Here is a 54705-nt window from a genome sequence, read left to right on the forward strand (position 1 = left end):
AGGGTGACCGTGCGGTAGTCGAAGCTCTTGGCCGCGTACGTCTTCCGCCCCGGCCCCTTGAACGCCTTGGCGAGGTTCGGCGGCAGGATCGCGCCGTCGAGGTCGCCCGAGCGCAGCCGGGTCGCGCGTACGTCGTCGTCCTTGATGATCGCCATGGTGAAGCGCTCGATCTTCGGAGCGCCGCCCCAGTAGTCCGGGTTGGCCTCCAGGACGAGCTGCTCGCCCTTGGACCACTTGGCCAGCTCGTACGGCCCGGTGCCGACCGGCTTCGTGCCGAACGAGCCGGTGTTGACGTCCTGGCCGCCCGCCGCGTGCTCGGGCACGATGGGCAGCACCGTGCGCTCCGCGAAGGGCGCGTAGGGGTACTTGAGCCGGAAGACGACCGTGTCGTCGTCCTTCGCCTCGACACTCCTGATCGCGTCCAGCTCGCCCTTGGAGGGGTTGTTGGTCCTCTCGTCGAGGATCGTCTCGTAGGTGAAGACGACGTCCGCGGCGGTGAACGGCTTCCCGTCGCTGAACTCCACGCCCTCGCGCAGCTCGTACGTGTAGGTGCGCCCGCCGTCGGTGACCTCCGGCAGGGCCGCCGCGAGCGCGGGCTTCAGCTTCAGGTCGGCGTCGTGCGTGAGCAGTCCGTCGAAGATCTTGGAGTTGCCGTCCTTGCCGAAGCCCAGGAGCGGGCTCAGCGTGTCGGGTTCGTAGGCGATGCCGACGACGGCCGAGGTGGCCGCGCCCCCGCCCTCGCCGCCGCCGGGTGCCGAGCAGGCGGCGGAGACGGTCGCCAGGGTCACCGCCGTCGCCAGGGCACCCGTGCCTCGTATCGATCGGGCCCTCATGCCGCCCACCCCTAATGAAGATCACCTGTTATTGCGAACAGATCGCAATTATGCATGATGTGAGGAGCGGGTGAAGCGAGGGCCCGCTCCTGTCCGGGGGGCCGGAGCGGGCCTTCACGCAGGCCGGGCTCCGTGCGGGACGGGCCGGCTTCGTGCGGGGCGGGGCGACGGGCGGTCAGGGGGCCCGGAGGTCCACCAGTTCGGCCAGCGCCTCTCGGTGGGCTCCCGCCGTGCCGTACGCGAGCGAGTCGGCCTTGGCGCGCTTCAGGTACAGGTGCACCGGATGCTCCCAGGTCATCCCGATACCGGCGTGCAGCTGGAGCGCCTCCTCGGCGGCGTGGACGGCGACCGGCGCCGCGTACGCCTGGGCGAGGGCGACCGCCACGTCCGTGTCCGCGCCGCCGGTGGCGAGCGCGTCGGCCGCGTTGCGGGCGGCGGCGCGCGCGTTGACGGTCTCCAGCCACAGCTGGGCGAGCCGGTGCTTGAGCGCCTGGAAGCCGCCGACGGGCCGGTTGAACTGCTTGCGGTCCTTCAGATAACGGACCGTCTCCGTCAGGGACCACTCCGCGAGGCCGAGCTGCTCCGAGGCGAGCAGTCCGGCCCCGGCGCGCAGCGCGCGGCGTACGGCGGGTGCGGCGTCGCCGACCCGGCGGCCGGCCGCCCCGTCGAGGACGACCCGCGCGAGCGGCCGGGTCAGGTCTAGGGAGACCTGGGCGGTGACGGTAGCGGCCCGTGTGTCGACCGCGTACAGCCCGCCGTCCTCCGCGGGAACGAGCAGCACGTCGGCGGCGGTCGCGTCCGCGATGCCGGTCAGCTCCCCGTGCAGGGCACCGCCTTCGGCCCGTACGGTCCGGTGGGCGCCGCCGGGAGCGACGTTCAGGGCGACGGCGAGGGCGCCGACGCGCCGGCCGGACGCCAGCTCGGCCAGCAGGTCGTCGGCGTCGCACGCCAGCAGCGCCTCGGTGGCCACCACCGCGCTCGTCAGGTACGGCACGGGGGCGACCGAACGGCCCAGCTCCTCCAGGACGACGGCCGCCTCGCGGTGGGTGGCGCCCTGGCCGCCGCGCTCCTCGGGCACCAGCAGGCCCGCGAGGCCCATGCCGTCGGCGAGCGCCTTCCACGCCCCGCGGTCGTGCGGCGCGGCGGACTCCGTGCGGGCGATCACCCCGGCCGGGTCGCAGTGGTCGGCGAGCAGGTCGCGGACGGCGGCCCGGAGGTCCTCCTCCTGCTCCGAGTACAGCAGGTCGGGCTGTGCGCGCTGCGGTGCCGTCGGGGTCATCGGGCGAGGTCCTTCCAGGCGACGTCCTTGTCGGTGCGCGGCTCGGAGGGCAGGCCCAGCACGCGTTCGGCGACGATGTTCAGCAGGACCTCGCTGGTCCCGCCCTCGATGCTGTTGCCCTTGGAGCGCAGATAGCGGTAGCCGGCGTCCCGGCCGGTGAAGTCCACCAGCTCGGGGCGGCGCATCGTCCAGTCCTCGTACAGCAGCCCCTCCTCGCCGAGGAGTTCGACCTCCAGGCCGCTGATCTCCTGGTTGAGGCGGGCGAACGCGAGTTTCATGCCGGACCCCTCGGGGCCGGGCTGTCCCGCGACCAGCTGCTGGCGCAGCCGCTCGCCGGTGAGCCGGGCCACCTCGGCGTCGACCCACAGCTTCAGCAGCCGCTGGTGCAGTTCGTGGGTGCGCAGGTCGGGGCGCTCGCGCCAGGTCCTCGCGACGGGGCCGATCATGCCGCCCTCGCGCGGGACGCGCATGCCGCCGATGGACACCCGCTCGTTCATGAGCGTGGTCTGCGCGACCCGCCAGCCGTCGCCGACCCCGCCGAGGCGGTGGGTGTCGGGGATGCGGACGCCGCCGAGGAAGACCTCGTTGAACTCGGCCTCGCCGGTGATCTGGCGCAGCGGCCGCACCTCGACCCCGGGGTCGGTCATGTCGCAGACGAAGTACGTGATGCCGCGGTGCTTGGGCACGTCCGGGTCGGTGCGCGCGATGAGGATGGCCCAGCGGGCGAGATGGGCGCTGGACGTCCACACCTTCTGCCCGTCGACCACCCAGTGGTCGCCGTCCCGGACCGCCCGGGTGCCGAGGGCGGCCAGGTCGGAGCCCGCGCCCGGCTCGCTGAACAGCTGGCACCAGACCTCCTCGCCCACCCACAGGGGCCGCAGGAAGCGGCGCTTCTGCTCCTCGGTGCCGTAGCCGAGGATCGTCGGGGCGGCCATGCCGAGGCCGATGCCGATGCGCCGCGGGTCGTTGTCGGGAGCGCCCGCCGCCTCCAGTTCGGCGTCCACGACGGCCTGGAGGGAGCGCGGCGCGCCGAGGCCGCCGAGCCCTTCCGGGTAGTGCACCCAGGCGAGACCGGCGTCGAAGCGGGCCTTGAGGAAGTCCGTGCGGCCGGTGGAGCCGACCGGGTGCGCGGCCAGCAGCTCCTGGGTGCGGCGGCGCAGTCCGGCGGCGTCGACCGCCCCGTCCCCGCCCCTGCCCGTGGTGTCGCTCATGCGGCTGCTCCGTTCCCGGCGGTGCTCCCGGCGGTGCTCCCGGCAGCGCCCGCGACGGTGTTCCCGAGCGCGTCCCCGGAGGTGTTCCCGAGGGAGGGCAGCACGGCGACCCGGCCGGTGGTGGTGCCGTCGGCGACCCGCTGGACCGCGCCGGCCGCACCGGCCAGCGGTACGCGCTCGCTCACCAGCGGCCTGATCGCCCCGCGGGCGGCCAGCCCGGTCAGCTGCTCGTGGCAGTGCAGGACCAGCTTCGGGTCCCTGGTGTTGTAGAGACCCCAGTGCAGGCCGAGGATCGAGTAGTTCTTCACCAGGGCGTGGTTGAGCGCCGGGCTGGGGATCGTGCCGCTCGCGAAGCCGACGACCACGATCCGGCCCTCGAAGGCGACGGCCTTGGCGGACTGGGTGTAGGCGTCCCCGCCGACCGGGTCGTAGACCACGTCGGCGCCCCGGCCGCCGGTGGCCTCCTTGACGGCGGCGACGACGTCCTCGGCGCGCCGGTCCACGACGACGTCGCAGCCCAGCTCCCGGGCGACCGCGGCCTTGTCCGCGCCGCCGACGACGCCGACGACGGTCGCCCCGGCCGCCTTGCCCAGCTGCACCGCCGCGCTGCCGACCCCGCCGGCGGCGGCGTGCACGAGCAGTGTCTCGCCGGCCTCCAGACGGGCCCGCCGGTGCAGGCCGAACCAGCCCGTCTGGTAGCCGATGTGCAGGGCGGCGGCCTCGGCGTCGTCCAGCGCCTCGGGGGCGGGCAGCAGGGCCGCCGCGTCCGCGACGGCGTACTCGGCGAAGCCGCCGTGGGGCAGCGCGGGGGTGGCGATGACCCGTCGGCCGTCCTCGGTCTCGCCGCAGATCTCCACGCCGGGCGTGAAGGGCAGCGGCGGCCTGACCTGGTACTGCCCGCGGCACATCAGCGCGTCCGGGAAGTTGACGTTCGCCGCGCGCACCCTGAGCAGGAGCCGGCCGTCACCGGGCGTGGGCCGCTCCACCTCCGCGAGCCGCATCACCTCGCCGGGCTCGCCGTTCTCGTGCACTTGCCATGCCTGCATGCGGGGCCTCCACGGGGCTGTCGGCTGTTCTCTTCACACCTGGCGGTCAACCGCATACTAAGCGGTCGCTTGCCGTCCGGGGAACAGTCGGGGCCGGCCCGTGTCAGTCGTCCCGGCCGCCGCGCCTGGGACGTGCCCGTACGTGCATCCGCTCGCCCTGCGGCCCGAAGAGGCTCAGGAACTCCACCGGGCCCTCCCCCGTCGACCCGAACCAGTGGGGCACGCGGGTGTCGAACTCGGCGGCCTCCCCCGCGTCGAGCACCACGTCGTGGTCGCCGAGCACCAGGCGCAGCCGTCCGGAGAGCACGTACAGCCATTCGTAGCCCTCGTGGATCCGGGGCTCCGGCTCCTGCTTGCGCCGCGGTTCGAGCACCTTGTACGCCTGGAGGCCGCCGGGCTGGCGGGTGAGCGGCCAGTGCGTGCGGCCGTGCATGACGATCGGCTTCGCCGCGCGGACCCGCGGGTCGCCCACCTGCGGCGCCCCGACCAGTTCGTCCAGGGGCACCTGGTGGGCCCGCGCGATGGGGAGCAGCAGTTCCAGGCTCGGCTTGCGCAGGCCGGACTCCAGCCGGGACAGGGTGCTCACGGAGATGCCGGTGGCGGTGGACAGGCCCGCGAGGGTGGCGCCGCGCTCCTTGCGGATGCGGCGCAGCCGGGGGCCGACCTCGGCGAGGACGCCCTCCGTGTCGCGCTCCCGGCGCTCCTCACGGTTGCCGTGGTCCCGGTGACTGCGGTGCTCGCTCATAGGGATATTGCAGTTTCGGCAAAGATGTTTGTCAATACGTCGGTGGTGGCGCGACCTTGTCGGTGGAGGTGGTCACCATGACCGATTCGTACGAAGTGGTCGTCGTCGGCGGCGGCGCGGCCGGACTGTCCGCGGCGCTCGTCCTGGGGCGCGCGCGCCGCAGCGTGCTCGTGGTCGACGCGGGCGAGCCGCGCAACGCGCCCGCCGCGCACATGCAGGGCTATCTGTCCCGGGACGGGATGTCACCGGCCGAGTTCCTCGCCGTGGGACGCGAGGAGATCGCGCGGTACGGCGTGGAACTGGTCCGGGACCGGGCGGTGGACGTGGCGCGGAACCCGGCCGCGGACGCCGGGCCGGGCGCGGCCGGGACCGGAGGGGCCGGGGAGGCCGGGACCGGAGGGGCCAGGGGGGCCGGGGGGACCGGGAGGTTCGACGTGACGCTCGAAGGGGGGCGGACGGTGCGCGGACGCCGCCTGGTCGTCGCCACCGGTCTCGCGGACGAGCTGCCGGCGGTGCCGGGGGTCGCCGAGCGCTTCGGCCGGGACGTGCTGCACTGCCCCTACTGCCACGGCTGGGAGGTGCGGGACCAGGCCTTCGGCGTCCTGGCCACGACCCCGATGTCCGTGCACCAGGCGCTGATCGTCTCCCAGTGGTCCAAGGACGTCACCCTGTTCCTGCACACGGTCGCCGAGGAGGAGCTCACGGACGAGGAGCTGCGCAGGCTCGCCGCGGCCGGGGTCGACGTGGTCCCGGGCGAGGTCGCGGGCCTGGAGACCGCCGGCGACCGGCTCAGCGCGGTCCGGCTCGCGGACGGCACGGCGCACGAGCGCTCGGTGCTGTTCGTGGCGCCCCGGCCCGTCCCGCACACCGGCCTGCTGGAGCGGCTGGGCGCCGAGCTCCAGGAGACGCCGTTCGGCTCGTACGCCGCGGTGGACGCGACGGGCCTGACGAGTGTCCCCGGCGTCTGGGCGGCGGGCAACGCGGTCGGCTTCGGCGAGCAGGTCGTGAACGCGGCGAGCGGCGGCTACCGGGCCGGGGCCACGATCAACGCGGACCTGCTCTTCGCGGACCTCGACGCGGCGGCCGGGCTGTAGGGACTTTCCCCGGGTGCGGATCCGCCCGGAGGCGGTTTCGCCCAGGTGTAGAACGGGCCTCTCCGTAGCACCATGACTTCATGTTGCTGTCCCGGCTCGCCCGTGTGTCCCAGGAGGTCGCCGCCACCTCGGCGCGGTCCCGCAAGACCGCTCTGCTCGCGGAGCTGTTCCGGGACGCGGAGGCGGCCGACGTGCCGGTCGTCATCCCCTACCTGGCGGGCCGGCTGCCGCAGGGGCGGCTCGGGATCGGCTGGAAGACCCTCGGCGCGCCGGCCCCGCCCGCCGCGGAGCCCGCGCTGACCGTGCGGGAGGTGGACGCCCGCCTCGCGGAGCTCGGCGCGCTCTCCGGTGCCGGCTCGCAGGCGGAGCGGGCGCGGCTGGTCGGGGAGCTGATGGGCGCGGCCACCGAACCGGAGCAGCGGTTCCTGCGGGCACTGATCGGCGGTGAGGTGCGCCAGGGCGCCCTCGACGCCGTCGCGGCCGAGGGCCTCGCCCTGGCGACCGGGGCGCCCCCCGCCGGCGTCCGCAGGGCGGTGATGCTGGCGGGTTCGCTCCAGACCGTGGCCGAGCGGCTGCTCGCGGAGGGGCCGGCGGCCCTGGAGGCGTTCCGGCTCACCGTGGGCCGGCCCGTCTGGCCGATGCTGGCGCACAGCGCCCCGTCCGTCGCCGAGGCGATCGACCGGCTCGGCGGCTGTGTGATCGAGGAGAAGCTCGACGGCATCCGCGTCCAGGTCCACCGCGACGGCGACGAGGTACGCCTCTACACCCGCACCCTCGACGAGATCACCGACCGGCTGCCCGAGATCACGCGCGCCGCGCGGGAGCTGCGGGAGGACCGCTTCATCCTGGACGGCGAGGTCATCGCGCTCGGCACCGACGGGCGGCCCCGGCCCTTCCAGGAGACCGCGGGGCGGGTGGGCTCCCGGGTGGACGTCGCGACCGCCGCGCAGGCCGTGCCCCTGTCCCCCGTCTTCTTCGACGTCCTGTCCGTGAACGGCCGCGACCTGCTCGACCTGCCGTTCGCCGACCGGCACCTGGAGCTCGCCCGGCTGGTCCCCGGGCCGATGCGCGTACGGCGCCTGCTCGTGCCGGACGCCGCGGACGGGCCGGCGCGGGCCGCCGCCGAGCGGTTCGGCGCCGACACGCTCGCGCGCGGCCACGAGGGGGTGGTCCTCAAGTCCCTCGACGCCCCCTACAGCGCGGGCCGGCGCGGGGCCTCCTGGCTGAAGGTCAAGCCCGTCCACACGCTCGACCTGGTCGTGCTCGCCGCCGAGTGGGGCAGCGGGCGGCGCACCGGCAAGCTCTCCAACCTGCATCTGGGCGCGCGCCGGCCGGACGGCTCGTTCGCCATGCTGGGCAAGACCTTCAAGGGCCTCACCGACGTGATGCTGGCCTGGCAGACCGAGCGGCTGAAGGAGCTCGCCGTCGGTCCCGTCGAGGAGGGCGTCCCGGTGGTGACCGTCCGTCCCGAGCTGGTCGTGGAGATCGCGTACGACGGTCTGCAGCGCTCCACGCGCTACCCGGCGGGCGTCGCCCTGCGCTTCGCCCGGGTGCTGCGCCACCGCGAGGACAAGACACCGGAGCAGGCCGACACCGTCGAGACCGTGCTCGCCGCGCACCCGGGGGTCGCCCCGTGAGCGCCGCCGTGGGACGCAGCGCGGGCCTGCTCCTGTTCCGCCGCCGCGACCACGGCACCGAGGTGCTGCTGGGCCACATGGGCGGCCCGTTCTTCGCCCGGCGCGACGCCGGGGCGTGGTCCGTGCCGAAGGGCGAGTACGGGCCCGGCGAACCGGCCCTGGACGCCGCCCGCCGCGAGTTCCGGGAGGAGCTGGGCCTGCCGCCGCCCGAGGGCGAGGCCGTCCCGCTGGGCGAGGTCACCCAGGCGAACGGCAAGATCGTCACGGTCTGGGCCGTGGAGGCGGACCTCGACCCGGCGGACATGGTCCCCGGCACCTTCACGATGGAGTGGCCGCGCGGCTCGGGCCGTGTCCGGGAGTTCCCGGAACTGGACCGGGTGGAATGGCTGACCCCGGACCGCGCCCGAGCCGTCCTGGTCAAGGCCCAGACGGAGTTCCTGGACCGCCTCGAACAGCATACGAGCTGACGGGAGGGGCACGCGCCCCGAAGGGGCGCGGGGCCGTGTCGGATGCGGCTCCGCCGCGGGGCGCGACCTGGGGGCACCTCCCGGCCGAAGGCTGGGGGACCACGAAGCACCCGCACCCGACCTACCGCACCAGGAGGCAGGAACCATGCCCATCGCAACCGTGAACCCCGCAACGGGCGAGACCCTCAAGACCTACGACCCCCTCGGCGAGGAGGAGATCGAACGCCGCCTCGCCACCGCGGAGGCGGCGTTCCGCCACCACCGCACCACCTCCTTCGCCGAGCGCGCACAGCTGCTGCACCGGGCCGCCGACCTCCTGGAGGCCGACGCGCAGGACATCGGCCGGATCATGACCACCGAGATGGGCAAGCCGGTCAAGCAGGCCCGCGCCGAGGCGGCGAAGTGCGCGAAGGCGATGCGCTGGTACGCCGACCACGCCGAGGAACTCCTCGCGGACGAGGAGGGCGCCGAGGCCGACGCCGAGGACTCCGGCGCCTCCCGGGTCCTCGTGCGCTACCGCCCGCTCGGACCGGTCCTCGCCGTCATGCCGTGGAACTTCCCGCTCTGGCAGGTGGTCCGCTTCGCCGCGCCCGCGCTGATGGCGGGCAACGTCGGCCTGCTCAAGCACGCCTCGAACGTCCCGCAGACCGCCCTCTACCTGGAGGACCTGTTCCGCCGGGCCGGCTACCCGGAGGGCTGCTTCCAGACGCTGCTCATCGGCTCGGGCGCGGTCGAGGACATCCTGCGCGACCCGCGGGTCAGGGCGGCCACCCTGACCGGCAGTGAACCGGCCGGCCGCTCGGTCGCCTCGGTCGCCGGGGACGAGATCAAGAAGACCGTCCTGGAGCTGGGCGGCAGCGACCCGTACGTGGTGATGCCGTCGGCGGACCTCGACCGGGCCGTCAGCACCGCGGTGACGGCGCGGGTGCAGAACAACGGCCAGTCCTGCATCGCCGCCAAGCGGTTCATCGTGCACACGGACGTCTTCGAGTCCTTCGCCGAGCGCTTCACCGCGGCCATGGAGGCCCTCACGGTGGGCGATCCGCTGGACGAGGGCACGGACGTCGGCCCGGTCGCCACCGAGCAGGGCCGTGACGACCTCGTGGAACTGGTCGACGACGCGATCGAGAGCGGCGCGACCGTGCTGTGCGGCGGCGAGCTGCCCGAGGGGGACGGCTGGTACTACCCGCCCACCGTCCTCGCCGACATCACCCCCGAGATGCGCATCCACCACGAGGAGACGTTCGGGCCCGTCGCCACGCTGTACCGTGCCGCGGACCTCGACGAGGCCGTCGCCATCGCCAACGACTCGCCGTTCGGGCTGAGCTCCAACGTCTGGACCCGCGACGAGGCCGAGACCGGCCGTTTCGTACGGGACCTGGAGGCGGGCGGTGTCTTCCTCAACGGCATGACGGCGTCCCACCCGGCGTTCCCGTTCGGCGGGATCAAGCGGTCCGGTTACGGGCGTGAGCTGTCGGGGCACGGAATCCGGGAGTTCTGCAACATCACCACCGTATGGCACGGAGCGTGAGCCTTCCGCAGTTACGATCCCCCCTGTGAACCGCGAAGTGACCCTGCCCCTGATCGTCGACGACCGCGGGACCCTGCAGGTTGCTGCCGCCGACGTGAGCAAGCTGCTGCGCACGATGGGGGGCCGGTGGCTGCGTCTGGTCGAGGCCGGGGAGGCGGGGCTCGACGAGGACACCGTCGCCGCGCTCACCATCGAACTGGCGAAGCTGGCCGACCGGATCGATGTGGCGTGCATCGCACACAGCAGCGGGGGTGCCTCCGGCGGCTGAGGTGGCCTTTGCGGGCTTCGCCGCACACCGCGGGCGGGTGGGGGCCGGGCGCGCCCGAGCGGCGGAGCCGCATGTCGGCACAGCCCCGCGCCCCTGAGGGGGCGCCCCCTCAGGAAGCGGGTTGCCGGTCCAGCTCCCACAACGTGCGCCAGAAGCCGGACTCGTACGTCGCCAGCAGGCGGCCGTGGCGGTGGGCCCTGTCCTCGGCGTCCTCGTCCAGGGTTCCCGCGTCGAGCGCCGCCTGTACGGCCGCCAGGGCCCTGCGGTCCAGTTCGGGGGACGGCTCGGCGAAGAAGTCGAAGAACCCGCAGGACTCCGCGTCGAAGCCGTAGTGGCGGCGCAGGGCCCCGGCGATCGTGGCGCAGTAGCCGCCCCAGGCGGCGAAGTTGGCGCAGAGGGCGAGGACCACCTCGGCCGGTGAGCCGTTCAGGGCCAGCCAGGCCACGTACGCGGGATACGCCTGGCAGCCGGCGAGCGGCTCGTACGCCGCCTCCCGCGCCCGGGGGCCCCTCCCGGCCGGAGGCCGGGGGGCGACGCCGCACCCTGCCGCGTACGCCCCGAGCCGGTCCCGGGCCACCGCCTCGCCCTCCGCGAGCAGACCGAAGAAGGCGGCGCACTCGGGTCCGGCGGGCACCTCCCGCGCTGCCGAGCGTTCGGCCAGATGACGGAACGCCCGCAGGTCGGCGTCGATCACCTCGCGCTGTTCGAGGGCGAGGACCGCGAGCGTGCCGCGGCGGGCCGCGCCCCGCTCGATCAGCGGGAGGAGAGGGTTGGCACCGGGCTCCGGAGCGAGTCCTCCGGTGGTGTCCGCCAGCAGTTCCCCGGCTGTCCGCGTCATCGCGTGCCCCTTCGGTTCGGCTGTCCCGCTGCCCTGCGACCAGGATCCCACCCGCGGGCCGCGTCCCCGGTCTGGAGTAGTCCGGCGCGATATCCGGGCTCCGCCGGGTGATCGTGGTGGGACCACCCTTCCGCCGGGGAGAGGGAGTTCCCGGCGGGCGAGAGAAGGCGCAGGCACATGGCGACTTTGTGCAGACCCGCGGTCTCCGTTCCGGAACACGTGATCACCATGGAGGAGACGCTCGACCTGGCTCGCTCCCGCCATCCCGACCACCCCCAGCTGCCGCTCGCGCTGAGGCTGATCGAGAACACCGGGGTACGGACCCGGCACATCGTGCAGCCCATCGAGGAGACGCTGAAACACCCGGGCTTCGCCGAACGCAACAAGGTGTACGAGGCCGAGGCGAAGGCCCGGGTCCCGGCGGTCGTCCGGCGGGCGCTCGACGACGCGGAGGTCCTGGCCCCCGACATCGACATGATCATCTACGTCTCGTGCACGGGCTTCATGATGCCCTCGATGACGGCCTGGCTGATCAACTCGATGGGGTTCGGCAGCGACACCCGCCAGATACCGATGGCACAGCTGGGCTGCGCGGCCGGGGGCGCCGCCATCAACCGGGCGCACGACTTCTGCACGGCCTACCCGGACGCCAACGCGCTCATCGTGGCCTGCGAGTTCTGCTCGCTGTGCTACCAGCCGACCGACCTCGGCGTGGGCTCGCTGCTCTCCAACGGCCTGTTCGGGGACGGTATCGCCGCCGCCGTGGTCCGCGGGCGGGGCGGCGAGGGGATCCGCCTGGAGCGCAACGGCTCGTACCTGATCCCCGAGACCGAGGAATGGATCATGTACGACGTACGGGCCACAGGTTTCCACTTCCTGCTGGACAAGCGGGTGCCGGGCACCATGGAACCGCTCGCCCCCGCCCTCCACGCTCTCGCGAACCAGCACGGCTGGGACGCCTCCGACCTCGACTTCTACATCATCCACGCCGGGGGTCCGCGCATCCTCGACGACCTCAGCAAGTTCCTCCAAGTGGCGCCGGACGCCTTCCGGTTCAGCCGGGCGACGCTCACCGAGTACGGGAACATCGCCAGCGCCGTCGTCCTGGACGCGCTGCGCCGGCTGTTCGACGAGGGGGGCTCCCACCACCAGGCACGCGGGCTGCTGGCCGGCTTCGGACCGGGGATCACGGCCGAGATGACACTGGGCCGCTGGCACCGCACGAGCGGGAAGACGCGTGAACGCCCATGAGCGAAGAGACGACGGCGGCACCTCCGGTACGGCACTGGCCCGCCCTGGACCTCACCGGGGTCGACTTCGACCCCGTCCTGTCCGAGCTGATGCGCGAGGGCCCGATCAACCGGATCCAGCTGCCCAACGGCGAGGGCTGGGCCTGGCTGGTCACGCGCTACGAGGACGTACGGCTGGTGACGAACGACCCCCGGTTCAGCCGCGCGGCCGTGCTCGGCCGATCGGTCACCCGGCTGGCACCGCACTTCATCCCCGCGCCGGGGGCCATGAGCTTCGTCGACAAACCCGACCACGCCCGGCTGCGCAGGGCGGTGAACGCGGCGTTCACCTCGCGCGGCGTCGAGCGTCTGCGCGCGAACGCCCGGCGGACCCTGGACTCGATGGTCGACGACATGCTGCGGGACGGTCCGCCGGCCGATCTGATCGACCGGGTCCTGGCCCCCTTCCCGATCACCGTCATCTGCGAGCTGATGGGCGTCCCGGCCGAGGACCGGCACATCCTGCACGTCTGGACGCAGTCGATCCTCTCCTCCTCGCAGGGCGCCGCGGCCAGCGAGCGGGCCAAGCAGGACATGGAGGTGTACTTCGCCAAACTGATCGCCGCGCGGCACGGCTCCACGGGCGAGGACGTGACCTCGCTGCTCGGCGCGGCGGTGGGCCGGGGCGACATCACCGAGGAGGAGGCGGTGGCGCTCGCGGGCCCGATCCAGATCGGCGGCGAGGCGGTCACCAACAACACCGGGCAGATGCTCTACGTCCTCCTGACCAGGCCCGCGCTGTTCGACCGGCTGCGCTCCGAGCCGGAGCTGCGCCCCCGGGCCCTCGACGAACTGCTGCGGTACATCCCGCACCGCAACGCCGTCGGGCTGTCCCGGATCGCCACCGAGGACGTCGTCCTGCACGGTGTCCGGATCAGGAAGGGCGATCCGGTCTACGTGTCCTACCTGGCCGCCAACCGGGACCCGGGCGTCTTCCCGGACCCGGACCGCATCGACTTCGAACGCGACCCCAACCCGCACGTGGCGTTCGGGCACGGCCCGCACTACTGCGTGGGCGGCATGCTCGCCCGTCTGGAGTCGGAGCTGATGGTGAACACGCTCCTGGACCGGATCCCGACGCTGCGGCTGTCCGTCTCGGCGGACGAGGTGCCGTGGCGGCGCGGGGCGCTGATCCGCGGGCCCGAGGCCCTGCCCGTCACGTGGTGACCGCGCTCACGCCCGCCGAGGGCCTGCTGGTGCCGCCGGGGCACGGCCGTACGGTCCGGACCCCGGCCCAGCACGTGACCTTCAAGGTCACCGGCACGCACTCGCGGACGGCGTCCAGCTTCGAGGTGGTCGTGCCGCCCGGCTTCGACGTGGGCGCGCACGTCCACACGCGCAGCGAGGAGCTGTTCTACGTCCTGGAGGGCGAGCTGGACGTGCTCGCCTTCGAGCCGGTCGTCCGGACGCCCGACAACTGGCAGCGCTGGCGGTCCGGCTCGGGCGGCCGGGTGGTGCGGGCGACACCGGGCACGGTGATCGTCGTACCGCCCGGCTGCCCGCACGCGTTCGCCAATCCCACCGGGGAGCCGGCGAAGATGTTCTTCCAGGCGTCCCCGCCGCCGGACCACGAACGCTACTTCGAGGAGCTGCTGCGCATCCTGGACGAGGGAGGTCCGCCGGACCTCACGGCGATCGCCGAGCTGCGGTCACGGTACGACATCGAACAGCTGACGCCGTTGCGCCACAGGTGACCGCGCAGTTCCCCGCGCCCCCTCCGAGGGGGCGCGGGGAACTGCGCGACCGGCCACGACGGCGCTGCGGACGGACTACCGGATCGGCATGCCGGACAGCGTGCGGGCGATGACGAGCCGCTGGATCTCGCTCGTGCCCTCGAAGATGGTGTAGATGGCCGCGTCCCGATGCATGCGCTCCACCGGGTACTCCCGCGTGTACCCGTTGCCGCCGAGGATCTGGATCGCCTGCCCGGTGACCTTCTTGGCCGTCTCGCTGGCGAACAGCTTCGACATCGAGCCCTCCGCGGAGGTGAACCGCTTCCCGCTCACCGCCATCCAGGAGGCACGCCACACCAGCAGCCGGGCCGCGTCGATCGACGTCCGCATGTCGGCGAGCTGGAAGGCCACGCCCTGGTTGTCGATGATCGGCCGCCCGAACTGCTCGCGCGTACGGGCGTAGTCGAGGGCCACCTCGTACGCGGCCCGCGCCGTGCCGACCGCCATGGCGCCGACGGCCGGGCGGGACGCCTCGAACGTGGCCATCGCCGCGTTCTTCAGCCGCTCGCCGTTGCCCGCCTTCGCCCGCTCCCGGGCGCGGGCGAGGCGCTCGTCGAGCTTCTCCTTGCCACCGAGGAGGCAGGAGCCGGGGACCCGGACGTCCTCCAGGACTACCTCGGCGGTGTGCGAGGCGCGGATGCCGTGCTTCTTGAACTTCTGCCCCTGCGACAGGCCCGGCGTGCCCGGCGGGACGATGAAGGACGCGTGGCCCTTGGAGCCCAGCCCGGCGTCCACGACGGCCACCACGACGTGCACGTTGGCGATGCCGCCGTTGGTCGCCCAGGTCTTCGTGCCGTTGAGGACCCACTCGTCCTTGGCCTGGTCGTACACGGCACGCGTACGCATCGAGGCCACGTCGGAGCCGGCGTCGGGCTCGGAGGAGCAGAAGGCGGCGACCTTGACGTCGTCGACGTCGCCGTACATCTGGGGGATCCAGGTGCCGATCTGCTCCTCGGTGCCGTTGGCGAGGACGCCCACGGCGGCGAGGCCGGTGCCGACGATCGACAGGGCGATGCCCGCGTCGCCCCAGAACAGCTCCTCCATGGCCATGGGGATGCCGAGGCCGGTGGGGTCGAAGTACTGCTGGGCGTAGAAGTCCAGGGAGTAGATGCCGACCTTCGCGGCCTCCTGGATGACCGGCCAGGGAGTCTCTTCCCGCTCGTCCCATTCGGCGGCCGCGGGACGGATGACGTCGGCGGCGAAGCCGTGGATCCAGTCCCGGACCTCCTTCTGTTCGTCGTTGAGCTCCATGGTGAACTCGGCCATGACCCCTCCAGGGCTGCACTTACATGTTACTTGCGGTAACCGTAGCCTGTTACCGGCCAGTAGTAAAAGTCAACTCCCCGTTCCTGCTCGGCAGCCCGTTCGAGGCCCCCTGCGCCGCGGGTGTTACGTTGCGCAGGCGTCACCGAATCAGCACGGGTGGGGAGAGCTCATGGACACCACGCAGCGGACCGATCAGCAGAGGTCTGCCGACCGCCGACGGCGCGAGCTGCTGGAGGCCGCCGACCGGGTGGTGCTCCGCGACGGCCCGGGGGCCTCGATGAACGCCATCGCGGCGGAGGCGGGCATCACCAAGCCGATCCTCTACCGCCACTTCGGTGACAAGGGCGGACTCTACGCCGCCCTCGCCAAGCGGCACACCGACGCCCTGCTCGGAGCGCTGCGCGCCGCGCTGGACGCGCCCGCCGAGCGCCGGGAGCGCGTGGAGGCCACGCTCGACACCTACCTCGCGGCCATCGAGGCGCGCCCCCAGGTGTACCGCTTCCTGATGCATCCCTCGGAGGGCGGCCCGCAGGGCGACCGGGGCTTCGACGTGGGGGCGTACTCCTTCCCGCTGCTGCGCCGTATGGGCGAGGAGCTCGCCGACGTCATCGAGGAACGGGTCGACCTCGGCCCGGACGGCCAGCAGCTGGCCCGTGTCTGGGGCCACGGCATCGTCGGCATGATGCACGCGGCGGGCGACTGGTGGCTGGGCGAACGCCCCTGCTCCCGCCCCGAACTGGTCCGCGCCCTGGCCGACCTCCTCTGGGGCCGCCTGGCGGCGGCGGGCGACAAGGCGGGCGGCCCGAGCTTCTGACCCCCACACCCAGGGGCGCGGTCCTTCAGGGGCGCGGGGAACGGCGCAGTCTTTTGCTTTTGAGGGGCGCGGGGAACGGCGCGATCTTTCAAGGCCGCGGGGAACTGCGCAGTCTTTCAGGGGCGCGGGGAACTGCGCGATCAGCCACGGCGAACCCGCAGCCGCCCACGAACCCTCACCCCCCGCCCCCACTCCCCCCGCTCCCCCCACTCCCCCAAGCGGCGCGCCCCACCTGCCACATCACCTTCCGCCGCCGCCACCCCGTCACCCGGTCCACGTACAGCCCACCGCCGAGGTGATCGCACTCGTGCTGGAGGCACCGGGCGAACCACCCGCTCCCGTGCACCCGCACCGGCGCCCCGTCCAGGTCCACCCCCTCCACCACGGCGTGGTCGTACCGCTCGGTGCCCGCCTCGAGTCCCGGCAGCGACAGGCACCCCTCGGGCCCCCGCAGCACCAGCCCGTCCGCCTCGACGAGCCGCGGGTTCACCACGTGCCCCACGTGCCGCCGGTCCTCGTCGTCGGGGCAGTCGTACACGAAGACCCGCAGCGGCTCACCGACCTGGTTCGCGGCGAGCCCGACCCCCTGCGCCGCGTACATGGTCGAGAACATGTTCTCGACCAGCAGCGCGAGTCGGGGACCGAACTCCGTGACTTCTTCACAAGGTGTGCGCAACACGGGGTCGCCGAGCAGGGACAGGGGCAGAACGCGCCCTCGGGCGCCGGGGATCGAGCCGTGTCGCATGGCCGCAAGGGTACGGTCCTCACTGTCGCGCGGGCACCGGAGCGGTGCCGCGGTTCGGGCCTGCGAGTGGATCTCGATAGGCTGAGGGCCAGTCGTTGCCGGGGGCAGTGCGCGGCGCCGTACGCAAGGAGGATCGAGAACTGATGGCAGGCAACTCGGACCCGCTGTCACCGCGGGCCAAGCTCGCCGTGACAGCGGGCAAAGCGGTCGCGGCGGCATCACGTGCCGCGGGCCGCGGCAGCGGATCGGTGATCGGCGGCCGGGTGGCACTCAAACTCGACCCCGACCTGCTGGCCAGGCTGGCCCAGCACCTGGACGTCATCCTGGTGTCGGCCACCAACGGCAAGACGACCACGACCCGGCTGATCGCCGAGGCGCTGCGGGCCGCGGGCCCCGTCGTCTCGAACGCGCTGGGCGCGAACATGCCCGCCGGCATCACCTCGGCGCTGGCCGGTGGCTCCGACTCGCGGTTCGCCGTCATCGAGGTCGACGAGAAGTACCTGTCCGGAGTGGCGCGGGACACGGATCCCAAGTGCATCGCCCTGCTCAACCTCTCGCGCGACCAGCTCGACCGCGCCGCCGAGACCCGCATGATGGCCGAGCACTGGCGCGAGGGCCTCGCCGGGTCCAAGGCCGTCGTGGTCGCGAACGCCGACGACCCGCTGGTCGTCTGGGCCGCCTCCTCCTCACCGAACGTGGTGTGGGTGGCCGCCGGCCAGATGTGGAAGGACGACGCCTGGTCCTGCCCGTCCTGCGGCGGTGTGATGCAGCGCCCCGGCGACGACTGGTTCTGCGGCGAGTGCGGTTTCCGCCGCCCCACGCCGACCTGGGCGCTCTCCGGGGACCACGTCCTCGACCCGCACGGTTCGGCCTGGCCGATCCACCTCCAGCTGCCGGGCCGCGCCAACAAGGCCAACGCCGCCTCGTCGGCGGCCGTCGCCGCGGTCTTCGGCGTACCGCCGCAGGTCGCCCTGGAGCGCATGTACCAGGTGCAGGCCGTGGCCGGGCGCTACGACGTCGTGCAGTTCATGCAGCGCGACCTGCGGCTGCTGCTCGCCAAGAACCCGGCGGGCTGGCTGGAGACGTTCTCCCTGATCGATCCGCCGCCGACCCCGGTGATCCTGTCGGTGAACGCGCGCGGCGCCGACGGCACCGACACCTCCTGGCTGTGGGACGTCGACTACACCCGGCTCACCGGCCACCCGCTCTTCGTGCTCGGCGACCGCAAGCTCGACCTGGCCGTGCGCCTGGAGGTCGCGAACCAGTCGTTCCAGGTGTGCGAGAACCTCGACCAGGCCGTGCAGCTCGCGCCGCCCGGCCGGATCGAGGTCATCGCCAACTACACCGCTTTCCAGGACTTGAGGCGTCGTGTCGGCAACTGAACACCGGAGGACGAAGAGAATGAGCGACAACAGCCTGCGGCTGGTGTGGATCTATCCGGACCTGCTGAGCACGTACGGCGACCAGGGCAACGCGCTCGTCGTCGAGCGCCGGGCCCGTCAGCGCGGTCTCGACGTGGCCCGTCTCGACGTACGCAGCGACCAGCCGATCCCCACCTCCGGGGACATCTACCTCATCGGCGGCGGCGAGGACCGGCCGCAGCGGCTCGCGGCCGAGCGGCTGCGCCGCGACGGCGGCCTGGAGCGCGCGGTCGGCAACGGCGCGATCGTCTTCTCGGTGTGCGCCGGCTACCAGATCCTCGGCCACGAGTTCATCAACGACCTCGGCCAGCGCGAGCCCGGCCTCGGCCTGCTCGACGTGCACTCCACGCGCGGCGAGGGCGAGCGGTGCGTCGGTGACGTGCTGGGCGACATCGACGCGCGCCTGGGGCTGCCCCCGCTGACCGGCTTCGAGAACCACCAGGGCGTCACCCACCTCGGCCCCACCGCCCGCCCCCTGGCGAACGTCCGCCTGGGCAAGGGCAACGGCACGGGCGACGGCACGGAGGGCGCGTACAACGACACGGTCTTCGGTACGTACATGCACGGGCCGGTGCTCGCGCGGAACCCGCTGATCGCCGATCTGCTGCTCAAGCTGGCACTCGACGTCAACGCGCTGCCGCCGATCGACGACCGGTGGTACGAGGCGCTGCGCTCCGAGCGCATCTCGGCTGCTCAGCAGCCCGCCTGACGCCGGAGCGCGGCCCATCCGACGACGTGCCCGCTCACCTGTGCGGGCACGTCCAGCAGGCGGACGCGGGATACGGATCCGCCCCCTGCCGCCGGTAGGGTGGCGGCGTCCTGCCGGACAGCGCGGTCCGGTCCCCGGTCCACGTTGAGAAGGTATTCCGGACTATGCGTATTGGTGTGCTCACGTCCGGCGGCGACTGCCCCGGTCTGAATGCCGTCATCCGGTCCGTCGTACACCGCGCCGTCGTCGACCACGGCGACGAGGTCATCGGCTTCCGGGACGGCTGGAAGGGCCTCCTGGAGGGCGACTACCTCAAGCTCGACCTCGACGCGGTGAGCGGCATCCTGGCCCGCGGCGGCACGATGCTCGGTTCCTCCCGGGTCCAGCCCGCGCACCTGCGGGACGGCGTGGAGCGGGCCAGGGGCCATGTCGAGGAGCTCGGGCTCGACGCGATCATCCCGATCGGCGGCGAGGGCACGCTCAAGGCGGCCCGCCTCCTGTCGGACAGCGGCCTGCCGATCGTCGGCGTGCCGAAGACCATCGACAACGACATCGCCGTCACCGACGTCACCTTCGGTTTCGACACGGCCGTGGGGGTCGCCACCGAGGCCCTCGACCGGCTCAAGACCACCGCCGAGTCGCACCAGCGCGTCCTGATCGTCGAGGTCATGGGCCGCCACACCGGCTGGATCGCGCTGCACTCCGGCATGGCCGCGGGCGCCCACGCGATCGTCGTGCCGGAACGGCCCTTCGACATCGCCGAGCTGGCCGCCAAGGTCGGCGAGCGCTTCTCGGCGGGCAAGAAGTTCGCCATCGTCGTCGCCGCGGAGGGCGCGAAGCCCCGCGAGGGCACGATGAGTTACGACGAGGGCCGCAAGGACGTCTACGGGCACGAGCGGTTCGCGGGCATCGCCCGGCAGCTCTCCATCGAGCTGGAGGAGCGCCTCGGCAAGGAGGCCCGGCCGGTGATCCTCGGGCACGTGCAGCGCGGGGGCACGCCGACCGCGTACGACCGCGTCCTCGCGACCCGGTTCGGGTGGCACGCGGTGGAGGCCGTGCACCGGGGCGAGTTCGGCAACATGACCGCGCTGCGGGGGACGGACATCGTGATGGTGTCGCTCGCGGAGGCGGTGGAGACGCTGAAGACCGTTCCGCAGGAGCGGTACGCCGAGGCGGAGTGCGTGCTCTAGGGGCGTCGTCGGCCACCGGTTCGTCGTAGCTGGTCGCGCGGTTCCCCGCACCCCCGGCGGGGGCGCCCCTGACGGGAGCGCCCCCGGTCGTGGATCCGGCCGGGGGCGGTTCTAGTCTGGGTGGGGACAGACAGCGCTCAACCAGTACGAAACAGGAGCCGGCGGATGGATCACAGCGGGCACGGCACTTCCATGGAGCTGCCGCCGTTCACGCTGGGGCGGGGACTGGAGTGGTCCCCGGACCCGTTCTTCCTCGTCGCCTGCCTGGTGGGGCTCGCCCTGTACGGGTGGGGCGTGCTGCGGCTGGTGCGGCGCGGTGACGCGTGGCCGGCCGGACGGACCGTCGCGTTCGTCGCCGGTGTCCTGAGCGTGCTGCTCGTGCTCTGCACCGGACTGAACGACTACGGCATGGTCATGTTCAGCGTGCACATGGTGCAGCACATGGTGATCAGCATGCTGTCGCCCATCCTGCTCCTGCTCGGCGCGCCGATCACCCTCGCACTGCGCGCCCTGCCGACCGCCGGACGCGGGCGCAAGGGGCCGCGCGAAGTGCTCCTGATGCTCCTGCACAGCAGGTACATGAAGGTCGTCACGCACCCGGCCTTCACGATCCCGCTGTTCATCGCCAGCCTGTACGCGCTGTACTTCTCCCCCGTCTTCGACTTCCTGATGGGGTCGAAGGCCGGCCACATCGCGATGATGTGCCACTTCCTCGCCGTCGGCCTGGTGTTCTTCTGGCCGATCATGGGCGTCGACCCCGGTCCGCACCGGCCGGGGTACCTGATGCGGATGCTGGAGCTGTTCGCCGGCATGCCGTTCCACGCGTTCTTCGGCATCGCGCTGATGATGGCGTCCGGGCCGATGGTCTCGACGTACGAGAACCCGCCCGCCTCGCTGGGCATCGACGCCCTCGCCGACCAGACCGCGGCCGGCGGGATCGCCTGGGCGTTCAGCGAGATCCCGTCCGTGCTCGTGCTGCTGGCGCTGCTCTTCCAGTGGTACCGCTCCGAGGAGCGGCAGGCGCGGCGCTCGGACCGGGCCGCGGACCGTGACGGCGACAAGGAACTGGAGGCGTACAACGCCTATCTGGCCACACTGAACGCACGCGGTCGCTGAGTCCCTTTTCCCCTTTCCGGCACTCCGCAACCTTTGCCGTTTTCCCTTGACTGAAAGCCTTTTCCATTCAGTAGCATGACGCGTGACGCCCTGCTTCCGCTCTGCAGGGTTCGGGGGAACCGCCGGGGGGAGCGGTCATGACGATTCACGCATGTCCATCGGAGACCGGAAAGACCGTGGTCCGCAGGCTTGCCGTTCTGCTGGCAGCCGTATTGATCCTCGGCGGATGCACCACGGGACAGCGCCAGCTCGCGGTGAAGGCCGTGGCGGCGGGAACACCGTCACTCGCACCTTTCTTCGAAGAGGACGGGACGCTGGGCAGGGACCGCGCGGAAGTCAGGTCCGCGCGGCCGCACAGCGGCCTGCAGCAGGGAAACACCCCTGGTCTGTACGGGGGCACACGGAAACAGCGGGTCTGCGACATCGACCGGCTCAAGGATTTCCTCACACATCCCAGGAACAAACAGAAAGCCCGGGAATGGGCGCGGATCACGGGCATTGCACCCGATCGGATCGGGGAGTACATCGACGGCCTCACGCCGGTTCTGCTCCGTCACGACACCCTCGTGAAGAACCATGACTACAAGAAGGGCGAAGCGGTCCCCTACGACTCATTGCTGCAGGCCGGGATCGCGGTATTGGTGGACGCCCAGGGGCTTCCCGCCGTGAAGTGCTCCTGCGGAAATCCGCTGAAATCCTTCGACGGGAACCCCGAGAGGATCTCGGTCGGGTTCGAGGACGGCAACAAGAGGTGGAGCGGCTACGACGAGTCCCGCGTGGTGACCGTCGAGCCCGCGCCGCGGCCGCTGGAGCGGATCGCGCTCCTGGACGTGGACGACCCCGGTACGGCCATCACCCGGCCCGTCGGCACCACGGGCGGGCAGGACGGCACGTTCGACGCGACGGCGGAGCGGGCCGTGCCGGCCGTGGCGGGGCAGACCTTCGGCGAGGTGAGCATGGAGCTCTCCGCGCGGGGACTGGCCGTGGCGTACCCCGGCGAGCTGCCACCGGAGGACGCGCGGGTGACGGGCTCCGACCCGGCGCAGGGGACGCCGTTGCCGTTCGGGGCGACGGTGACGCTGAGCGTGGCCGGGTCCGACGGCACGGTCTCCGGTTCCGGTACACCCACCGATCCGTCGTCCCCCGCGGAGGAGCCGGGCACGGACCCGCCGTCGCCGTCCGGGCCCACCACGGACGAACCGCCGACGGACGTACCCACGAAGGACGACCCGGTGACGGGCGGGCCCACGACCGCCGGGCCCACGACCGCCGGACCGACCACGGGCGGCCCGGCCACGGAGCCCACGACGGACGACCCGCCGACGCCGGCCCTGTCGTCGGGTACGCCGTCCACGACCGGGTCCACGACCGCCGGGGCCACGTCCGCTGGGCCCTCCCCGGTGGAGCCCACGCTCAGCGGATCCGTGCCGGGCGAACCCGTCCCGCCCGGCGGGACCGACGGGGGGACGGACCGGATCCCGGTCTAGGCCCGCACGGAGCAGACCCCGGGAGTGATCCGGATGACATCAGGAACACCGCAGTCGGGAGTCGGCCGGGTGATCGGCGGCCGCTACCTCCTGCTGAACCGGCTCGGCAGTGGCGGCATGGGCAATGTCTGGCTCGCCCACGACCAGCGGCTGGCCTGCGAGGTCGCGCTCAAGGAGATCCTGTTCCGCGACCCGGAGGAGGCGGACCAGGACCGCTCGGCCCGCGTCGCCAGGGCCCGCGCGGAGGCCCGCCACGCCGCGGGCCTGCGCGGCCACCCGCACGTGGTGACGGTGCACGACGTACTGGAGCACGACGGCCTGCCCTGGATCGTGATGGAGTACGTGGCCGGGGCGCTGGACCTCAGCGCCCTGGTCGGCCTGCGCGGGCCCCTGGCCCCCGCCGAGTGCGCCCGCGTCGGCCTCGCCGTGCTGGACGCGCTGACGGCCGGCCACGAGCGCGGCGTCATGCACCGGGACGTCAAGCCCGCCAACGTCCTGCTCGCCCCGGACCGCACCGGATCTCCGTACGCCCGGGTCCTGCTCACCGACTACGGCATCTCCGTGCGGCCCGACGCCGGCGAGACCCGGTACACACTGACCTCCGCCCTGGTGGGCACCGCCGCCTATCTGGCACCCGAGCGGGCCCAGGGCGGGCCGCCCACCGCGGCCGCCGACCTGTTCTCGCTGGGCTGCACGCTCTACCACGCCGTCGAGGGGTACGGCCCCTTCGACCGCGAGTCCGGGCTCGCCGCCCTCACCGCCGTGGTCCTGGAGGAGCCGCGCCCCATGCTGCGCGCGGGCGCGCTGGAACCGCTCCTGTCGGCCATGCTCACCAAGGACCCGGTGCACCGGATCACCGCCGAGGAGGCCGAGGCCGCGCTGTCGGCGGTCCTGGCGCCCCGGTCGCACCCCCGGACCCGGCTCGACCCGGGCTCGGAGCCGCCGTGGACGGGCGGGAGCACCCGTACGGGACCTTCCCGCACTCCTCTGGCTTCCCCGGGTCCCCCGGGTCCTCTGGCTCCCCCGGCGGCCGGGGCCCCGCCGGGGCAGGGGGGCGGCCCGCCGCACCACGGCCACCACCACGGGCCGTCGGCCGGGCAGGAGTCGTCCTCGGACCCTCCCCGCCAGGAGAGCCCGGCCGCCTGGCCGCCGTCCCGGGAGGTGCCCGCCGCCCGGCCCCCGGGGCAGGCGTACGGCCCGCCCCCGGGTCGGCGCCGCCGCAGGCGCAACCGCGTCCTGCCCGCCGTGCTGGGGGCCGTGCTCGGACTCGCCGTCGCGGGCGGCGGGGCGTGGTACACCCTGGGGAACCCGCTGGACGGAACCACGGAGGACGGCGGGGGCGGCACCATGCCGTACGGGGACGCCGTCGGGCTGACCGAGCCGCTCGCGGACGGCGACTGCGTCTTCGCCGAGTGGCCGGAGGCCCCCTTCGCCGGTGTCCCGCGGCTCGGGCTCCGGAAGTGCCTCAGCGACGAGACGTACGGCCAGGTGATGGAGGTGTTCGAAGCGGGCTCCGCCGCGGAGGCCCGCTCGGACGGCGCCTCCCGGTGCGAGCAGCGCACCGCGGAGGCCCGCGGCAGGCTCGCGGACGTCCGCTCCTACGCGGTCGTGCCGACCGCCGCGGGCTTCGAGGCCGCCGGGCGCCGTGTCGCCTGCCTGCTGTTCGAAGGCCACGGGAAACCGCTGTTCGGCCCGGTCGGGGACAACCGTCCCCTCGGCATGGTGTTCAAGGACACCGTCACCATGCAGAAGCGGGACTGCCTCGACCGGGTCTCCGACACCGGCGCCGCGCTCGTCGCGTGCGAGGGCCCGCACCAGGAGCAGGTGCTCGACTTCCACCGGATGAGCCCGGGCACCACCCTCAAGGAGGCCCGGCGGGAGGCGCCCGGGGCCTGTCAGGAGAACGTGCCGCCCAGCGACCACGGCTACGACCCGAGCGTCTACATGGGCTGGTCCTGGGTCGGCGAGAGCGCCTGGAAGTCCGGCACGCATCTCGTGGTCTGTACCGCGATCCGCCAGGATGGGGGCACCATGGACGGGGACGAACCATGAGGAGGGTGTTGCGATGCCCGGTTCCACGAAGACCATGGGAGTGCTCACCGTCGGCGGCCTGGTGATGGTCACGGCCTACACGGTGGCGCTCGGGAGCAGTGGCTGGTTGTGGTTCGGCTGGGTGGTGCTCGGCCTGATCACGCTGGCGATGGTGGTGTCGCGGCCCACCTGAGCCACGGAACCGTCATTCGCGGGGCAGCCGTCCCGCCGAGTGCACGCCCGGCTGGTACTTCGGCAGCCGGGCGGTGATCTTCATGCCCGCGCCCGGCGCGGTCTCGATGACGAGGCCGTAGCCGTCGCCGTACACCTGGCGCAGGCGGTCGTCGACGTTCGACAGCCCGATGCCGTCCGAGGCGCCGGCCTCGCCGGCGAGGATGCGGCGCAGCCGGGCGGGGTCCATGCCGGGGCCGTCGTCCTCGATGACGACGAGCGCCTCGGCTCCCGCGTCCTGTGCGGTGATGCTGATACGGCTCCTGTCGACCTCGCCCGAGCCGCCCTCCAGACCGTGCTTCACGGCGTTCTCCACGAGCGGCTGCAGGCAGAGGAAGGGCAGGGTCACCGGCAGTACCTCGGGCGCGATCTGCAGGGTGACCGCGAGGCGCTCCCCGAAGCGGGCCCGGACCAGCGCCAGGTAGTGGTCGATGGCGTGGAGCTCGTCGGCGAGGGTGGTGAAGTCGCCGTGCCTGCGGAACGAGTACCGGGTGAAGTCGGCGAACTCCAGGAGCAGTTCGCGGGCCCGCTCGGGGTCGGTGCGCACGAACGAGGCGATCACCGCGAGCGAGTTGAAGATGAAGTGCGGGGAGATCTGGGCCCGCAGCGCCTTGATCTCGGCCTCGATCAGCCGGGTGCGGGACCGGTCGAGGTCGGCGAGCTCCAGCTGGACCGAGACCCAGCGGGCGACCTCGCCGGTGGCCCGGACCAGTACGGCCGACTCGCGGGGCGCGCAGGCGACCAGCGCGCCGTGCACCCGGTCGTCGACGGTGAGCGGCGCGACGACGGCCCAGCGCAGCGGGCAGTACGGCTCGTCGCAGACGAGGCGGAACGCCTCTCCGCGGCCGGTCTCCAGGGGACCGCCGATCCGCTCCATGATCTGGTCCCGGTGGTGCTCGCCGGCGCCCTCCCAGGCGAGCACGGTGTCCTGGTCGGTGAGGCAGAGCGCGTCGGTGCCGAGCAGGGTGCGCAGCCGCCGCGCGGATCTGCGGGCCGTCTCCCCGGTCAGGCCCGCGCGCAGCGGGGGCGCGGCGAGCGAGGCGGTGTGCAGGGTCTCGAAGGTGGCGTGCTCGACGGGGGTGCCCAGGCCGCCGGGGCTGGGCGAGCGGGCGGTACGCCGGCCGAACCAGAAGCCGGCCGCCAGCAGGGGCAGCGCGGCCACACAGAGCCCCGCCAGGAAACCGCTCATCCCTTGACCTCCGTACGTACCTGTCCCCCGGCCAGTTCCTCGGGCAGGTGGAAGCGGGCGAGGATCGCCGCCGTCCCGGCCGGGACCCGGCCGGGCGTCGCCAGCGACACCAGCGCCATGGTGAGGAAGCCCAGCGGCACCGACCACAGCGCGGGCCAGGCGAGGAGGGCGTGCAGGGCGCCCGTCCCCGGGAAGTCGGCCATGGTGGCGGCGACCGCGAGGAGCGCCGAGCCGCCGCCGACGAGCATCCCGGCGGCAGCACCGGGCGGGGTGAGCCGGTGCCACCAGATGCCGAGGACGAGCAGCGGGCAGAACGACGAGGCGGACACCGCGAAGGCGAGCCCCACGGCGTCGGCGACGGGCAGTCCGCCCACCAGCATGCTCGCCGCGAGCGGCACGATCATGGAGAGGACCGTGCCGAGCCGGAAGTGCCGCACGCCCCGGGAGGGCAGCACGTCCTGGGTGAGCACGCCCGCCACCGCCATGGTCAGGCCCGACGCCGTGGACAGGAAGGCGGCGAAGGCCCCGCCGGCCACCAGCGCGCCGAGCAGGTCCCCGCCCAGACCGCCGATCACCCGGTCGGGCAGCAGCAGCACGGCGGCGTCGGCGTCCCCGGTCAGGGTCAGCTCGGGGGCGTACAGGCGGCCCAGTGCGCCGTACAGCGGCGGCAGCAGGTAGAACGCGCCGATCAGACCGAGCACGGCGACGGTGGTGCGGCGGGCGGCCACGCCGTGCGGGCTGGTGTAGAAGCGGACGACGACGTGCGGCAGCCCCATGGTGCCGAGGAAGGTGGCGAGGATCAGCCCGTACGTGGCGTACAGCGGGCGTTCCTCGCGGCCTGCGGCGAGTGAGGTGGACATGCCGCCGTCGCCGCCGCGGTCGGCGACGGGGACGGGGTCGCCCCGGGTGAAGGCCAGCCGGGTGCCCCGCTCGACGCGGTGCACGCCCGCGGGCAGCCGGATCCGCCGGTCCTCGTACCGGACGCCGTCGACCGTGCCGTCCGCGGTGACGGTCAGCGGCTCGTCCAGCTTCAGGTCGAGGCGGGCGTCGACGCGTACGACCCGGTGCTCGCGGAACCCGGCCGGTTCGTCGAAGGCGGGGCGCGGCGCCCCGTCGTCCCGCCAGGCGAGGACGAGGAAGAGCGCGGGGACGAGCAGGGCGGTGAGTTTGAGCCAGTACTGGAACGCCTGGACGAAGGTGATGCTGCGCATGCCGCCCGCGGCGACCGTCGCCACCACGACGACGGCGACGATGACGCCGCCGAGGGGCTCGGGCGCCCCGGTCAGCACGTTCAGGGTGAGCCCCGCGCCCTGGAGCTGGGGCAGGAGGTACAGCCAGCCGACGCCGACGACGAAGGCCCCGGCCAGCCGGCGCACGCCCTGCGAGGCGAGCCGTGCCTCGGCGAAGTCGGGCAGGGTGTACGCGCCCGAGCGGCGCAGCGGGGCCGCGACGAAGATCAGCAGGACGAGATAGCCCGCGGTGTAGCCGACGGGGTACCAGAGCATGTCCGGGCCCTGGACGAGGACGAGGCCGGCGATGCCGAGGAAGGAGGCGGCGGAGAGGTACTCGCCGCTGATGGCGGCCGCGTTCAGCCGGGGGCCGACCGTGCGGGAGGCCACGTAGAAGTCCGAGGTGGTGCGGGAGATGCGCAGCCCGAAGGCGCCGACGAAGACGGTCGCGACGACGACGAGCGCGACCGCCGGGACGGCGTAGTTCTCGTTCACGGGCAGGTCTCGTTCACGGGCAGGTCTCGTTCACGGGCTCAGCGGTCCTCGACGAGGCGGACGAAGTCCTTCTCGTTGCGGTCGGCGCGGCGCACGTACCAGCGGGCGAGCAGCACCAGCGGCGGATAGACGCAGAAGCCGAGCACGAGCCATTCGGGGCCGGAGCTGTCGCCCAGCACGGTGAAGACCAGGGGGAGCGGGCCCACCAGGAGGATCAGGACCGCGAAGACGGCGAGCGCGGCCCGCAGCTGGCTGCGCATCAGGGAGCGGACGTAGGTGTGGCCGAGCGTGGTCTGCTCGTCGATCTCGGTGCGCGGCCGGTAGCGGCCCAGCGGGCGCGTACGGCGCGGCGGGCCGGTGACGACGACACGGCGGTCGGCGGGGTCGTGCGGCAACTCCGGTCTCCTCAGCTCGCGGTCCGGCGCATCAGCAGGTCCCGCAGTTCCCGTGCGTGACGACGGCTCACCTGGAGTTCGACCGAGTCGACCAGGACGCTCACGGTACCCGCGTCCAGGCGCAGTTCGCTGATGTGGCCGAGCGCCACGAGGTGGCGGCGGTGGATGCGGACGAACCCGCGTGCGCGCCAGCGCTCCTCCAGGGTGGAGAGCGGGATGCGGACGAGGTGGCTGCCCTGGGCGGTGTGCAGCCGCGCGTAGTCGCCGTGGGCCTCGACGTGGGTGATGTCCTCGACGGCGACGAAGCGGGTGACCCCGCCGAGCTCGACGGGTATGTGGTCCGGGTCGGGTTCGTGCACGGGGATCAGCGGGGCGGCGTCCAGCTGCTCGACGGCCCGGCGGACGGCCTCGGCCAGCCGCTCCCGGCGGACCGGCTTCAGGACGTAGTCGACGGCCTTGAGGTCGAATGCCTGGACGGCGAAGCCCTCGTGGGCGGTCACGAACACGACGAGCGGCGGCTTGGCGAAGCCGGCGAGCAGCCGCGCCATGTCGAGACCGTCGAGGCCGGGCATGTGGATGTCGAGGAAGACGACGTCGATGCCCTGGTCGCCGCCGGGGCCGCTCTCCAGGGCCCGGTTGATCCGGCGCAGCGCCGCCGTGGCGTCGCTCGCTCCCTCGACGCTGCTCACCCGCGGATCGGCGTCCAGCAGGTAGAGCAGCTCTTCGAGGGAGGGCGGTTCGTCGTCGACGGCGAGGGCGCGCAGCATGAATCCGGAGTGTAGGAGCAATTCGTACGTCTGCACACGTCATACCCCTGCACACGTCATACGCCCGCGCGCACACCTCGTACGCCCGCCCGCGTCCCCGCGTGCGGGCGGGCACGGCCGCCGCCGCTGGATACAGTGCCCGCATGAGACCCGCGTCCGCGCCCTTCGACGATCTCGACCGGAAGATCGTGACGGCCCTGATGGCGAACGCGCGCACGAGCTTCGCCGAGATCGGCGCGGCGATCGGGCTGTCCGCCACGGCGGTGAAGCGCCGGACGGACCGGCTGCGGGAGACGGGTGTGATCACCGGGTTCACCGCGACGGTGGAACCGGCCGCGCTGGGCTGGCGCACGGAGGCGTACGTGGAGGTGTACTGCGAGGGCGCGGCACCGCCGCGGCGGCTCGCCGAGGTCGTGCGCAACCATCCGGAGATCACCGCCGCGATGACGGTGACCGGTGGCGCGGACGCGCTGCTGCACGTGCGGGCGCGGGACGTGGAGCACTTCGAGGAGGTGCTCGAACGCATCCGGGTGGAGCCGTTCATCCGCAAGACGGTCAGTTTCATGGTGCTGTCGCACCTGCTGCCGGAGAGCCCGGAGGCGGGGGCGAGCCAGCCGGCCCCGGAGGCCCGGCCGCGCCGGAGCCCGTGAATCCGGGCCCTCCGCCGCCCCTCTCACCGGCCACGCAGCGAACGTGCGCCGACCTGCCCCGACACGCAGCGTTTCTGCGGCAGCGCGCACTTTCCGCGCCTTGTCGCACCACTCCCCCGCTTCCTACCGTTGAGGCATCCCACCCGACACCGCAGGAAGCGGAGGAACCCCTCTGTGCCCATGAGCCGTGTGCCGCGCCCCAGGCGATTCCTGGTCTGCGAACCCAGACACTTCGCCGTGCAGTACGCCATCAATCCCTGGATGCACCAGGACGTCCGGGTCGACGTCGACCTGGCCCGGGGCCAGTGGGCGGAGCTGATCCGCGCCTATCGCGCCCACGGGCACACCGTCGACAGCGTGGAGCCGGTCGCCGGTCTGCCGGACATGGTCTTCGCCGCGAACTCGGCGCTGGTCGTGGCCGGCCGGGTCTTCGGCTCCTGCTTCCGCGCGCCGCAGCGCCGCCCGGAGTCAAGTGCGTACGAGGCGTGGTTCAGGAACGCGGGCTTCGACGTCCACCGTCCCGCGGCGGTGTGCGAGGGCGAGGGCGACCTGGTCCTCGTCGGACGCCATCTGCTGGCGGGCACCGGGTTCCGCACGGAACGGGCCGCCCACCACGAGGCGCAGGAGTTCTTCGGCGTCCCGACGGTCAGCCTCCAGCTGGTGGACCCGCGCTTCTACCACCTCGACACCGCGCTGTTCGTCCTCGACGACGGCCCCGGCGCGAACATCGCGTACTACCCGGGAGCCTTCTCCCCGGGCAGCCGCGAGGTGCTGCGCCGGCTCTTCCCGGACGCGGTGCTCGCCACGCACGACGACGCGATGGTGTTCGGGCTGAACTCCGTCTCCGACGGCCGCCACGTCTTCATCTCGCCGCGCGCCGAGGCCCTCGCGGGCGAACTCGCCCGCCACGGCTACGTCCCCGTCCCCGTCGACCTGTCGGAGTTCCAGAAGGCCGGCGGCGGCATCAAGTGCTGCACCCAGGAGATCCGCTCATGACCGTCGCGCCCGGCCGTTCCCCGCGCTCGTCCGCCGAGCTGATCCGCGCCGAGGAGCCCGTCCTCGCGCACAACTACCACCCGCTGCCCGTGGTCGTGGCCCGCGCCGAGGGCGCCTGGGTCGAGGACGTCGAGGGCCGCCGCTACCTCGACCTGCTGGCCGGCTACTCGGCCCTCAACTTCGGGCACCGCCATCCGGCCCTGACCGAGGCCGCGCACCGGCAGCTCGACCGGCTGACGCTGACCTCCCGCGCCTTCCACCACGACCGTCTGGCCGCCTTCGCCGAATCGCTGGCCGCGCTGACCGGCCTGGACATGGTGCTGCCGATGAACACGGGTGCCGAGGCCGTGGAGAGCGGCATCAAGGTGGCCCGCAAGTGGGCGTACGACGTGAAGGGCGTCGCGCCGGACCGGGCGACGGTCGTGGTGGCCGCCGACAACTTCCACGGCCGTACGACGACCGTCGTGGGCTTCTCCACCGACGAGACCGCCCGTGCGGGGTTCGGGCCGTTCACCCCGGGCTTCCGCGTGGTCCCGTACAACGACCTCGCCGCGCTCGACGCGGCCGTCGACGAAACCACCGCGGCCGTGCTGATCGAGCCGATCCAGGGCGAGGCGGGCGTCGTCATCCCCGACGACGGCTATCTGCGGGGCGTGCGCGAGCTGACCCGGCGCGCCGGGTGCCTGTTCGTCGCCGACGAGATCCAGTCGGGCCTGGGACGCACGGGCCGCACGCTGGCGGTCGAGCACGAGGGGGTCGTCCCGGACCTGGTGCTGCTCGGCAAGGCGCTGGGCGGGGGCATCGTGCCGGTCTCCGCGGTGGTCGGGCGGCGCGAGGTGCTCCGGGTGCTGCGGCCGGGCGAGCACGGCTCGACGTTCGGCGGCAACCCGCTGGCCGCGGCGGTCGGCTCGGCGGTGGTGGAGCTGCTGGGGACCGGCGAGTTCCAGCGCAGGGCCGAGGAGGCGGGTGTGATCCTGCGGGAGGGTCTGAGCGCCCTCGTCGGCAAGGGCGTCCGGGGCTTCCGGGCGCGCGGCCTGTGGGCGGGTGTGGACATCGAGCCCGCGCTCGGCACCGGCCGTGACATCAGCGAGTCCCTGCTGCGGGAGGGAGTCCTGGTGAAGGACACCCACGGCTCGACCATCCGCCTGGCCCCGCCCCTGACCGTCACGGACGAGGACCTCCACCTGGCCCTGGCCACCTTGGAGAAGGTCCTGACCGCGGCCTCCTGAGGTCCGCGCGAGCGGGGGTGCCCCTCGTCACGAGGGGCACCCCCGGCCCCTTGGGGGCGCGGGGAACTGCGCGACCGGCCCGCACCCGACGACACGACCGGCCGCCCCGCACCCCGCCTCCTCGGAGGGTCGGAGGGTCAGAGCGCCGTGGCGAAGCGCTCCCACACGCGGTGCGCGCCCAGCAGCGCGGTGACCTGCTCCAGAGCGCCGGTCCCGCTGTCCGCGGTCACGACACCGGGTGCTCCCACGGGTACCCCCGCCCCCGTGAGCACCGCGTCGGCGCCGGCCCAGCCCCCGATGGCCTTGCCGTGCCGGAACGCCTCCGTCAGCAGCAGCGACACCCGCGGGTCGGCGACCCCGTCGAGCCCGCCCGCGTCGCCCGCCTTGGCGTCCCGCGCGGCGAGGGCGTCCTTGCCCGGTCCGGGCACCCCCGCCACCAGGAGGGCGTCGAACTCCACCGACCGCGCGGTCGCGAAGGTCCGCTGCACCGTGATCGGCTCACCCTCCGCGGCCAGCTTCCCGCCGGAGGGCCCGATCACCAGCGGGACCATACCGGCGCCCAGGACCGCCTCCCGCACGGCGCGGACACCGTCGAGGTCGCCCTGCCCGTCGGTGACGATGCCGATGATCCGGCCGTCCAGCGGCCAGGTCCCACCGACCTGGGAGAGGGCGGGACTGGGCTCGGCCGTCACGAACGGCACGGTCGCCTGCGGCGCCGGCAGACCGAGACCGGCGGCGACCTGCTCGCACAGTTCGGAGTCGATGTTGGCGAGCACCTGGAGCGCCCGCTCCTTGATGGTCTGCTCGTAGCACTTGTTCAGCTCGAAGGTGTAGGCGTTCACGATGTGCTCGCGCTCCACCGGCGACATGCTGAGCCAGAACAGCCGCGGCTGGCTGAAGTGGTCGGAGAAGGAGGCGGGCGCCTCGCGCCGCTTGTCCGCCCGCGGGACCTCCACCGGCGTCTCGATGTACGCGCCGGTGTCCGCGCCCGCCAGGAACGGGCAGCCCCCGTCGAGGGAGTTGGGCTTGTAGGGCGCGGTGCCGGTGTGCACGGCCGTCTGGTGCATGCCGTCCCGCAGCATGTCGTTGACGGGGGCGTGCGGGCGGTTGATCGGCAGCTGGGCGAAGTTCGGCCCGCCCAGCCGGCTGATCTGCGTGTCCAGGTAGGAGAAGAGCCGTCCGGCGAGCAGCGGGTCGTCGGTGACGTCGATGCCGGGGACGAGGTGGCCGACGTGGAAGGCGACCTGCTCGGTCTCGGCGAAGAAGTTGGTGGGGTTGGCGTTCAGCGTGAGCAGACCGATCGGCTGGACGGGGGCCAGCTCCTCCGGGACGATCTTCGTCGAGTCCAGCAGGTCGATGCCCTCGAAGGTCTGCTCGGGGGTGTCCGGGAAGACCTGGACACCGAGCTCCCACTGCGGGTACGCGCCGGCCTCGATGGCGTCGTACAGGTCGCGGCGGTGGAAGTCGGGGTCGACGCCGCCGGTGATCTGCGCCTCCTCCCACGTCTGGGAGTGCACGCCGAGCTTGGGCTTCCAGTGGAACTTCACCAGCGTGGTGGCGCCCTGGGCGTTCACCAGCCGGAAGGTGTGGACGCCGAAGCCCTCCATCATGCGGTAGGAGCGCGGGATGCCGCGGTCGGACATGTTCCACAGCGTGTGGTGGGTGGCCTCGGTGTGCAGGGTGACGAAGTCCCAGAACGTGTCGTGGGCGCTCTGCGCCTGCGGGATCTCGCGGTCGGGGTGCGGCTTGCCGGCGTGGATGACGTCCGGGAACTTGATGGCGTCCTGGATGAAGAAGACCGGGATGTTGTTGCCGACCAGGTCGAAGGTGCCCTCGCTGGTGTAGAACTTCGTCGCGAAGCCCCGGGTGTCGCGCACCGTGTCCGCGGAGCCGCGCGAGCCGAGCACCGTCGAGAAGCGCACGAACACCGGCGTCTCGACCCCGTCGCCGAGGAAGGCGGCCTTGGTGATCTTCGCGGCGGTGCCGTAGCCCTGGAAGATCCCGTGCGCGGCGGCGCCGCGGGCGTGCACGACCCGCTCCGGGATGCGCTCGTGGTCGAAGTGGGTGAGCTTCTCCCGCAGGTGGTGGTCCTGGAGGAGGACGGGTCCGCGGGGACCGGCCTTCAGGGAGTGGTCCGTCTCGGGCAGCCGGACCCCCTGCGCCGTGGTCAGGTACGCCTCCCCCTGGGCCCGTGCCTCCGGGTCCGCGCCGGTCGGCCGCCCCGTGGGGCTGACGTACGCGGGCGCGCCCTGGTCGGCCTTGGGCGGCAGCGGTGGCTGGGGCGCGGTCGGCTCGTCGACGGGGGGCGTCTTCACCCCGGGCTTGCCGGGGACGCCGTCCTGCGGGCCCTCCCCGCGCAGGGCGTCGGCGGCCTTGTCCACCACTGCCTTCAGCGGGTTCTTCTCAGTCATTCACGTCTCCAAGTGTCGGGGGGAGAGCTGAGTACCCGCGACCCGGTAGGTGAATCGTCGTCTTCCCGCCGGGCATGCGGAGGGCCGCGAATCCGGGTCCCACCGGATTCGCGGCCCGGTCCCACGGCCGCGGCGCGATCCGCCTCAGCGGCCCAGCTCCCGCTTCAGCTCCGCCTTGTCCATGGTGGAGCGGCCCTTGACGCCGCGCTTCCTGGCCTCCGCGTACAGCTGGTCGTACGTGGGGCCCTGCGCACCGCTGTGCGAACGCCGGCCGCCCCGCTCCGAGGACGACATGTCCTGGGTGGACGTCCTGCTCGCCGTCCTGGACTCACCCGCGCGGGCCCGCTCCTTGTTCACGGTGCGGGAGGCGATCTCCTGGGCCCGCTCCGGGCTCTCGCCGCGCTCCTCGGCGCTGTCCTTGATGTGCTCGTACTGCCGTTCCCGCTCGGGGCTGGAACCGCGAGGCATGATCACTCCTTGGTCTGCGTCGGTCGGACGGTGCCCGGCCGGTACCGGTGCCGGTGCGGACCGGCGGACTACTCGTCGGTCCCGTCGTCCCGGTCGCCCTCGGCCTGGGACGGCGTGGTCTGGATGATCTCCGGCCGGTCGTTCCCCTCGTCGGCGGGCGGGTTCCCCGCTTCGTCGTCCCGGGCGCCTTCCGCCTGGGACGGGGTGGATTCGCTCGTCATGTGCGCTTCTCCTCGGGTCGTCACGGCTCTCGGGTGGTCACGGCTTCAGGAGGGTCTTGACCATTCCGTCCTCCTTGGCCTGGAACATCGCGTACGCCTTCGGGGCGTCCTCCAGCGACATGGTGTGCGTCTTGAAGGTGTCCACGCCCAGCGGGTCCTCGTCCGTGAGCAGCGGCAGGATGTCGTCCACCCAGCGCCACACGTTGGCCTGGCCCTGGCGCACCTGGATCTGCTTGTCGAACATCGTCAGGAGCGGCATCGGGCTGACCGCCCCGCCGTAGACCCCGGAGATGGAGAGCGTGCCGCCGCGGCGCACGAGCTCGATGCCGGTGTACAGGGCTCCCAGCCGGTCCACCCCCGCCTTCTCCATCATCGGCTGCGCCACCGCGTCGGGCAGCAGGCCCGTGAGCCACTGGGCCGCCTTGGCGAACGGCGCGCCGTGCGCCTCCATGCCGACGGCGTCGATGACGGCGTCGGTCCCGCGGCCGTCGGTGAGGTCCCTGACGGCGTCCGCGAGGTCCTTGCCGTTCATCCGGGCGTCGAAGCACGTGACCCCGTGGGCGCTGGCGCGCGTGAGGCGCTCCTTGACCAGGTCGATGCCGATGACCAGGCCGGCGCCGCGGTGCCGGGCGATCCGGGTGGCCATGTCACCGATGGGGCCCAGGCCGAGTACCGTCACGCTGCCGCCCGGAGGGACGGCCGCGTAGTCCACGGCCTGCCACGCGGTGGGCAGGACGTCGGAGAGGTAGACGTAGCGGTCGTCGGCCGGCCCCTCGGGCACCTTGATGGGCAGCCTGTTGCCGAACGGCACCCGCAGGAGCTCCGCCTGCCCGCCCGGCACCTGGCCGTAGAGCTTGGTGTACCCGAACAGGGAGGCGCCGCTGTTGCGTTCGCGCACCTGGGTCGTCTCGCACTGCGAGTGGAGCCCCTGGTTGCACATCCAGCAGTCGCGGCAGGAGACGTTGAAGGGGATGACCACCCGGTCGCCGGGGGCGAGCGCGGTGACCTCCGGTCCCACCTCCTCCACGATGCCCATCGGCTCGTGGCCGAGGATGTCCCCGGGGTCGATGAAGGGGCCGAACAGCTCGTACAGGTGCAGGTCGGAACCGCAGAGCCCGGTCGTGGTGATCCTGACGACGATGTCGTCCGGCTTCTCGATCCGTGGATCGGGGACGGTCTCCACCCGGACATCACGCTTACCCTGCCAGGTCAGTGCACGCATGGTGGGACTCCTCCAGCGATCGTGGTTCACTTCCGCCGCCCGAGTCCCCGTTCCGCGCTTTCCGACACTTCACGGGAAGGAAAGCATCCGCTCGGCGGACGCCGGGTACCCGGGCCGGGCGCCGCCGCGCACCCGGCACCCCGGGTGCGCGGCGGGCACCGACACCTGCGCCGAACGGAAGGAAGCATCACTTGTGGCACGCCCTCACCCATGAGGCCACCGCTGTCGGGCGTTCGGTGCGCAGGTGCGTCACGGAGGCCGGACCCGAGCGCGACACCGCGGTCCAGTCCCTGAAGGCGGCGGGCGCCGCACTGCTGGCCTGGGCGATCGCCGGCTGGTGGTGGAACGCTCCGATGGCGCTCCTCGCCCCGTGGACCGCGCTGTTCCTGGTGCAGAGCACCGTCTACCGCTCGCTGCTGTCCGCGCTGCAGCAGGTGGTGGTGGTCCTCGTCGGCACCCTGCTCGCCGCCGGCGCCCTGGAACTGACCCACCACACGATGGCCGCGATGGCGCTGGCCCTGCCGCTGACCGTGCTGATCGGCAACTACGCGCGGCTCGGCACCCAGGGCCTCTACGCCCCGACGGCCGCGCTGTTCGTCCTCGCCTACGGCTCCTCCAGCGGCCTCGACATCCTGCACCGCCTCCTGGAGACCCTGCTGGGAGCGGCCATCGGGATCGCCGTGAACGCCGGTGTCCTGCCGCCGGTGCACTCCCGCCGTGTCCACCGTGTGCGCGGCCGGCTGCCCGAGGACTGCGCCGACCTGCTGCACACGGTCGCCGACGGCACGGGCACGTCGTACGACAAGGAGCAGGCCGCCGGCTGGTACGACAGCGCGGTGCGGCTGGCCGACGTGGTGACGGAGCTGCGGAGCGCGCGCCGCTGGTCGGACGAGAGTCGCCGCTTCAACCCGGGGCGCAGGCTGCGCCGTTCCGTGAGCACACCGCCACCGCCGCCCGACTGGGACCTCACCTGGGACCGGATCACCGAGCACATCAGGGCGATCACCCGTTCGCTGTCCGAGGCCGTCTCCCTCCCGGACCCCGTACCGGGTCTGTCGCCCCTGTTGCGGGCGGCCGGTGACGTCCTCGCCTCCGGGGACGCCGCGGCGGACGAGCGCCGCCGTGCGCTGGACGTGGCGGCCGCGGCCCACGGCCGGATGTCCTCGGCGCTCGCCCGCAGCGACCACGAGAGCGCGCCCGTGCTGGGCGGCCTGACGGCGGACACCGGGCGGCTGCTGGACGACCTGTCCGCGCTGGTCGGCGCGTGGGACGGGGACGCCTCCCCGCGAGAGGACCGGCGGTCGCGGTCCGGGTGAGCGCCTGCTGCCGTCGGCGGTGGCCCCCGGGGACCGCCGGTGGCTGCCGGGAGCCGTCGGGAACCAGCCGCTCACCGGTGCGGCAGGTGGTGCGGGAGTGAACACCGGGTCAGCACGAGTCCGTCCGGAGGCGGTTACGCGGGACGACGCCTGCACATACACTGGCGTCCCGCAGCACACCTCTTGACCAGCTAGAACGCGGCGGTTGAGCCGATCCGGCGAAGCGAGGAGCGACCCGTTGTTCTATTACGTTCTCAAGTACGTGATCCTGGGACCGCTGTTGCGGCTGGTCTTCCGCCCCCGGATCGAGGGCCTGGAGCACGTACCGGCGACGGGCGCGGCCATCGTCGCGGGCAACCACCTGTCGTTCGCGGACCACTTCCTGATGCCCGCGATCATCAAGCGGCGCATCACGTTCCTCGCCAAGGCCGAGTACTTCACGGGACCCGGCATCAAGGGCCGGCTGACGGCGGCCTTCTTCCACAGCGTCGGGCAGATCCCGGTGGACCGCTCCGGCAAGGAGGCCGGCCAGGCGGCGATCCGCGAAGGGCTCGGCGTACTGGGTAAGGACGAGCTGCTCGGCATCTACCCGGAGGGCACCCGCTCGCACGACGGCCGCCTCTACAAGGGCAAGGTCGGCGTCGCGGTGATGGCGCTCAGGGCCGGGGTGCCCGTCATTCCGTGCGCGATGATCGGCACCTTCGAGGCCCAGCCCCCGGGCCGGAAGATCCCGAAGGTGCACCCGGTGGCGATCCGCTTCGGCGAGCCCCTCGACTTCTCCCGCTACGCGGGCATGGAGAACGAGAAGGCGATCCTGCGCGCCATCACGGACGAGATCATGTACGCGATCCTCTCCCTCTCCGAGCAGGAGTACGTGGACCGGTACGCGTCCGTCGTGAAGGCGGAGGAGGCCGCCGAGCGGGCGGCACAGGCCAGGGCCCGCAGGTTCCCGCGGCTGCCGCAGCGCTGACGCCCCGCCCGCGGCCGGACCGGCCGGGTCGCGGAGCGTCCGGGGAACGGGACGTGGGAAGGGGGCGGCCGTGGCACGGCCGCCCCCTTCCGCCGCCGGTCGCCGTTACGGCTTGGGCGTGGCGTGCGGCGCGCACGTCACGTCGGCCGCGTCGACCTTGCCGGTGAGCAGGTAGGTGTCCACCCGCTCGTTGACGCACGGGTTGGCCAGCCCCGTCACCCCGTGCGAGCCCGCGTCCCTCTCGGTGATCAGGCGGGAGCCCTTGAACCGCTTGTGCAGCTCGACGGCGCCACCGTACGGCGTGGCCGCGTCACGGGTCGCCTGCACGATCAGGACGGGCGGCAGGCCCTTGCCCGTCCGCACCTCCACCGGGTTCTGCTGCTTGGCGGGCCAGGTCGCGCACGGCAGGTTCAGCCAGGCGTTGGCCCACGTCATGAACGGGTGGTTCCTGTGCAGCGCGGTGTTGTCGCGGTCCCACTTCCGCCAGCTGGTGGGCCACTTGGCGTCGGCGCACTCGACGGCCGTGTAGACGGCGTTGCCGTTCTCCGAGGCGATGTTGCCCGCGGTGTCGGAGAGGTCCGGTGCGGCCGCGTCGACGAGCGCCTGGGTGTCACCGGCGACGTACTTGCTGAAGACCGTGGCGACCGGCACCCACGACGAGTCGTAGTACGGCGCGCTCTGGAAGAAGCCGATGAGCTCGGCCGGGCCGACGACACCGCCGACGGGGTTCTTCTTGGCGGTGGCGCGCAGCTTCAGCCACTGCGCCTGGACCTCGGCGCGGGTGTCACCGAGGTGGAAGGCCGCGTCGTTCTTCGCGACCCAGTCCTGCCAGTCCCTCCAGCGCGTCTCGAAGGCGACGTCCTGGTCCAGGTTGGCCTGGTACCAGATCTTCTCGCGCGAGGGGTTGACGACGCTGTCCGCGACCATGCGGCGCACATGGGTCGGGTACATCGTGCCGTAGACGGCGGCGATGTACGTGCCGTACGAGACGCCCAGGAAGTTGAGCTTCTTCTCGCCGAGAGCGGCCCTGATGACGTCCAGGTCGCGCACGGTGTTGGGGGTCGTCATGTGCGGCAGCATCGCGCCGCTGCGCTCGGCGCAGCCGGCCGCGTACTCGGCGGCGAGCTTGCGCTGGGCGCGCTTGTCGGCCTCGGAGTCGGGCACCGGGTCCATCTTGGGCGCCTTGACGAACTCCTGCGGGTCCACGCAGGAGATGGGCGCCGAGTGGCCGACACCGCGCGGGTCGAAGCCCACGAAGTCGTACGCCTTGGAGGTGTTGACCCACAGCGGGTTCTTGTTGGTGACCCGGGTGGGGAAGCGCAGTCCGGAGCCGCCGGGGCCGCCGGGGTTGTAGACGAGGGCGCCCTGGCGCTCCGCCTTCGTGCCGGTGTTGCCGATGCGGTCCACGGCGAGCTTGATCTTCTTGCCGTCGGGCTTCGCGTAGTCGAGCGGCACGGTGACCCAGCCGCACTGGATGGGCTTGGCGATCCCCCAGTCGGCGGGACAGTCCTTCCAGTCGATCCCGGCTCTGGCCGCGCGGGCGGCGGCGATCTCGGCGCCGCGCGCCTGGCTGGTCCGGACGTCGTGGCCGTGGCGGATGTCCGCGCTGGCCGTCGGGGCCGCGACGGCGCCGGCTATCAGCGTCGCCGTGACGAGCGCTCCGGCCGAGCCGAACGCCGTCGTCCTTCTCATCCCTCTCAAGAGAGTCCCCCCTGCTGTCTTCTGCTGTCGTCGTGGTGTCGGTACGGGGGATCCTTTCTGCTGCGGGGTCCCCGAGGACAGGGGCGAAGTATCTTTTTTGCCAATCCGATAACCGGAACATCTCTGTCCGTTGAGCGGTGATGTTCACTTCCGCCCGTACACGGTCCACCGCGGGACCGGGGCCTCCATCCGGTGGACGCGGGACCTCACCGGGGAGGCGGCGCAGCCGCAGCGCACAGCCGCTCGCCGAACTCGACCGCCCGGGCCGCCGGCACGGCTCGGCGCCGTCCCCGCAGGCTCAGCGGGGTTCGGGCCGGCTTCGCAGGCTCAGCGGGGCTCGGGCCGGTCCGGATCCCCCATGCTCATCAGGCCCCGCAGACCGTCCCGCAACACCTCCGCGGGCACCGTGCCGAACAGGGCCTGCTGCGCGGCGAACCCCTGCGCGGCGGCGATCAGCGTCCGCGCGACATGCTCCGCGGGAACGTCCGCGCGCATCACCCCGGCCGCCTGATACCCCTCGACGACCGCCACCCATGCCTCCCGCACCGCGACGAAGCCCTCCCGCAGGACCGCCGCCAGCTCGGCGTCACGGAGCGTCTCGGTCCAGACCTGGACCATCAGCCGGGGAAAGGACTCCTCCCCCTCCCAGGACAGACCGTGCTTCCCCGTGCCCCCCAGGCCCAGCACCTGCGTCATGACCCGGGTCACGAGCACGTCGGGCATCGGCGGCGGGGAGTGCCGGGCGACCTCCTCGAAGGCTTCGCGGATCCCCCCGAGCACCTCGGTGACGATGGCGCCGATCAACTCGTCCTTGCCGCTGAAGTACCGGTAGACGGCCCCCGCCGAGAGGTCCACCTCCTTCAGCACGTCCTGCATCGACGTCGCGTGGAACCCGTTGCGGGCGAAGCAGCGGGCCGCGCCGTCGAGGATCTGGCGACGGCGGGCGTCGAGGTGTTCCTGGGATACACGGGCCATGCACGAAACCTAAAACGAACATTCCTTCTTGACAAGGCGGGACACCGGCGGGACAGTGGGCCTGTCGCCAAAACGAACGATCCTTCTTTTTACGCACCCGGTCCGGCCGGGGCCCGGGCCCCGGCTGAAAGCCCGAACACCGCCGCGATCCGCATCGAGGGAAGAAGCATGTCCACCACCCCCGCCACCCCCACGCCCCCGGCGACCGCACCCGAGCAGCCGGTCCCGGACCGGTCACCGTCGACGGCGACGGCTCCGGCTCCGGCTCCGGCGCGGCAGCACCCGTCCCCGCCGAACCGCCGCGCCGCCATGGCCGTGGTGCTGCTGGTCCCGGTCCTCGCGGCCCTCGCCCTGTGGGCCTTCGCCTGGCCCGCGGCCCGTACCGCGCCCCATGAGCTGCCGCTCGGCGTGGCGGGTCCGGCGACCGCGGCCGCCCAGGTGCAACAGCGGCTCGAAGCCCGTGAGGGGGCCTTCGAGATCCACCGCTACGAGGACGGGGCCGCCGCCCGGGACGCCATCGAGGACCGGACCGTGTACGGAGCGGTCGTCGTCACCGGGCGGGGAACCGAGCTGCTCACCGCCTCGGCGGCGAGCCCGCTCGTGGCGCAGTCGCTCCGGCAGGCCGTGGCGCGACAGGCCGGCGGCGGCGAGGTGCCGACCGTCGACGTCGTACCGCTGCCCCCGGAGGACCCGCGCGGCTCGGTCCTGGCGTCGAGCGTGCTGCCGATGACGCTGGCGGGTATCGCCGCGGGGGCCGCGGTGACGCTGCTGGGGCTGCGCGGCGGGCGCGCGGTCGCCGTACTCGTCGGCGCCGCGGCACTGGTCGGCACCGTGGCCGCACTCGTCGCGGGCAGCTGGCTGGGCGCGTTCACCGGGAGCTGGTGGCCCGAGGCGGCCGTCCTGGCGCTGTCGGCACTGGCCGTGAGCGCGGCCGTCGCGGGCCTGGCGGCGCTGCTCGGCACCCCGGGCGTCGGGGCGGGCGCGTTCGTGATGATGATGCTCGGCAACCCGTTCTCCGGCGCGAGTTCGGCGCCCGAGATGCTGCCCGCGCCGGCCGGCACGATCGGTCAGTGGCTGCCCCCCGGGGCCGGGACCTCGCTGCTGCGGTCGGTCTCCTTCTTCGACGGGGCGGCCGCGGCGGGACCGGCGATGGCGCTCGCGTGGTGGGCCGCGCTCGGCCTGGGAGCGGTGCTGCTGGGCGGCGTGCTGCCTCGGCGCAGGGCGCTTGCCGCGGGCTGAGCGGGGTCGGCCGTGCACCCTCGGTGCACGGCCGTTCTGCGGGTGCCCGCGCTCTGTCGTCGTGACCGGTCGCGCAGTTCCCCGCGCACCTTTCAAGGGGCGCGGGGAACTGCGCGCTCGACCCCCGCCCACCCTCACCCGGCAACGACACACAAGCACCCACCCCGCCCTGCCCTGCCCCGCCCCACTCCACCGGGCGCGCGGCCTACGACGCGCCCGGCCCCCTCCGCTCCGCCGCGATCCCGAACCTCTGCCGTTCGCGGGGAGCGGACGCGACCTCGTGGACCCCGGACACCGGGCTGATCACCTGTTCGTCCCCGACCGCGTCGAGTTTCTCGAGTCGCTCCAGGTCGGCCGCGGAGACCAGGGCGACGAGGGGCTTGCCGTGCCGTGTCACGACGACGCGCTCGGCCCCGTACACCACACGGTTGATCAGATCGGCGAGCTCTGCCCTGGCTTGCGTCACCGGAATCTCGTAGGCCATGCTCCGCATCATAACGTCACGTACGTCCTGTACATTTTTTACAGGATCCCTCCCGGAGGAGGCGTGTGTCATGACCCGCCCGTCCGCCCGCCACGACCTGCCGCGGTCCACGGACCCGTACTCCCGGCTCCTCGAAGAGCGGACCGTCCGCCTGGGACAGGCCGGGGTGACCGCGGCCGTGCTGCTGGCGGCCGGCACGCCCGGCAGGCGGTACGCGCTGCCCGGTGCCCGTGTGCTGGTCCGGCAGCCCTCGCTCCCCGACGCCGTCCGGGGGCAGGTGTCCGACCCGGCCCGCCGCGCCGGCGAACTGACGCGCACCCGTGCGCGGCTGGAGGAGGTGCTCGCCCGGCACACCGGGCGGGGCCGGGAACGGATCGCGGCGGACATCGAGCGGGACAGGACCCTGGACGCCCGGGCCGCGCCGGCGTACGGGCTGGTCGACCGGATCGTCCCGGGCCGCGGGGCGGTCCCCGGCGCCTCCGGGACGGGGTGAACCGCCGATGCAGCCACCCGAGTTGCCCCCGCTGCCGGCACTGACCCGGGCCGAGGCCGAGTTGATCGACCGTTACCTGGAGGTGGTCGACCTGCTCGGCCGGATCGACCCGGCCCACCGGAGCGACACCTACCGCGGACTGCGCGCGGCCCAGGCGCTGGTCGGCCGGGCCGCCGCGCTGCGCGACGCGCTGACCCTGATGCACCAGCGGGGCGAACACGAGGTGCACGCGCCGACCCTGGCCCGGGCGCTGCGCGTCCTGGACGGTGAGCGGCGGGCGGGCAGGGTCGCCCTGCCGCCCGTCTCCGACACCTGACGTACGCCCGTCCACCCGGGGTCACTCAGGCAGGTGACGAGGTGTCCGCGCCGGGCCCGGAAAGAAGCGGACGGAGTACCCCCGGACAGCGTAGCCGCGGCTCTGCCTTCGAGCCCTCGGCAGTTGCGCACCATGCGCACATCCGGGACGGAATGAATCATTCAAGCGCTGGTGCGAGGGTCCTCGGCCGCCTCGGCGCCCACCCGTGGAAAGGGCTGTCCACCCGAACGGGTGAGTGGTGAGTAAGCCCACAAATCGCCGATTCCGCTCGGCTTTTGGGACACGAGTGCGTCAAGATCCCTTTCGACGACAAGCCCCCGCCACAAGCGGCGGGGCGATCCGGGCGGACGCCGAGTCCTGCCGCCGCCCGGATGACCGGTCGACAGAAGTGGATCGGCAGGAGTGGAGGACCCAGGCACGACGGGCCGCCGGAGACATCCGAGTGGTCCTTGGGGTGAAGCCGCGACAGCGGCCGGGCAACTTCGCCAGCCCGAATCCGACAGGTCATCCTTCACAGGCGGCTGACGAAGGGTTGCGCATGACTGCGCTCAATCGTGTCCCGTCGCTGTTCAGCAGGGCCGGCACCGCATCGGCCCTCACCATAGCCGCGGTCGGCGGTGGTCTCGTGGCTCCGGGCCTCGCGTCCGACGCGGAAGCGGCCACTCCCGCGACGAAGGCACTCCAGGTGGCGGCCTCCAAGAAGGGCTCCCCGTACAAGTACGGAGCCGCGGGGCCCAAGCGCTTCGACTGCTCCGGCCTCACGCTGTACTCGTTCAAGAAGGCGGGCAAGTCCCTGCCCCGCACGGCCGCGGCCCAGTACAACAAGACGAACCACATCTCCGCCACGAAGCGGAAGCAGGGGGACCTGGTCTTCTTCCACTCGGGCCGGAACGTCTACCACGTCGGCATCTACGCCGGGAAGGGACGGATCTGGCACTCCCCGAAGAGCGGGGACGTGGTGAAGCTCCAGAAGATCTGGACGAAGAGCGTCTGGTACGGCCGGGTCAGGTGATCCGCCCGCAGGGCGGCCGCGGGGGATCCCGCGGCCGCCCTGCGAGGGATCCGGCGCGGATCCGGCCGTTCAGTTGCGGTGGACCGGGCCGCGGGCGGCTCCGGGGCCAGCGCTCAGTCGGCCCGGGGCGGGCGCTCAGTCGGCCCGCGCCGACCCCACCGCCGAGGTCGTCCAGGGCAGCGTGATCGAGACGGTCTTCCCGCCCTCCGGGGTGGGCAGGACCGTGAGTTTGCCGCCCCACTCCGCGGTCAGCCAGCGGATGATCACCATGCCGCGGCCGTTGTCCTGCTGGACCGCCGCGGGCAGCCGCTTCGGGAACCGCGGATGGCTGTCGGTCACCCCGATGCGCAGTCGTTCGTCACGGTCGAGCTCGACGTCCACCGTGAAGGTGGGCGACAGGCCGAAGGTGTGCTGCACGGCGTTCGTGGCGAGCTCGGAGACGATGAGCCGGACCGTGTCGGCGGCCTCCGAGTCGGCGGGGAGCCCCCATTCGGCGAGGACGTCGGTGACGTAGGTACGGGCGGCGGAGACCGAGGCGGGATCGCTCGGCAGAGTGACGGATGCTTCCTGGTGGTCTGCCATGCGACGTCGTCCTTTCCCACGGGGCCGGAGTCGGTGTCGCAGTGCACGACTTCACGTACCGTCCCGGACCGGTGCTTGCGCCAGAGTGTCATCACCTCGGCGTTCCTGGTGCCGATCTCCCAAGATATGCATATATCTGTCGCTCGAAGCGGTGAACTCTGCCGCGCTCGACCGTATTTGCCGCGGCGGCCTGTTCATCCTCTACGGTCGGCGTGATGCCGGGCGCCGCAGCGTCGGCGCGGCGGTCGGAAGGAGACGGCCATGCAGAACGGCCCCGCGGTGCGCCGGCGGAAGCTCGGCGCCGAACTGCGTGCCCTGCGGGCCCTGGCGGGCCTCACGAGCGGCCAGGCCGCTCATCTCGTCGGCTGGCACCAGTCGAAGGTGAGCCGGATCGAGACCGGCCGCAGCGGGGTCAAGCCCGCGGACGTACGACTGCTCCTGGAGGCGTACGAGGTCCGGGACCCGGAGCTGCACGAGCTGCTCGTCACGCTGGCGGGCTCGGACGAGGACGGCCGGCAGAACTGGTGGCACGCCTACCGGGGTCTTCTGCCGTCGACGTACAGCGACTTCATCAGTCTGGAGTCGCAGGCGGACGCGATGCGCACCCTGGAGAACGCCGTGGTGCCGGGTCTGCTGCAGACACCGGAGTACGCGCGCGAGGTGACGCGGGCCGCCGTGGGCCGGCGGGCGTCCGGCGGCAGGGACGACGCGCTGGTCGACGCGCTGGTGAAGGTACGTCTCGCGCGGCAGGAGGTGCTGCGTTCGGACACGCCGCTCCGGCTGAGCGCCGTACTGGACGAGGCGGTACTGCGACGGACGGTCGGCGGACCGGACGTCATGGCACGGCAGCTGGAGCGGCTGCGGGAGGCCGCACACCTCCCCCACGTGCGGATCCAGGTACTGCCGTTCGGAGCCGGGGCCCATGCCGGAGTCACCGGGCCCTTTGTAATTTTTTCATTTACGAACAGATCTGATTTGGACGTGGTTGTTCTCGACCACTTGACGAGTAGCCTCTACCTCGAACGGAAAGAAGACCTCCAGACCTACAGCGAGACCTTCGACTCCCTCACGGTCCACGCCCTTTCGCCCTAGGACACGTTGGATTTCATCGCCGGTACAGCTGTGCAGCTGACGGCGCACAAGGAGGCACCATGCCCGCCATGCCTCGGTACCTGCCTTCCAGCACGCGACTGCACGGTGCGCGGTGGCTGCGCAGCAGCCGCAGCACGGGAATGAACAACTGCGTCGAGACGGCCCGCCCGGGCTCCGGCCCGTGGGCCGGCCTGCTCGCGGTGCGCGACTCGAAGAACACGTCGGGACCCGCCCTGCTCTTCGCCCCCGATGCCTGGAAGGGTTTCATCGACGCGCTGCGGTGATGACGTCCACGGCCCGGTCGAGCTGTCCGTCGGTGAGATCCGCGCGGGCGGTCAGCCGCAACCGTGAGATGCCGTCCGGCACCGACGGGGGGCGGAAGCAGCCGACGGCCAGACCCGCCTCCCGGCACCGCGCGGCCCAGCGCAGCGCCCGCTCGGGGGAGGCTGCGCGCACGGAGACGACCGCGGCGTCCGGGCGTACGGCTTCGAGGCCCCCGGCCGTCAGCCGCTCGTACAGAGCCGTCGCGACCGCACGCGCGCGTGCGGCACGCTCCGGTTCCCGGCGCAGCAGACGCAGGGCGGCCAGTGCCGCGCCGGCCGCCGCGGGCGCGAGCCCGGTGTCGAAGATGAAGGTGCGGGCCGAGTTGACCAGGTGGTCGACGACCCGGGCCGGTCCGAGGACGGCGCCGCCCTGGCTGCCGAGGGACTTCGACAGCGTGACGGTGGTGACCACGTCGGGCGCGCCCGCGAGCCCCGCCGCCCACGCGGCGCCCCGCCCGCCCGCGCCGAGGACGCCCAGACCGTGCGCGTCGTCCAGGAGGAGGGCCGCGCCGGACGCCCGGCACACGGCGGCCAGTTCCGTCAGCGGGGCCGCGTCGCCGTCCACCGAGAAGACCGTGTCGCAGACGGCGATCGCGGGCCCGGTGTGCGTTGCCAGCGCCTTGCCGACGGCCTCGGGGTCCGCGTGCGCGACGACCTGGGTGGTGCCCCGGGCGAGCCGGCAGCCGTCGATCAGCGAGGCGTGGTTGCCGGCGTCGGAGACGACGAGGGAGCCGTGCGGCGCGAGCGCGGTGACGGCGGCGAGGTTGGCCGCGTAGCCCGAGGAGAAGACCAGGGCGGACTCGAAACCGGTGAACGCGGCCAGTTCGCGCTCCAGTTCCGCGTGCAACTCGGTGGAGCCGCTGACGAGCCGGGACCCGGTGGCGCCGCCGCCCCACGTGCGGGCCGCCCGCGCGGCGGCCTCCGTGACCCCGGGGTGGCGGGCCAGGCCCAGATAGTCGTTCCCGGCGAGGTCGAGGAGCACGGAGTCGGCGGGGCGCGGGCGCAGCGTGCGGACGAGTCCGGCCCGGTGGCGCGCCCGCGCCTGCTCGTCGATCCACTCGAAGGGTGATCGGTTCATACGTCCTCCGGGCCATGGCTGAGGGTGTCCCACGGGTCCCGGCATCCGCTCTCCGCCCGGCCGCCCTCACCGCCTTTTGCAGGCAGCGCACAGACCCTAGCCGCCCCACCGGCCCCCCATGATGTGGCGATGCCCACACGTTGAGCCGGCTCTGTTGTCCGGTTCCTCCTTGGCCGGGTGCGGTCGGATGGGCCAGGATCGAACCTCATGGACCTGCTGAACACGCTGGTGGACAAAGGACTTCGGCGCGAGCTGCCGACCCGCGAGGAGGCACTGGCCGTACTGGCCACCTCCGACGACGAACTCCTCGATGTGGTGGCCGCGGCCGGCAGGGTGCGGCGGCAGTGGTTCGGCCGGCGGGTGAAGCTCAACTACCTCGTCAACCTGAAGTCGGGCCTGTGTCCCGAGGACTGCTCCTACTGCTCGCAGCGGCTCGGCTCGACGGCCGGGATCCTCAAGTACACGTGGCTGAAGCCCGACCAGGCGTCCGCGGCCGCGGCCGCGGGGCTCGCGGGCGGCGCCAAGCGGGTCTGCCTGGTGGCGAGCGGCCGCGGTCCCACCGACCGCGACGTCGACCGGGTCTCGGACACCATCAGGGCGATCAAGGACCGGCACGAGGACGTCGAGGTGTGCGCCTGCCTCGGGCTCCTCTCGGACGGCCAGGCCGAGCGGCTGCGCGAGGCGGGGGCGGACGCCTACAACCACAACCTCAACACGTCCGAGGAGACGTACGGGGCCATCACCACCACCCACACGTACGCCGACCGGGTGGACACGGTCCGCCGGGCGCACGCCGCCGGCCTGTCCGCCTGCTCCGGTCTGATCGCGGGCATGGGCGAGAGCGACGAGGACCTCGTCGACGTCGTGTACGCGCTGCGGGCGCTCGACCCGGACTCCGTGCCGGTCAACTTCCTGATCCCGTTCGAGGGCACCCCACTGGCCAAGGAGTGGAACCTCACCCCGCAGCGCTGTCTGCGCATCCTCGCGATGGTCCGGTTCGTCTGCCCGGACGTCGAGGTGCGGATCGCGGGCGGCCGCGAGGTCCACCTGCGTACGCTGCAGCCCCTCGCCCTGCACCTCGCGAACTCGATCTTCCTCGGCGACTACCTCACCAGCGAGGGGCAGGCGGGCCGGGCCGACCTGGACATGATCGCGGACGCCGGGTTCGAGGTGGAGAACGCGGGCGAGGCGACGCTCCCGGAGCACCGGGCCACCGCCTCGCCCGGAGCGTGCGGCGCGCGCACGGGGACCGGCGGCGGCTCGCACGCGGACGACGCAGGAAGCGGCTCGCCCGCGGACGCGGGGTGCGGGCCGCACGGGGGCGGCGCCTGCGGACCCTGCGCCCCGGTCGCCGGGGGGCGGGTCCCCGGGGGGCGGGCCGCCGGGGAGCAGGATCCCGGAGAGCCCGTACCCGGCGCGACGCGGGCCGCCGGGGTGCGTACGGACCTGGTCGCGGTACGCCGCCGGGGCGCCGGGACGGACCTCGCGCCCAATGCCTGACCTGCTCCCGCCCGCTCCCTCGGGGTCTTCCGGCCCCTCCGCGGTCTCCGCGGCCGACGCCTCCGTGCGCGAGCTGCTCGAACTCGACCGGCGGCACGTCTGGCATCCGTACGGCCCGATGCCCGGCCGGCAGGAACCGCTCGTCGTGGAGTCGGCGAGCGGGGTGCGGCTGCGGCCGGCCGGCGGGGGCGACGAGCTGATCGACGGCATGTCGTCCTGGTGGTCGGCGATCCACGGCTACCGCCACCCGGTCCTCGACGAGGCGGTCCGCGACCAGCTCGGGCGGATGAGCCACGTGATGTTCGGCGGGCTCACCCATGAGCCCGCCGTACGGCTGGCGAAGCGTCTCGTCGACATCTCGCCCGAGGGCCTCGAACACGTCTTCCTGGCCGACTCCGGGTCCGTGTCCGTCGAGGTCGCCGTCAAGATGTGCCTCCAGCACTGGCGTTCGCTCGGCCGTCCGGGCAAGCAGCGCCTGCTGACCTGGCGCGGCGGCTACCACGGCGACACCTGGCAGCCGATGTCGGTGTGCGACCCCGAGGGCGGGATGCACGGACTGTGGCAGGGCGTGCTCCGGCGCCAGGTGTTCGCCGACCCGCCCCCGGCCGCGTACGAGGAGGCGTACGCCGACCGGCTGCGCTCGCTGGTCGAACGGCACGCGGACGAACTGGCCGCGGTGATCGTGGAGCCGGTGGTGCAGGGCGCGGGCGGGATGCGGTTCCACTCCCCCGCGTACCTGCGGGTGCTGCGGGAGGCGTGCGACGCCCACGACGTGCTGCTCGTGTTCGACGAGATCGCGACGGGTTTCGGGCGGACCGGGACGCTGTTCGCGGCGGAGCACGCGGGGGTGACACCGGATGTGATGTGCGTGGGCAAGGCGCTGACCGGCGGGTATCTGACGATGGCGGCGACGCTGTGCACCGCGCGGGTCGCGGACGGCATCTCGCGGGGCGAGGTGCCGGTCCTCGCCCACGGCCCGACCTTCATGGGCAACCCGCTCGCCGCCGCCGTGGCCTGCGCCTCGATCGACCTGCTCCTCGGCCAGGACTGGCGGGCGGAGGTCGAACGCCTCGAAACGGGTCTGCGGAGCGGTCTGGCACCGGCGGCCGGGCTGCCGGGGGTCCGGGACGTGCGCGTCCTCGGTGCCATCGGGGTGGTGCAGCTGGACCACGGCGTCGACATGGCGGCGGCGACCCGGGCGGCGGTGCGCGAGGGCGTGTGGCTGAGGCCGTTCCGGGACCTCGTGTACACGATGCCGCCGTACGTCACCGGGGACGACGACCTGGCCCGGATCACGGCGGCCGTGTGCGCGGCGGCGCGGGAGGGATGACATGCCGGTACTGGTGATCACGGGGACGGGCACGGAGGTCGGCAAGACCCTCACGACCGCCGCCGTGGCCGCGGCGGCGGTCGCGGCGGGGCGGTCGGTGGCCGTGCTCAAGCCCGCGCAGACGGGCCTGCGGTCCGGGGAGCGCGGGGACGCCGACGAGGCGGCCCGGCTCTCGGGCGCGGTCACGGCGGTCGAACTCGCCCGCTATCCGGAGCCGCTGGCGCCGGCCACGGCGGCCCGGCGTGCCGGTCTCGCGCCGGTGCGGCCCGAGCAGGTGGCGCGGGCCGCGGAGAAGCTGGCCGCCGGGCACGACCTGGTGCTCGTGGAGGGCGCGGGCGGGCTGCTCGTACGGTTCGCCGACGAGGGCGGCACGCTCGCGGACGCGGCCCGGCTGCTGGACGCTCCGGTGCTGGTGGTCGCCTCCGCCGGACTCGGCACGCTCAACACGACGGAGCTGACCGCCCGCGAACTGCGGCTGCGGCGCCTGGACCTGCTGGGTGTCGTCGTGGGCAGCTGGCCGCACACCCCCGATCTGGCGGCGCGCTGCAACCTCGCGGACCTCCCGGCGGTGGCGGAGGCGCCCCTGCTGGGCGCGCTGCCCGAGGGGTCCGGCCGGCTGGAGGTCCCCGACTTCCGGGCACGGGCGGCCGGTTGGCTCGCGCCGGGGCTCGGCGGCACCTGGGACGCGCGCACCTTCACCGCCGCGCACATCGCCCCGCGTCCTGTCCGGGGGCCGCGTCCCTGAGGGAGGCGGGGGAAATCGGCGCGTCCCTCCGCGCCCGCACCGACGGGGAAGGGGTGAGGCCGCCCCTCCGGGGGGACAATCGGGGTGGGCCCACGCCCCAGGGGGAGGCATCATGCGACCGCTCGGCTCGAAGAGCGCCAGGACCGGCGCGTTGTCCCCGGCGCCGGTGCACCATCCGCTGTTCGCCCGCTTCTACGCCCGGCTCAGCGTCGCGGCGGAGCCGGCCATCGGCGTCCACCGCGACGAACTGCTCGCCGGGCTCTCCGGCCGGGTCATCGAGATCGGCGCGGGCAACGGGCTCAACTTCGCCCACTACCCGGGCACGGTCTCGGAGGTCGTCGCGATCGAGCCCGAGCGACGGCTGCGGCAGCTGGCCGTGACCGCGGCCCGGCGCTCCGAGGTGCCGGTCGACGTGGTGCCGGGGGTCGCGGAGGCGCTGCCGGTGAAGAGCGAGGCGTTCGACGGCGCCGTCGTGTCGCTGGTGCTGTGCAGTGTGCGGGACGTGCCGCGGGCCCTCGGCGAGATCCGCCGCGTCCTGCGACCGGGCGGTGAACTGCGCTTCTTCGAGCACGGCCGGGGCGGCGGCCGTGCGATGCGGGCCGGCCAGACCGCCCTGGACCGCACGGTGTGGCCGCTGCTGTTCGGCGGCTGCCACGTGGGCCGGGACCCGGTCGGCGCGATCCGGGACGCGGGATACGAACTGGGTCCCCACCGGCGGCTGTCGGTGCCCGACAGGGGTCCGCGGACACCGAGTTCGTACTGCGTGCTGGGCACCGCCCGGCGTCCGCCCGCCTCCTGAGCCCCGGCACCCTCACCGGGTCCACCGGCGCAGCTCGCGCGCGATCTCGTGCACCGTCGCCCCGCCCGTCTTGACCAGCCTCGCCAGATCGCGGACCTGCTCGGGCGAGGTGACGACCTTCAGGCCGCCGGCGACGAGGTAGGCGTACGCGACGGCCGTGGCGAACATCGCGTTCGAGCGTTCGAGCGCCGGGATGTGCAGCAGGAGCTGGAGCAGTGCGGCGGCACGGGTGTGCGGCGTGTCGTAGACGGGGACGGCGAAGATCTCGGCGTCGTGCCGGGCGACGGCGGCGACGAGGGCGCCCCAGTCGGTGACCTGGGGGTCTCCGGGGGTCTTCTGCTCCGCGACCATGAGAAGCCAGGCGAGGTCGATCCTGATGTTCCCCGATCCGCCGTCCCGGGGCCCGTCGTCCGGGGGCTCGCCGTCCGGGGGCTCGCCGTCCCGGGGTCCGTCGTCCGGTGACCCGGCGTTCCGGGGTCCGTCGTCCGGTGATCCGCCGTCCGAGGGCTCGTCGTCCGGGGGCTCGTTGTCCTGCGGTCCGTTCAAGGGCTCAGCGACGACCTTCCCGGTCCGTGCCGAACTCCTCGGCGAAGACGGACTCGTACTGCTTCATGAAGTCGGCGGCGGCCTCGACGAAGGTGTGGCCGGCCTCCCCGGTGTCCTGCCGGACCAGTTCCTCGATGTAGCGGTTGACGCTCATCCCGCGCGCCAGGGCGCGTTCGCGCGCGGCCCGGGCGGTGCCCTCGTCCACGCGCACGTTCAGCTGGGTCTTCGCCATGCTTCGAAGCTAGCGCCGAAACGCTAGCGGTGACAAGGAGGCCCCGGCGCCCGGGCCCTTAAGGGTGCCCCTTACATGGGCCCTGTCATCACCGACCTGCGACGGAGGGCACCCGGCACTTCGGAGGGATACCGGGTGTGCCCCGGATCACACTAGGCTCACCCGCGGACACCGGAGTCCGACCTAGGAGGCGGCCTTGTCCACAGCAGCGGAGCACGCCCTCGGGCACATGGGGGCCGGGGAGACAGCGGCCCGCGCCCGGGGTCTGACGAAGGCGTACGGGTCGGGCGAGACGGCCGTGCTCGCCCTCGACTCGGTCGACGTGGACATCGCGCGCGGCCGCTTCACGGCCGTCATGGGCCCCTCGGGCTCCGGGAAGTCCACCCTGATGCACTGTCTGGCGGGGCTCGACAGCGTCTCGGCCGGACAGGTGTGGCTGGGTGACACCGAGATCACCGGGCTGAGGGAGCGCGAGCTGACCCGGTTGCGGCGGGACCGGATCGGTTTCATGTTCCAGTCGTTCAACCTGATCCCGACCCTGAACGCGGCGGAGAACATCACCCTGCCCATGGACATCGCGGGCAAGAAGCCCGACGAGGAGTGGCTGGACCGGGTCATCGACCAGCTCGGCCTGCACGACCGCCTCAAGCACCGGCCCGCGCAGTTGTCCGGCGGGCAGCAGCAGCGGGTGGCCTGCGCGCGGGCGCTCGCCTCGCGCCCCGAGCTGATCTTCGCGGACGAGCCGACCGGCAACCTGGACTCGCGGGCCGGCCTGGAGGTCCTCGGCTTCCTGCGGGACGCCGTCGACGAGCTCAGACAGACCGTGGTCATGGTCACCCACGATCCGGGCGCGGCGGCCCACGCCGACCTGGTCCTCTTCCTCGGGGACGGGCGGATCGTGGACGAGATGGCCCGGCCCACCGCCGACGCGGTGCTGGAGCGGATGAAGAGGTTCGACACGATCCGCGGGACGTTCGAGGACGGCACCGCCCTCGACGGCACGGGCGCCCCCGACCGGAAAGGCGTCCTCGACCAGGGCATCGCCCCCGACCGGGACTGAGGCAGGCCGCTGTGCTGAAGGCGACACTCCGGAGTTTCCTCGCCCACAAGGGCCGGCTGCTGCTCTCGGCGCTGGCCGTCGTCCTGTCCGTGGCGTTCGTCGCGGGCAGTCTGATCTTCTCGGACACCGTCGGCCGTACGTTCGACCGGCTCTTCGCGTCCACCTCGGCCGACGTGACCGTGAGCCCGAAGGAGGATCTGGAGTCGCAACTCCCCTCCGGGGCCGTGGCGACGGTGCCCACGAGCCTCGTGGACCGCATCGCGGGGATCGACGGGGCCGCCCTCGTCCGTCCGGACGTGTCCGTCGAGAACGTCACCGTGGTCGACCGCGACAACGAGTCGGTGGGGCCGACCACGGGCGCGCCCACCATCGCCGCGGACTGGTACCCCACCGGCCGCAGCCCCGTGCGGCTGACCTCGGGACACGCCCCGCGCGGTCCCGGCGAGGTACTCCTCGACGCGGACACGGCCGACAAGAAGGACGTGGCCGTCGGCGACCCGCTGACCGTGATCGCGCAGCCCGGTTCGTTCCGGGTGGAGGTCGTCGGCATAGCGACCTTCAGGACCACCAACCCGGGCGCCGCGCTCGTCTTCCTCGACCCGGCCGTCGCGGCGCAGCAGCTGCTGGGCCGGACCGGGGTCGCCACCAGCGTCGAGGTG

Annotated in this window: 55 protein-coding genes, 1 pseudogene and 1 riboswitch (2 of these 57 running past the window's edge); of the genes and pseudogenes, 33 read left to right on the forward strand and 23 right to left on the reverse strand. The window is 73.0% G+C overall.

The window, feature by feature from the left end; genetic code table 11:
- From KM933_RS09315 to KM933_RS09335, 5 genes and pseudogenes are all read right to left on the reverse strand, one after another.
- Window positions 1–833, reverse strand: the 5' portion of a protein-coding gene (locus KM933_RS09315; RefSeq protein ID WP_221350131.1) for an ABC transporter substrate-binding protein. The gene continues 751 nt to the left of window position 1, outside the view; only the first 833 of its 1584 coding nucleotides appear in the window; the start codon lies at window positions 831–833; its stop codon lies off the left edge, out of view.
- A gap of 175 nt (window positions 834–1008) precedes the next feature.
- On the reverse strand, window positions 1009–2112 hold the full coding sequence (locus tag KM933_RS09320; RefSeq protein ID WP_221350133.1) for an acyl-CoA dehydrogenase family protein: 1104 nt from the start codon (window positions 2110–2112) through the stop codon (window positions 1009–1011).
- Window positions 2109–3323 (reverse strand): acyl-CoA dehydrogenase family protein, encoded by a 1215-nt coding sequence (locus tag KM933_RS09325; protein WP_221350135.1) that lies wholly within the window; start codon window positions 3321–3323, stop codon window positions 2109–2111. The genes KM933_RS09320 and KM933_RS09325 overlap by 4 nt, the downstream gene beginning before the upstream one ends.
- Before the next feature lie 92 nt (window positions 3324–3415).
- Window positions 3416–4369, reverse strand: a pseudogene (locus KM933_RS09330) (NADPH:quinone oxidoreductase family protein); the annotation flags it as partial.
- 103 nt (window positions 4370–4472) lie between these two features.
- The gene (locus KM933_RS09335) at window positions 4473–5114 is read right to left on the reverse strand and encodes a helix-turn-helix domain-containing protein (RefSeq protein WP_221350137.1); all 642 of its coding nucleotides are present in this window, start codon (window positions 5112–5114) and stop codon (window positions 4473–4475) included.
- Window positions 5115–5191: 77 nt separating this feature from the next.
- Between KM933_RS09335 and KM933_RS09340 the strand changes: the two genes are divergently transcribed.
- The 5 genes from KM933_RS09340 to KM933_RS09360 all read left to right on the forward strand — a co-directional run bounded on the left by KM933_RS09340 (window position 5192) and on the right by KM933_RS09360 (window position 10111).
- A complete protein-coding gene (locus tag KM933_RS09340) occupies window positions 5192–6208 on the forward strand; it encodes an NAD(P)/FAD-dependent oxidoreductase (protein ID WP_221350138.1) in 1017 nt (338 codons plus the stop codon).
- An 80-nt stretch (window positions 6209–6288) separates the two neighbouring features.
- Window positions 6289–7845 carry an ATP-dependent DNA ligase gene (locus KM933_RS09345; protein ID WP_221350140.1) on the forward strand — a complete coding sequence of 519 codons (1557 nt, stop codon included), beginning with the start codon at window positions 6289–6291 and terminating at the stop codon, window positions 7843–7845.
- Window positions 7842–8312, forward strand: coding sequence for an NUDIX hydrolase (locus KM933_RS09350; RefSeq protein WP_308013315.1), 471 nt, complete (start codon window positions 7842–7844; stop codon window positions 8310–8312). Before KM933_RS09345 ends, KM933_RS09350 begins: the two co-directional genes overlap by 4 nt.
- A gap of 145 nt (window positions 8313–8457) precedes the next feature.
- Complete coding sequence (locus tag KM933_RS09355) at window positions 8458–9843, forward strand: NADP-dependent succinic semialdehyde dehydrogenase (protein ID WP_221350141.1); 1386 nt, start codon at window positions 8458–8460, stop codon at window positions 9841–9843.
- A gap of 25 nt (window positions 9844–9868) precedes the next feature.
- Window positions 9869–10111, forward strand: coding sequence for a DUF6213 family protein (locus KM933_RS09360; protein WP_221350144.1), 243 nt, complete (start codon window positions 9869–9871; stop codon window positions 10109–10111).
- Window positions 10112–10220: 109 nt separating this feature from the next.
- Here KM933_RS09360 and KM933_RS09365 read toward each other — a convergent pair whose 3' ends face one another.
- Window positions 10221–10949, reverse strand: coding sequence for a transcriptional regulator (locus KM933_RS09365; protein WP_221350146.1), 729 nt, complete (start codon window positions 10947–10949; stop codon window positions 10221–10223).
- A 177-nt stretch (window positions 10950–11126) separates the two neighbouring features.
- Here KM933_RS09365 and KM933_RS09370 point away from each other — a divergent pair, with 177 nt between their 5' ends.
- Genes KM933_RS09370 through KM933_RS09380 form a run of 3 tightly spaced genes read left to right on the forward strand, consistent with a single transcriptional unit; the run spans window position 11127 to window position 13932 of the window.
- The gene (locus KM933_RS09370; protein WP_221350149.1) at window positions 11127–12200 is read left to right on the forward strand and encodes a type III polyketide synthase; all 1074 of its coding nucleotides are present in this window, start codon (window positions 11127–11129) and stop codon (window positions 12198–12200) included.
- Complete coding sequence (locus tag KM933_RS09375) at window positions 12197–13405, forward strand: cytochrome P450 (protein ID WP_221350151.1); 1209 nt, start codon at window positions 12197–12199, stop codon at window positions 13403–13405. Before KM933_RS09370 ends, KM933_RS09375 begins: the two co-directional genes overlap by 4 nt.
- On the forward strand, window positions 13402–13932 hold the full coding sequence (locus KM933_RS09380) for a cupin domain-containing protein (protein ID WP_221350153.1): 531 nt from the start codon (window positions 13402–13404) through the stop codon (window positions 13930–13932). The genes KM933_RS09375 and KM933_RS09380 overlap by 4 nt, the downstream gene beginning before the upstream one ends.
- 75 nt (window positions 13933–14007) lie before the next feature.
- On the opposite strand, the gene KM933_RS09385 is transcribed toward KM933_RS09380, so the two are convergent.
- Window positions 14008–15237 carry an acyl-CoA dehydrogenase family protein gene (locus KM933_RS09385; RefSeq protein WP_221350155.1) on the reverse strand — a complete coding sequence of 410 codons (1230 nt, stop codon included), beginning with the start codon at window positions 15235–15237 and terminating at the stop codon, window positions 14008–14010.
- Between the two features lie 169 nt (window positions 15238–15406).
- On the opposite strand from KM933_RS09385, the gene KM933_RS09390 reads away from it, so the two are divergent.
- Window positions 15407–16051 (forward strand): TetR/AcrR family transcriptional regulator, encoded by a 645-nt coding sequence (locus tag KM933_RS09390; RefSeq protein ID WP_221350157.1) that lies wholly within the window; start codon window positions 15407–15409, stop codon window positions 16049–16051.
- 175 nt (window positions 16052–16226) lie between these two features.
- Here the strand turns inward: KM933_RS09390 and def are convergent, their stop codons facing one another.
- Window positions 16227–16796, reverse strand: coding sequence for a peptide deformylase (def, locus tag KM933_RS09395; protein ID WP_221350159.1), 570 nt, complete (start codon window positions 16794–16796; stop codon window positions 16227–16229).
- Between the two features lie 143 nt (window positions 16797–16939).
- Here def and KM933_RS09400 point away from each other — a divergent pair, with 143 nt between their 5' ends.
- The 7 genes from KM933_RS09400 to KM933_RS09430 all read left to right on the forward strand — a co-directional run bounded on the left by KM933_RS09400 (window position 16940) and on the right by KM933_RS09430 (window position 24943).
- On the forward strand, window positions 16940–18178 hold the full coding sequence (locus KM933_RS09400) for a MurT ligase domain-containing protein (RefSeq protein ID WP_221350161.1): 1239 nt from the start codon (window positions 16940–16942) through the stop codon (window positions 18176–18178).
- 19 nt (window positions 18179–18197) lie between these two features.
- Window positions 18198–18926, forward strand: coding sequence for a type 1 glutamine amidotransferase (locus tag KM933_RS09405; RefSeq protein WP_221350163.1), 729 nt, complete (start codon window positions 18198–18200; stop codon window positions 18924–18926).
- 164 nt (window positions 18927–19090) lie between these two features.
- Window positions 19091–20116, forward strand: coding sequence for a 6-phosphofructokinase (locus KM933_RS09410; protein ID WP_221350165.1), 1026 nt, complete (start codon window positions 19091–19093; stop codon window positions 20114–20116).
- A gap of 165 nt (window positions 20117–20281) precedes the next feature.
- Window positions 20282–21232 (forward strand): cytochrome c oxidase assembly protein, encoded by a 951-nt coding sequence (locus KM933_RS09415; RefSeq protein ID WP_221350167.1) that lies wholly within the window; start codon window positions 20282–20284, stop codon window positions 21230–21232.
- Between the two features lie 137 nt (window positions 21233–21369).
- On the forward strand, window positions 21370–22719 hold the full coding sequence (locus KM933_RS09420) for a DUF6777 domain-containing protein (RefSeq protein ID WP_221350169.1): 1350 nt from the start codon (window positions 21370–21372) through the stop codon (window positions 22717–22719).
- Between the two features lie 33 nt (window positions 22720–22752).
- On the forward strand, window positions 22753–24771 hold the full coding sequence (locus KM933_RS09425; protein ID WP_221350171.1) for a serine/threonine-protein kinase: 2019 nt from the start codon (window positions 22753–22755) through the stop codon (window positions 24769–24771).
- A 13-nt stretch (window positions 24772–24784) separates the two neighbouring features.
- Window positions 24785–24943 carry a hypothetical protein gene (locus KM933_RS09430; protein WP_221350173.1) on the forward strand — a complete coding sequence of 53 codons (159 nt, stop codon included), beginning with the start codon at window positions 24785–24787 and terminating at the stop codon, window positions 24941–24943.
- A gap of 12 nt (window positions 24944–24955) precedes the next feature.
- Here the strand turns inward: KM933_RS09430 and KM933_RS09435 are convergent, their stop codons facing one another.
- The 4 genes from KM933_RS09435 to KM933_RS09450 are packed head-to-tail and all read right to left on the reverse strand — an operon-like array spanning window position 24956 to window position 29056.
- The gene (locus KM933_RS09435; protein WP_221350175.1) at window positions 24956–26170 is read right to left on the reverse strand and encodes a sensor histidine kinase; all 1215 of its coding nucleotides are present in this window, start codon (window positions 26168–26170) and stop codon (window positions 24956–24958) included.
- Window positions 26167–27894, reverse strand: coding sequence for a sodium/solute symporter (locus KM933_RS09440; protein ID WP_221350177.1), 1728 nt, complete (start codon window positions 27892–27894; stop codon window positions 26167–26169). The genes KM933_RS09435 and KM933_RS09440 overlap by 4 nt, the downstream gene beginning before the upstream one ends.
- A 38-nt stretch (window positions 27895–27932) precedes the next feature.
- The gene (locus KM933_RS09445) at window positions 27933–28289 is read right to left on the reverse strand and encodes a hypothetical protein (RefSeq protein WP_221350179.1); all 357 of its coding nucleotides are present in this window, start codon (window positions 28287–28289) and stop codon (window positions 27933–27935) included.
- Between the two features lie 11 nt (window positions 28290–28300).
- Complete coding sequence (locus KM933_RS09450) at window positions 28301–29056, reverse strand: LytR/AlgR family response regulator transcription factor (RefSeq protein WP_221350180.1); 756 nt, start codon at window positions 29054–29056, stop codon at window positions 28301–28303.
- A 143-nt stretch (window positions 29057–29199) separates the two neighbouring features.
- Between KM933_RS09450 and KM933_RS09455 the strand changes: the two genes are divergently transcribed.
- The 3 genes from KM933_RS09455 (at window position 29200) to rocD (ending at window position 31931) form a co-directional block, all read left to right on the forward strand.
- Complete coding sequence (locus tag KM933_RS09455) at window positions 29200–29706, forward strand: Lrp/AsnC family transcriptional regulator (RefSeq protein ID WP_221350182.1); 507 nt, start codon at window positions 29200–29202, stop codon at window positions 29704–29706.
- Between the two features lie 174 nt (window positions 29707–29880).
- Window positions 29881–30702 (forward strand): dimethylargininase, encoded by an 822-nt coding sequence (gene ddaH / locus KM933_RS09460; RefSeq protein ID WP_221350184.1) that lies wholly within the window; start codon window positions 29881–29883, stop codon window positions 30700–30702.
- Window positions 30699–31931 carry an ornithine--oxo-acid transaminase gene (rocD, locus tag KM933_RS09465; RefSeq protein WP_221350185.1) on the forward strand — a complete coding sequence of 411 codons (1233 nt, stop codon included), beginning with the start codon at window positions 30699–30701 and terminating at the stop codon, window positions 31929–31931. Before ddaH ends, rocD begins: the two co-directional genes overlap by 4 nt.
- A 137-nt stretch (window positions 31932–32068) precedes the next feature.
- Here the strand turns inward: rocD and KM933_RS09470 are convergent, their stop codons facing one another.
- The 4 genes from KM933_RS09470 to KM933_RS09485 all read right to left on the reverse strand — a co-directional run bounded on the left by KM933_RS09470 (window position 32069) and on the right by KM933_RS09485 (window position 36253).
- Window positions 32069–34342 (reverse strand): catalase, encoded by a 2274-nt coding sequence (locus KM933_RS09470; protein WP_221350187.1) that lies wholly within the window; start codon window positions 34340–34342, stop codon window positions 32069–32071.
- Between the two features lie 144 nt (window positions 34343–34486).
- Window positions 34487–34810: a plasmid stabilization protein gene (locus tag KM933_RS09475; protein WP_221350189.1), complete on the reverse strand. Its 324-nt coding sequence runs from the start codon at window positions 34808–34810 to the stop codon at window positions 34487–34489.
- Between the two features lie 68 nt (window positions 34811–34878).
- Entirely contained in the window at window positions 34879–35031 is a 153-nt protein-coding gene (locus KM933_RS09480; RefSeq protein WP_221350191.1) for a hypothetical protein, read from the reverse strand.
- Between the two features lie 37 nt (window positions 35032–35068).
- Window positions 35069–36253 (reverse strand): alcohol dehydrogenase catalytic domain-containing protein, encoded by a 1185-nt coding sequence (locus tag KM933_RS09485; protein ID WP_221350193.1) that lies wholly within the window; start codon window positions 36251–36253, stop codon window positions 35069–35071.
- Window positions 36254–36444: 191 nt separating this feature from the next.
- Between KM933_RS09485 and KM933_RS09490 the strand changes: the two genes are divergently transcribed.
- Together KM933_RS09490 and KM933_RS09495 are read left to right on the forward strand one after the other, a co-directional pair.
- A complete protein-coding gene (locus KM933_RS09490; RefSeq protein ID WP_221350195.1) occupies window positions 36445–37569 on the forward strand; it encodes an FUSC family protein in 1125 nt (374 codons plus the stop codon).
- Window positions 37570–37807: 238 nt separating this feature from the next.
- A complete protein-coding gene (locus KM933_RS09495; RefSeq protein WP_221350196.1) occupies window positions 37808–38539 on the forward strand; it encodes a lysophospholipid acyltransferase family protein in 732 nt (243 codons plus the stop codon).
- 105 nt (window positions 38540–38644) lie between these two features.
- On the opposite strand, the gene KM933_RS09500 is transcribed toward KM933_RS09495, so the two are convergent.
- Together KM933_RS09500 and KM933_RS09505 are read right to left on the reverse strand one after the other, a co-directional pair.
- Window positions 38645–40231, reverse strand: a complete 1587-nt coding sequence (locus KM933_RS09500; RefSeq protein WP_221350198.1) for an alpha/beta hydrolase — start codon at window positions 40229–40231, stop codon at window positions 38645–38647.
- Window positions 40232–40567: 336 nt separating this feature from the next.
- Window positions 40568–41215, reverse strand: coding sequence for a TetR/AcrR family transcriptional regulator (locus KM933_RS09505; RefSeq protein ID WP_221350200.1), 648 nt, complete (start codon window positions 41213–41215; stop codon window positions 40568–40570).
- A 309-nt stretch (window positions 41216–41524) separates the two neighbouring features.
- On the opposite strand from KM933_RS09505, the gene KM933_RS09510 reads away from it, so the two are divergent.
- On the forward strand, window positions 41525–42454 hold the full coding sequence (locus tag KM933_RS09510; protein WP_221350291.1) for an ABC transporter permease: 930 nt from the start codon (window positions 41525–41527) through the stop codon (window positions 42452–42454).
- Between the two features lie 205 nt (window positions 42455–42659).
- Here KM933_RS09510 and KM933_RS09515 read toward each other — a convergent pair whose 3' ends face one another.
- Window positions 42660–42938, reverse strand: a complete 279-nt coding sequence (locus tag KM933_RS09515; protein WP_221350202.1) for a type II toxin-antitoxin system Phd/YefM family antitoxin — start codon at window positions 42936–42938, stop codon at window positions 42660–42662.
- A gap of 70 nt (window positions 42939–43008) precedes the next feature.
- Here KM933_RS09515 and KM933_RS09520 point away from each other — a divergent pair, with 70 nt between their 5' ends.
- The 3 genes from KM933_RS09520 (at window position 43009) to KM933_RS09530 (ending at window position 44759) form a co-directional block, all read left to right on the forward strand.
- Entirely contained in the window at window positions 43009–43431 is a 423-nt protein-coding gene (locus KM933_RS09520) for an ATP-dependent Clp protease proteolytic subunit (protein WP_221350204.1), read from the forward strand.
- Window positions 43432–43438: 7 nt separating this feature from the next.
- On the forward strand, window positions 43439–43747 hold the full coding sequence (locus KM933_RS09525) for a hypothetical protein (RefSeq protein WP_221350206.1): 309 nt from the start codon (window positions 43439–43441) through the stop codon (window positions 43745–43747).
- Between the two features lie 370 nt (window positions 43748–44117).
- Window positions 44118–44282, forward strand: a riboswitch (cyclic di-AMP (ydaO/yuaA leader).
- Between the two features lie 3 nt (window positions 44283–44285).
- Entirely contained in the window at window positions 44286–44759 is a 474-nt protein-coding gene (locus tag KM933_RS09530) for a C40 family peptidase (protein WP_221350208.1), read from the forward strand.
- Between the two features lie 135 nt (window positions 44760–44894).
- Here the strand turns inward: KM933_RS09530 and KM933_RS09535 are convergent, their stop codons facing one another.
- Window positions 44895–45341, reverse strand: coding sequence for an ATP-binding protein (locus KM933_RS09535; RefSeq protein ID WP_221350209.1), 447 nt, complete (start codon window positions 45339–45341; stop codon window positions 44895–44897).
- Window positions 45342–45602: 261 nt separating this feature from the next.
- Here KM933_RS09535 and KM933_RS09540 point away from each other — a divergent pair, with 261 nt between their 5' ends.
- Window positions 45603–46433 (forward strand): helix-turn-helix domain-containing protein, encoded by an 831-nt coding sequence (locus KM933_RS09540; protein WP_221350212.1) that lies wholly within the window; start codon window positions 45603–45605, stop codon window positions 46431–46433.
- A 59-nt stretch (window positions 46434–46492) separates the two neighbouring features.
- A complete protein-coding gene (locus KM933_RS09545) occupies window positions 46493–46717 on the forward strand; it encodes a DUF397 domain-containing protein (RefSeq protein WP_221350213.1) in 225 nt (74 codons plus the stop codon).
- Here the strand turns inward: KM933_RS09545 and KM933_RS09550 are convergent.
- Window positions 46698–47834 carry an 8-amino-7-oxononanoate synthase gene (locus KM933_RS09550; RefSeq protein ID WP_221350216.1) on the reverse strand — a complete coding sequence of 379 codons (1137 nt, stop codon included), beginning with the start codon at window positions 47832–47834 and terminating at the stop codon, window positions 46698–46700. The genes KM933_RS09545 and KM933_RS09550 overlap by 20 nt on opposite strands.
- Window positions 47835–48041: 207 nt before the next feature.
- Here KM933_RS09550 and bioB point away from each other — a divergent pair, with 207 nt between their 5' ends.
- The 4 genes from bioB to KM933_RS09570 all read left to right on the forward strand — a co-directional run bounded on the left by bioB (window position 48042) and on the right by KM933_RS09570 (window position 52208).
- Complete coding sequence (bioB, locus tag KM933_RS09555) at window positions 48042–49334, forward strand: biotin synthase BioB (protein WP_221350218.1); 1293 nt, start codon at window positions 48042–48044, stop codon at window positions 49332–49334.
- A 118-nt stretch (window positions 49335–49452) separates the two neighbouring features.
- Complete coding sequence (locus tag KM933_RS09560) at window positions 49453–50664, forward strand: adenosylmethionine--8-amino-7-oxononanoate transaminase (protein ID WP_260333309.1); 1212 nt, start codon at window positions 49453–49455, stop codon at window positions 50662–50664.
- A 1-nt stretch (window position 50665) separates the two neighbouring features.
- Window positions 50666–51409, forward strand: a complete 744-nt coding sequence (gene bioD / locus KM933_RS09565; protein WP_221350220.1) for a dethiobiotin synthase — start codon at window positions 50666–50668, stop codon at window positions 51407–51409.
- A gap of 112 nt (window positions 51410–51521) precedes the next feature.
- The gene (locus KM933_RS09570; RefSeq protein ID WP_221350222.1) at window positions 51522–52208 is read left to right on the forward strand and encodes a class I SAM-dependent methyltransferase; all 687 of its coding nucleotides are present in this window, start codon (window positions 51522–51524) and stop codon (window positions 52206–52208) included.
- A gap of 12 nt (window positions 52209–52220) precedes the next feature.
- Here the strand turns inward: KM933_RS09570 and KM933_RS09575 are convergent, their stop codons facing one another.
- Complete coding sequence (locus KM933_RS09575) at window positions 52221–52559, reverse strand: fic family toxin-antitoxin system, toxin component (protein ID WP_221350294.1); 339 nt, start codon at window positions 52557–52559, stop codon at window positions 52221–52223.
- Between the two features lie 199 nt (window positions 52560–52758).
- Window positions 52759–52986 (reverse strand): antitoxin, encoded by a 228-nt coding sequence (locus KM933_RS09580; RefSeq protein ID WP_221350224.1) that lies wholly within the window; start codon window positions 52984–52986, stop codon window positions 52759–52761.
- Between the two features lie 196 nt (window positions 52987–53182).
- Here KM933_RS09580 and KM933_RS09585 point away from each other — a divergent pair, with 196 nt between their 5' ends.
- Complete coding sequence (locus KM933_RS09585; protein WP_260333287.1) at window positions 53183–54046, forward strand: ABC transporter ATP-binding protein; 864 nt, start codon at window positions 53183–53185, stop codon at window positions 54044–54046.
- Window positions 54047–54057: 11 nt separating this feature from the next.
- Window positions 54058–54705 carry the beginning of an FtsX-like permease family protein gene (locus KM933_RS09590; protein WP_221350226.1) on the forward strand. 1920 nt of this gene lie beyond the right edge of the window, so 648 of the gene's 2568 nt are visible here — the first part of the coding sequence; its start codon is at window positions 54058–54060; its stop codon lies beyond the right edge, outside the window.

This window comes from Streptomyces beigongshangae (genome assembly GCF_019710745.1).
Taxonomy (GTDB): domain Bacteria; phylum Actinomycetota; class Actinomycetes; order Streptomycetales; family Streptomycetaceae; genus Streptomyces; species Streptomyces beigongshangae.

Excerpts from the sequence above, each read along its gene's own strand:
- KM933_RS09320 (WP_221350133.1), bottom strand. The coding sequence starts at position 2,112 with ATGACCCCGACGGCACCGCAGCGCGCACAGCCCGACCTGCTGTACTCG.
- KM933_RS09325 (WP_221350135.1), bottom strand. The coding sequence starts at position 3,323 with ATGAGCGACACCACGGGCAGGGGCGGGGACGGGGCGGTCGACGCCGCC.
- KM933_RS09335 (WP_221350137.1), bottom strand. The coding sequence starts at position 5,114 with ATGAGCGAGCACCGCAGTCACCGGGACCACGGCAACCGTGAGGAGCGC.
- KM933_RS09340 (WP_221350138.1), top strand. The coding sequence starts at position 5,192 with ATGACCGATTCGTACGAAGTGGTCGTCGTCGGCGGCGGCGCGGCCGGA.
- KM933_RS09345 (WP_221350140.1), top strand. The coding sequence starts at position 6,289 with ATGTTGCTGTCCCGGCTCGCCCGTGTGTCCCAGGAGGTCGCCGCCACC.
- KM933_RS09355 (WP_221350141.1), top strand. The coding sequence starts at position 8,458 with ATGCCCATCGCAACCGTGAACCCCGCAACGGGCGAGACCCTCAAGACC.
- KM933_RS09365 (WP_221350146.1), bottom strand. The coding sequence starts at position 10,949 with ATGACGCGGACAGCCGGGGAACTGCTGGCGGACACCACCGGAGGACTC.
- KM933_RS09370 (WP_221350149.1), top strand. The coding sequence starts at position 11,127 with ATGGCGACTTTGTGCAGACCCGCGGTCTCCGTTCCGGAACACGTGATC.
- KM933_RS09375 (WP_221350151.1), top strand. The coding sequence starts at position 12,197 with ATGAGCGAAGAGACGACGGCGGCACCTCCGGTACGGCACTGGCCCGCC.
- KM933_RS09385 (WP_221350155.1), bottom strand. The coding sequence starts at position 15,237 with ATGGCCGAGTTCACCATGGAGCTCAACGACGAACAGAAGGAGGTCCGG.
- KM933_RS09390 (WP_221350157.1), top strand. The coding sequence starts at position 15,407 with ATGGACACCACGCAGCGGACCGATCAGCAGAGGTCTGCCGACCGCCGA.
- def (WP_221350159.1), bottom strand. The coding sequence starts at position 16,796 with ATGCGACACGGCTCGATCCCCGGCGCCCGAGGGCGCGTTCTGCCCCTG.
- KM933_RS09400 (WP_221350161.1), top strand. The coding sequence starts at position 16,940 with ATGGCAGGCAACTCGGACCCGCTGTCACCGCGGGCCAAGCTCGCCGTG.
- KM933_RS09405 (WP_221350163.1), top strand. The coding sequence starts at position 18,198 with ATGAGCGACAACAGCCTGCGGCTGGTGTGGATCTATCCGGACCTGCTG.
- KM933_RS09410 (WP_221350165.1), top strand. The coding sequence starts at position 19,091 with ATGCGTATTGGTGTGCTCACGTCCGGCGGCGACTGCCCCGGTCTGAAT.
- KM933_RS09415 (WP_221350167.1), top strand. The coding sequence starts at position 20,282 with ATGGATCACAGCGGGCACGGCACTTCCATGGAGCTGCCGCCGTTCACG.
- KM933_RS09420 (WP_221350169.1), top strand. The coding sequence starts at position 21,370 with ATGACGATTCACGCATGTCCATCGGAGACCGGAAAGACCGTGGTCCGC.
- KM933_RS09425 (WP_221350171.1), top strand. The coding sequence starts at position 22,753 with ATGACATCAGGAACACCGCAGTCGGGAGTCGGCCGGGTGATCGGCGGC.
- KM933_RS09430 (WP_221350173.1), top strand. The coding sequence starts at position 24,785 with ATGCCCGGTTCCACGAAGACCATGGGAGTGCTCACCGTCGGCGGCCTG.
- KM933_RS09435 (WP_221350175.1), bottom strand. The coding sequence starts at position 26,170 with ATGAGCGGTTTCCTGGCGGGGCTCTGTGTGGCCGCGCTGCCCCTGCTG.
- KM933_RS09450 (WP_221350180.1), bottom strand. The coding sequence starts at position 29,056 with ATGCTGCGCGCCCTCGCCGTCGACGACGAACCGCCCTCCCTCGAAGAG.
- KM933_RS09455 (WP_221350182.1), top strand. The coding sequence starts at position 29,200 with ATGAGACCCGCGTCCGCGCCCTTCGACGATCTCGACCGGAAGATCGTG.
- rocD (WP_221350185.1), top strand. The coding sequence starts at position 30,699 with ATGACCGTCGCGCCCGGCCGTTCCCCGCGCTCGTCCGCCGAGCTGATC.
- KM933_RS09470 (WP_221350187.1), bottom strand. The coding sequence starts at position 34,342 with ATGACTGAGAAGAACCCGCTGAAGGCAGTGGTGGACAAGGCCGCCGAC.
- KM933_RS09475 (WP_221350189.1), bottom strand. The coding sequence starts at position 34,810 with ATGCCTCGCGGTTCCAGCCCCGAGCGGGAACGGCAGTACGAGCACATC.
- KM933_RS09480 (WP_221350191.1), bottom strand. The coding sequence starts at position 35,031 with ATGACGAGCGAATCCACCCCGTCCCAGGCGGAAGGCGCCCGGGACGAC.
- KM933_RS09485 (WP_221350193.1), bottom strand. The coding sequence starts at position 36,253 with ATGCGTGCACTGACCTGGCAGGGTAAGCGTGATGTCCGGGTGGAGACC.
- KM933_RS09500 (WP_221350198.1), bottom strand. The coding sequence starts at position 40,231 with ATGAGAAGGACGACGGCGTTCGGCTCGGCCGGAGCGCTCGTCACGGCG.
- KM933_RS09505 (WP_221350200.1), bottom strand. The coding sequence starts at position 41,215 with ATGGCCCGTGTATCCCAGGAACACCTCGACGCCCGCCGTCGCCAGATC.
- KM933_RS09510 (WP_221350291.1), top strand. The coding sequence starts at position 41,525 with ATGGCCGTGGTGCTGCTGGTCCCGGTCCTCGCGGCCCTCGCCCTGTGG.
- KM933_RS09515 (WP_221350202.1), bottom strand. The coding sequence starts at position 42,938 with ATGGCCTACGAGATTCCGGTGACGCAAGCCAGGGCAGAGCTCGCCGAT.
- KM933_RS09520 (WP_221350204.1), top strand. The coding sequence starts at position 43,009 with ATGACCCGCCCGTCCGCCCGCCACGACCTGCCGCGGTCCACGGACCCG.
- KM933_RS09525 (WP_221350206.1), top strand. The coding sequence starts at position 43,439 with ATGCAGCCACCCGAGTTGCCCCCGCTGCCGGCACTGACCCGGGCCGAG.
- KM933_RS09530 (WP_221350208.1), top strand. The coding sequence starts at position 44,286 with ATGACTGCGCTCAATCGTGTCCCGTCGCTGTTCAGCAGGGCCGGCACC.
- KM933_RS09535 (WP_221350209.1), bottom strand. The coding sequence starts at position 45,341 with ATGGCAGACCACCAGGAAGCATCCGTCACTCTGCCGAGCGATCCCGCC.
- KM933_RS09540 (WP_221350212.1), top strand. The coding sequence starts at position 45,603 with ATGCAGAACGGCCCCGCGGTGCGCCGGCGGAAGCTCGGCGCCGAACTG.
- KM933_RS09545 (WP_221350213.1), top strand. The coding sequence starts at position 46,493 with ATGCCCGCCATGCCTCGGTACCTGCCTTCCAGCACGCGACTGCACGGT.
- KM933_RS09550 (WP_221350216.1), bottom strand. The coding sequence starts at position 47,834 with ATGAACCGATCACCCTTCGAGTGGATCGACGAGCAGGCGCGGGCGCGC.
- bioB (WP_221350218.1), top strand. The coding sequence starts at position 48,042 with ATGGACCTGCTGAACACGCTGGTGGACAAAGGACTTCGGCGCGAGCTG.
- KM933_RS09560 (WP_260333309.1), top strand. The coding sequence starts at position 49,453 with ATGCCCGGCCGGCAGGAACCGCTCGTCGTGGAGTCGGCGAGCGGGGTG.
- bioD (WP_221350220.1), top strand. The coding sequence starts at position 50,666 with ATGCCGGTACTGGTGATCACGGGGACGGGCACGGAGGTCGGCAAGACC.
- KM933_RS09570 (WP_221350222.1), top strand. The coding sequence starts at position 51,522 with ATGCGACCGCTCGGCTCGAAGAGCGCCAGGACCGGCGCGTTGTCCCCG.
- KM933_RS09575 (WP_221350294.1), bottom strand. The coding sequence starts at position 52,559 with ATGGTCGCGGAGCAGAAGACCCCCGGAGACCCCCAGGTCACCGACTGG.
- KM933_RS09580 (WP_221350224.1), bottom strand. The coding sequence starts at position 52,986 with ATGGCGAAGACCCAGCTGAACGTGCGCGTGGACGAGGGCACCGCCCGG.